This is a genomic window from Rickettsia honei RB (assembly GCF_000263055.1).
Lineage (GTDB): Bacteria > Pseudomonadota > Alphaproteobacteria > Rickettsiales > Rickettsiaceae > Rickettsia > Rickettsia rickettsii.
In genome coordinates, this window is sequence record NZ_AJTT01000001.1 from 287271 (window position 1) to 343826 (window position 56556).

The following is a 56556-nucleotide window of genomic DNA, read 5'->3' on the forward strand; positions in this document are numbered from 1 at the left end:
ATGCATAGCATGAAGACGTTGATTAATCATGGATAAAGGTAGATTTAAGCTATTGGCCAAATTCTTTTTATCTTCTTCGGTGGTAGGTAAAAACTCATGTAACGGCGGATCAAGTAATCTAATATTTACCGGTTTATCTTTCATTACTCTGAATAAAGCTTTAAAATCCTCAGTTTGCAGAGGTAATAATTTCTGCACGGCAAGCTTTCTCCGTTCTATATCAGGAGCAATAATCATGTCTCTTACTAAAGGAATTTTATTTTTATCAAAAAACATATGTTCGCTACGACATAAACCTATACCTTGAGCTCCAAACTTTACAGATACTAAAGCATCGTTAACTGTTTCAGCATTTGCACGAACTTTTAAGCTACTAATCTCGTCTGCCCAATCTAAAATTAATTTTGATTCCTCACTGAAAGTAGGTTGAATTAACGGCATTTCACCTAAGAAGATTTTACCGCTACCTCCATCAATCGTTATAATATCACCTTGTTTAATAACTATGTCGCCTGCTGTTAATATTTGCTTTTTCTCATCTATAGATAAATTACTTGTACCACAAACACAAGGCTTCCCCATACCTCTTGCCACAACTGCAGCATGTGAAGTCATTCCCCCTCTAATAGTTAAAATACCTGAAGAAACATGCATTCCGTTAATATCCTCAGGACTAGTATCATGGCGTACTAAAATTACTTTATGATGATGAGATAATTTTTCGGCATCATAAGGTGAGAATACTGCAATACCTGTTGCAGCCCCAGGAGAAGCAGGTAGCCCCTCAGCAATAGAAGTAAGCCCCTTACTGTAATCAATTCTTGTATGTAATAATTGATTGAATGATTCTGGATCGATTCGCATTAAAGCTTGTTCTTTAGAAATAAGCTTTTCTTCTACCATTTGTACAGCAATATTAATAGCAGCGATGGCTGTTCTTTTTGCAGTACGTGTTTGCAAAATATATAGCTTATTATTTTCTATAGTGAATTCTATATCCTGCATATCTAAGTAATGTTCTTCAAGCTTTTGTGCAATTTGTGATAACTCCTTAAACACTCCCGGCATCATTGCTTGCATAGAATTTGAATCATTTGCAATAATAGGCATAGGTGTTCTAGTGCCCGATACTATGTCTTCACCTTGAGCATTTATTAAAAACTCTCCAAAGAGCTTTTTTTCTCCTGTAGAAGGTGATCTAGTAAAAGCAACTCCCGTAGCTGAAGTTTTACCTAAATTACCGAAAACCATTGCTTGGATATTAATAGCCGTACCGAAATCCTCCGAAATATTATTGATTTTTCTATATATAACCGCTCTATTACTCATCCAAGAATGTAGCACCGCTTTAATTGCCGATTCTAACTGTTCATAAGGATCATTAATTAGTTGCTTAGTATACTTAATATGCAACCGTTTGAAATCATCAATAATTTTTTCTAATAATTCTACGGTAATATCGCTATCTTTATGAATATCGGCTTGCATCTTGTGCTTTTCGTAAATTTGTTCAAATAGATCACTAGGTATAGATAATACCGTTGAACCGTACATTTCTAAAAATCTTTTGTAACTATCAAGAGCAAATCGTTTATCACCGCAGGAATCCGCAAGAGCATTACACACTTCGTTATTCATTCCAAGATTAAGGATAGTATCCATCATTCCAGGCATTGAAACCGTAGAGCCCGAACGCACCGATAACAATAAAGGATTGCTTGTACTGCCGAAAATTTTACCGGTAATTATTTCAAGTTCAGTGATAGCTTTTTTTAAGTCGCTTTGAAAGTTTTTAGGAAAGTTATTATTGTGGGTATAAAAATAATTACATAGCTCTGTAGTTATTGTAAAACCATCAGGAATAGGTAGTTTTAGGTTGGACATTTCGGCAAGACCAGCACCTTTGTTACCAAGTATATTTTTCATGCTAGCGTTTCCATCACTACCATTACTGCCAAAATAATAAATTAATTTTTTCATATCATATATCAAAATTTGCTAACAATTTATGTGTTTAGGAGCATTAAATACATATTTATACAGTATGAAAAAAATAGTAGCAACGTTAAATTAAGAATATCTTTAATAAAATAGTTGAAATTTTAAATTTGTTATTATACTTATAAATTTAATTATATTCTGTGTACAAAAGTCAAATTTTCAAAAAAAATCTTATTAATTTTCGCTAAAAAATATCTCAAAATAGCAAATCAATTAGAAACCTTCACAGAACCTAATAAGTTAATTGAACTTATTCTAAATGTTATTGACTAATTTAAGAAAATTGACCATAATTCTAAATGGTCGTGCAGTTGCGTGATAATATAGCAAAACTATAGATCACGAGGAAAGTCCGGACTCTATAGAGGTATGGTGCCGGTTAACCTCCGGCAGAGTATTATTACTTTAGGGACAGTACCACAGAAAATACACCGCCAAGTATGAATACGAAGATCAACTTCAAAAAGAGCTAGGAGTTCACAAGGCAAGGAACAGCGCGTATACTTAATACGTGAGTACCGTAGTACTTGCGAAATGACGCAGCCAATTTTTGCAGTTGATCGAGTATTTTTGGTAAGGGTGAAAAGGTACGGTAAGAGCGTACCGGTAAGTTGGTAACAAATTACGCATGGTAAACCCCACCAAGAGCAAGATCAAATAGGCGTTACACAGAACTTATCAAGTTCCCGGGTTATCTCTAGCCGGCTTGTAATGCGGGTAGATCGCTTGAGGTAAACGGTAACGTTTATCCTAGATAAATAACTGCAATGAATTTATATTCATACAGAATCCGGCTTATAGACCTATTGTCATCCCGCGACTTGATCGCGGGAGCTTAGAAAATAGCTTAACAAATATTGATAGATCCTGCGATCAAGTCGCGGAATGACTAGGACTGTAACACAATTTAATGAAAAAGTTATATCATAATCCTATTTGTCCTCTTTCAAGACAAGCCCGTGTCTTCTTAAAAGAATTAGATATAGAATTTACTACGATTAAAGAAGATTATTGGCAATTCAATAAAGATTTCTTAAAAATAAATCCTGCCGGAACTTTACCTATTTTAGCAGAATCATACGGCTTATTTGTGGTAGGTATTTATCCTTTTGTTGAATATCTTAATAGCAAATATCCGAATTTTAATTTTTTAGATGAAAATATTGATATTTGTTGCGAAATTAGACGATTATTCTTTTGGTTTAACGATAAATTTTATCGTGAAGTTACTAAGATTATTATCGATGAAAAAGTTATAAGATCAATTGCTAAAATGAGCAGCCCACGAACCGAGTTTTTACGTGTTGCAAAAAATAATTTAAATTATCACTTAGAATATATAACTTCTTTACTAGAAAAAAGAAGTTATCTTGTATCGGATTCACTAACTATTGCCGATATTGCCGCAAGTTGTCACTTATCGGTACTCGATTATTTCGGTGAGATTTATTGGGATAAATGGACGCTTATCAAACATTGGTATTCACTAATTAAATCAAGACCGGCTTTTAGGTTATTACTACAAGATAGAATCCCTGGCTTTACCCCTCCAAACTATTATACAGATTTAGATTTTTGAATAGACTTCTTCGGAAACTCTACTTCTAGGGTAATTTGTGCGTCAATTCGCTGCTCGCATCCTCTCACGTACTTCTACGGTACGCTGCGGTTCTGTTGTGCTGCGTGTTTCCTACAAATTCCTCTCTATAAGCGCGTTTCCGAAGAAGTCTAATATATAATTTAATAATTTGATTCTTTCCGTATCATGAGCTTTTAGTATTTTATGAATATTATTAAGAGATTGATTTTTTATGAGTGCAGGCTCATATTCAAGATGCACTCCACTTAAAATAGCTGTCCCGTCGCCGTAAGTACATTTTATTATTGCAGCCTGAGCATCCTCATAACTTGCTATTATTTCAGTATCTTTGGTATTTTCTGCATCAATAAAATATCCACCGCCATTATAAAAAGCATAACAATCCTTAATATTTAAATTAAGTGTTGGATTTATTTTTAGATAAGCGGCTCTTGCTCCTTTATGTGAGTTGTAATAATAAGGAGCAAGCAATGGTCCTCTAACCGTTCCATTGAAAATCTTTAATTCTCTTTTACTTATAACCTCTATATTTGTTCCTTTAGCGAATTCTACATAGTTACCGCTGTAGTAACTGCCTGCACATATCCCAAGAAAATTACCACCGTTTTTAATATAATTCTTTATATTAGCATTTCCTTTGCCTTGCAATTTTTGTACATAGTATAAATCTCTTCCACCGAGTAAAATAAGTAATAAGGTGTTTTGAACCCACTTTTCGTCTATAATTTCTTGTGCAGTAATATAATCTACGTTATACTTTGGAGCATAAAGTCTTAAGGTATGCACGCAATGCTTAATACTTTCTTTTGAAACTCCTAGATCATTATAAATTTTTATTTTCATTTTTATATTCTTGACAAGGACATTATATAATTCTATTTAGTGTAATTACTTAAAAATAAATCATGCGGTAATTTTATGCAACTTAATTCAATCTCACTACCGTTAACCACAAGGCAAGCAATAGAAATAGTTTTAGGAGTGGCATTACTTACTATTTGTTCACAAATAGTAATACCTATAAAGCCTATATTTATTTCATTGCAAACCGTTGCAGTGATATTCATCGGACTTACATATAATAAGACTACCGCACCTTTAACAATATTATCTTTCATAACTCTTGGAGCAATGGGAATCCCTGTGTTCGGAGAATTTTCAAGCGGTTTACGAATATTATTCGGTCCTACCGGAGGATATCTAGCAGGTTTTGTAATTGCCGTATATGTTATGGCTAGCTTAAAAGATAAAATTTTTACTTCTAATCAATGGTTAAATCAGATATCTTTATGTTTGATCGGTAATATAATTATTATGAGTTTAGGCTGGATGTGGCTCTCTACACTCTTAGGAGCAAGCGGTGCCTTTTACGGCGGCGTATTACCTTTTATAATACCGGGAATAATTAAATCAGTATTATTAATTGGACTTATCAATGCAGTAAAACCAAAAACTCGATGAACTTCAGTATTGCCTAAAAACAGTTGATCTAAAGTTTCGATGTCATCCCCGCGCAAGCGGGAATCCGCTACTTTTAAGCTTTCTAAAAGCTTGATTTATCTCGCTTTACCCTGGATTCCCGCTTACGCGGGAATGACATCGAGTAGGTTTTTCGAGCCATGCAAAAACACCACCTTTGCAGGAATGGCATCGATCTTTAAGTTGACAACAAATATGGTATAACTCTATCATTCATGAAAAAAATCAATAACAATGCTAATGCCGCATTTTCCGGTGCCGACCTGGAAAAATAACATTAAATATGATCTTGAAAATATAGCAAGACTTTTAAGAGCCTTAGGTAACTCTCATTTAAGGCTTCCTCCCGTCATACATATAGCAGGTACAAACGGTAAAGGTTCAAGTAGTGCTATGCTTAAAAGCATCTTTACGCTTGCCGGTTATAAGGTACATTGCTATACATCTCCTCATTTATTAGAATTTAATGAACGAATCGTAGTAGCAGGTGAGAAAATCTCGGATAATGAATTATGGCAGGTTTGTGAGCAGGTGAGGGTAGCAAGCGAAAAATTTAATATTGAACCTAGCTTCTTTGAAGGTACTACGGCAGCAGCGTTTCTAGCATTTGAGAAAACAAAAGCCGATATATTAATTTTAGAGACGGGACTAGGCGGTCGTTTAGACGCAACAAATATAGTAGAACAACCGTTAATTACTTTAATTACACCTATTTCATATGATCATATGCATATGCTGGGTAATACATTACCCCTAATAGCAGTTGAGAAAGCTGGTATTATGAAGTCTTGCGTTCCTTGCGTTATAAGTATGCAAGTTTTGGAAGTTTATGAAACATTATTTGCCAAGGCTGAAGAGTTAGAAGTACCGAGTTTCTGTTATGAATATGATTTCGGTATTAAAAAGACGGACAACGGATTTATTTATTCATCACGAAATTTTACCTATGAGTTTCCGACTCCTTCGCTACTCGGTGATCATCAATTAATAAATGCTGCAAGCGTTATTGCCTTAATAAGCCTTATTAACAAACAATTTAATATTAATAATGAGGTTATTGCTAAAGGATTACAAAATACTATTTGGCCTGCTAGAATCGAAAAAATAGAACCGAAAAAATATTCTAAATTAATAGGTGATAATGTTCAAATTTGGATAGATGTAGCTCACAATAATAGCGGAGCTCAAGTTTTGGCAAATTGGATGCGTGATAATTTAAAATCATCGATATATTTAATACTCGGTATGACTAAAAATAGGAATATTGAAGAATTTTGCTCTTACTTTAAGGATTTGACAATTAAAGGTTACGGCGTTAAAGTTTTATCCGAACCGCTAAGCCATAGTGCAGAAACAATAAATTTGGAAGGCAGAAAGAGTGGTATTGATTTTAGCGAAAGCAACTCACTCAAAGAAGCGATTAGTGATATAAAGAAGATAAACGGCGATAATAAAGCAAATATTATAATAACCGGATCGCTTTATTTAGCTTCCGATTTTTATAAGTTACTATGATGTCATGCCTGCGTGGATACTAAATCGTCATTGCAAGCAATTGCAAGGAGCGTGGCAATCTCATAAAGTAGGACTCCTGAGATTGCTTCGTCAAAATTTTCAATTTTTCCTCGCAATGACGTATTGATTCTCGCTATAAATATATAAAAACCAACATAGGAGAAAATAACATGACCTATTGCAACAAATCTAATCAAACCTCATATCCTTTTATCTTACCTGATTTACCTTATGAGAAAGAAAGTTTTAAACCACATTTTACTCTCGAGACTTTTGATTATCATCATGGTAAGCATCATAATACTTATGTACAAAATCTAAACAATTTACTCAAAGATAAAGAAGAATTACAAAAAAAAGATTTAGAAAAAATAATAGAATGGTCATCACAAAACTCAAATGCGGCTATTTTTAATAACGCAGCCCAAATATGGAATCATACCTTTTTTTGGCATTCAATAAAGCCGCAGGGCGGAGGTAAGCCAAGCGGTAAAATATTAGAACAAATTAATAAAGATTTCGGTAGTTTTGAAGAGTTTTGCGAACAGTTTAAGCAAGAGGCAGTAGGGCAATTCGGTAGCGGCTGGGCATGGCTTGTATATCACGATCATAGGTTACAAATTATAAAAACCGCTAATGCCGGTACACCTATAGCACACGGTATGAAGCCGCTTCTTGCATGTGATGTATGGGAACATGCTTATTATCTTGATTATCGTAACAAACGACCTGATTATGTTGACATATTTATTAAGCATATGATTAACTGGAAGTTTGTAGAAGATAACTTAATAAAATAAAACTATGGCTGATATAAAGGTAAGAAAACATCCTATTATTAATAATCTGAAGCAAGAGTCACAAACTCCTGTAGTTAATGAGCAATCTTGATATATTAGAGGAGTTAAAAGACCTAAAAAAATTCAACAATCTTCTAGCAATCAAACAAAAACATTGCAGGAGTTAGAACAAGCACAGAAAGCTCCTATCGAATATATAGCTTTTAGTGGAGGAGGAACTAAGGGAGCAATATATTCCGGAACTTATGAGACAGCAAAAAAAGCTGGTATTTTAGATAATGTCAAGGCGGTAGCAGGTTCTTCCGCTGGTGCTATAACTGCCACAGTGGTAGCTCTTGGGACACCCGCCTGAGCGATTTGAAGAAATTTCTAAAAATACAAATCTGCAAACTTTACTTGGAAAAAAAGGATTTTCTGCGGATATAGTACAGTTAAATAAAGACGGTAAACCTTTATATGCTCTATTAGAACTTGTTATTAAAGAAAATATAGGAAATTTTTTACAGAGATCAGATATAGTAAATGTTAAAGATGATAAAGCTCTTGATGAATTAAGAGAAAGATACAACCAAAAAGACGAAAAATATATTTTAAGGATATAGCGTTACTGCGAAAATACAATCCAGTACAGTATAAAGATTTAGTAATTATGGCAACTCAGCAAAAGACAAGTGAACTAACTATTTTCAATAGCTTTGATACGCCAAATGTTAAAATGACTTTAGCTTGCTGTGCTTCTGCTTCTATACCACTTGTTTTTAAGCCGGTAGAAATTGACAGTAAAAAATATATAGACGGCGGATATAGAGATAATATACCGACAAAATATTTTAAAGGCAATGAACTGGAATTTGATACAAAAGCAATAACTGATAATATGGAGGAGATTACCTTAGCTAAAAAACAAGGTAGAACTCTAGCTATGGCTTTTGGTACGGGTATGGAAGCTGATGCAAATATTGCTATATATAGTGCAAAAAAATTTGAAAGCCCAAGTGATATCGTAAAGTTTTTAGCTGATATATTATTTAAGACACTTGCAAAAGTAGGAGGAAAATTTAAATATACTGAAACTCTAAGAGCAACTAATGAACAGTTACGTGACAATGCTTTAAACACTGCTGTTTTAGATACTGCCGGAATAGATACTTTGGATTTCAAAGATGCACAAAAATATTCTAATTATTTTATTTGCATATTAAAGGATATTGTCAAACTAGAGAACATTTGAATAATCATGACCTTGGCAAAGAAGCAGATAAAATATTTGACCATCAAAAATTTCTACTAAATGTTTATGAAGTTCATGATAATAAAAATCTACATAAAACATTTGGCACTAAATTGTTAGAAATGTTTATTCAGTCAAAAGAAAATAATACTTCTAAATGGCAAGAAGGAGTTATTGAAAATCATGATGATAAAGCAAAGATGTTATTATCATTTTGTAAAACCGGAGCATTAAACGAAAAAGAATTAAATGAAAAGCTTAAAGAATATGTAATTATTGCTGCAACTAGTCGTAATAATACACTAAAAGCCGATACAAACTCATTGAACGCTTTATTGTATACCTTAAATGATACTGCTGCTTCAAGTAAAATAAAAGATAGTTTCATTGAGGTACTTGGAATAGATAAAAATAAAGATGTAAGATTTGATAAAACTAAAACCTTTGATGAAAATATTGCTAAGTTTAAATTTACTAAACAAGATTTAGAAAGCTTTATAACTAAGAGTAAAAGCGAAGCACCAAAAATTCAAAGCAAACATAGTGTCACTACAAGTCATGTCAGTAGGAGGCGAGTTAGGTGTTTTTATGTCATTCCCGCTTTCGCAGGAATGACATCGAGCGGGTTTTTCAAGCCATGCAACAAAGCTCGCCTTTCCTCGCAATAACGGCTACTAAAAAAAATGAATATCGGTAAATTTAAACTAATTGTTTTTGACAAGCTAGACAGTACAAACTCTGAGGCTATGAAAATGGCTCAGAATGCTAAAGTTGATTCAAACTATGCAGTACTTGCCAAATCTCAAACTAATGGACGTGGTAGAAGCGGCAAAAACTGGCAGTCTAGGTCAGGTAACTTACATGTAAGTTTACTAATAAAGCCTGATAAAGAGCTAGAATTATTGCCGCAATTATCTTTTGTTACGGCACTTAGCGTTTATGATAGTATAACCTCTTTATGTCACTCCCATAGTTCTCTATGTCATTCCCACTTTCGCGGGAATGACATAAGGAACGAAAATAACATTATACAACTAAAATGGCCCAATGATGTATTAATTAACAGTCGGAAAATTGCCGGTATACTTCTTGAATCTGTTAAAGTAGAAAATAATTATTACCTTATTATCGGTATCGGCATTAATATTACCTATCACCCTGATAATATCGACCAGCCTACTACTAGCTTAATAAGCGAAAATCTACCACCTATAGAACCACAAGCTTTACTTGAGATATTAATAGAAAATTTTGAAGAATATTATCAAATTTGGCATAATAACGATTTTCCTTTTATTAGAAAAAAATGGTTAGAACATGCTTATAAGTTATATGAAAATATTAGCGTTAAATATCAAAATGATATAGTAAACGGTCTTTTTAAAGATATCGATAATACCGGCAGAATAATATTGCAACTACCGTCCAAAAAAATAATCTCTTTTTCCACTGCCGAACTTTTTTTTAGCAAAAATATTACTAAATTTAAATTTTGTTAACTTCTACTTAAGCTCCAATTTAACAAGGTAATAAATATATGCCCCAAGAGAATAACAACCCAAGTTATCTGTCTCAAGCGTTTTTAACAAATGCATATGAGCAATTAAACGAATTTAAAAAACTTACATTCGTACATTAATGCAAGATTTTATAAAATTGAAAAAGCTTTTAAATGTACACTATTTACGGGTAATAATAACGCATGTGAAGGTTTAGTAGAATTATATGACGAAGTAATAAAAAATGCCTAATTATGAACTTCAAAATATAAATATAACACAATTTAGAGATATTATGGTCTTAGTCGGAAGAGAACTTAAGCATGAACAATGTATAAATACCTCCTTATTGTCAGTAAATATTAATGAAAATTTCTCAAACCAAGTGTTGTTACTCACGTAAAAACTATTGAAATATGTCAACAGCAAAATAGTAAAGATCCTTTCGCAATTAACGAGTCAGAAATATTTAATCAAAAATGCAAGGTTAAGCAGTACAGAATTTGAGCAATTTAATAGCTTTTTTAACGCAAGATGTGGAAGTAATTTTGCTTTGAGATTTAGGAATTATGCAGATTATAGAGGAATTAACGAAGTTATTGCTAAAGGGAACGGTAATTTAAATAAATTTCAGCTAAGGAAGATATATGGCGATCCTATTGCTCCTTACGAACGAGTGATCACTAAACCGGTTAATAATAGTGTCATTCTATACATTAATAATGTAAGAACTATGGGCATTGTAGATTACAACGATGGTATAGTGACCTTACCAAGTCCCTTAGGTCAAGATGTAATTTTAACTACTGATTTTACTTTTGACGTAGCAGTTAGATTTAGTATATAGTTTTGAATATTCTTATTGTAATGACGGTTCTATAGCGTTATACAACATAGAGTTAGTGGAGGTGATTATATGAGTATTGCGATTGAAGAGGTAATTACAAAGCTTACGAATTTTGTTTATTGTTTTCAAATTAAGCGAGCTAGCGGTGAGGAATTAAACTTAACAAATAGCGATCATGCTATAAAAAGTGAAGAGAGAGTTTTTGTACCGAATTCCAGTTTAGATTTAAAAGAAGCAGAATTTAACGATTCCGCACAAAACCATATAATCATTGAAAGTATTTTTGAGGCAAACGGCATTACGACGACAATCGATTTAAATAATGCTATTGTTAAATAATAATATATACTGACAAAGTTTTTGAGCATTTCGTTACATATTATTGCACTTTATATACAAAATACGATTTAAACTTTTAAATACATTTAAAACCCGAAACGGTAAAATATAATCAGACTATAATTAATCGATATAGCAAAACATGTAGAGCAGTTTTCGGAGATAGTCAATGTAAAATAGATAAAGCTTTATATAGTGGCATGTATAAGGTTAAAGAAATGCTCAAGGACAGTTTTAAGAATACTAGATTTAGATAAAGAAAACGGCTATTATAACGGCGGTCAAATTATATTCAGCAAAATCGTTTTAACAGTAAAGTTCTAAGCAATTTCGGTGATTTGATTATATTAGAGGATATTATACCGGATTATGTTAAAGATGCCGAGGAAGTAAAAATTACTGCCGGATGTGATAAAAATTTTATAACCTGTTGCAATAAATTTAATAATGCTATAAATTTTAGGGGCGAACCGCTAATACCAAAAACAGATTTTATAAATTTAGTATAATCAATGAAACAAAGTTTTATAAAACTAGTATATGCAGAGCTACAGAATATAATAAATATGAAAAGCTCCAAACAAAAGCAAAAAAAAGAAACGCAATTAATTGATTATTTTAAAATAGTTGAAAGTAATATATTATATACATTTCAAAAAATAAAACAGGGATATGAAAGAGACTAAACGTTTTTTTAACAAAAATAATAGATTAAATAAAGGTTATGCTAAGACTTTTAGTGTAAACGAACCTGATAATAATTTTTACCGTAAAAAATTTGAACATATATTACCGCCAATTGATTTAATCAGTGAGTATGAGAGTATTTATCCCGGTACTTTACAGGAATTAATGCATATGGCACAACAAGAGCAAGCTCATAAGCATGCTATAGACCTAAAAAACTTGAAAATACAGGCAAGAGTCGCTAAATTAACACGAATCTGTTTATTAATATTTGGAATTTCCCTTGTAGTTTCAATTTTTTTTAAAACTTTCTAAATAAAATTAAAGATAAAATATTTTATTTACTTGTAATTTTAAATAAAATAAGTTAAATGCAATATATATTTATTTATAAACATAATACGGAGACATTTTATTTCTAAAAATAATTTTCCTAAGGCTAATAGAGAAATCAGAGCTAAAGAAGTGCGTTTAGTAGGCGAAAACGGCGAAATGCACGGCATCGTAAATATTAGAGAAGCATTAGATATGGCGGAAAGAGCCGGTCTTGACTTAGTCGAGATATCACCGAATGCTGTACCCCCTGTCTGTAAAATTCTAGATTTTGGTAAGTTTAAGTACGAAAGCAAAAAACGTTTGCATGAAGCACGCAAAAAACAAAAAATCGTCGTACTTAAAGAAATGAAATTTAAACCTAATATTAGTATAGGTGATTTTGAAACTAAGTTAAGAAAAATAAAAGAATTTTTAAAAGACGGAGATAAAGTAAAAATTTCTTTATGGTTTAAGGGACGAGAGATTCTTCATAAAGAGGTCGGTCAAGAACTATTTAAACGTATAGAAGTAGGGCTCGGAGGACTCGTTAAAATCGATCAACATGCTAAAATGGAAGGTAAACAGATGATAATGATCGTTAGCCCTGATATTAAGGTGCAATAGCTACTCAAATCGTCATTGCGCGCGAACGTAGAGAGTGTGGCAATCTCAGGAATTTTACTGTTTCATGAGGTTGCCGAGTCGAGGTTTAGCCTCTCCTAGCAATGACGTGTAATAACAACAATAAAAAGTCAAATCTAAATAAGTTATGCCGATTAAAATTTTAATGCCTGCTTTATCTCCAACTATGACGGAAGGAAATCTAGCTAGGTGGTTAAAAAAAGAAGGGGACAAAGTTAATCCTGGAGAAGTAATTGCTGAAATTGAAACCGATAAAGCAACGATGGAAGTAGAAGCAGTAGACGAAGGTATACTTGCCAAAATAGTTATCCCACAAAATAGTCAAAATGTACCTGTTAACTCTTTAATTGCCGTGTTAAGTGAAGAGGGAGAAGAAAAAACAGACATTGATGCGTTTATTGTAAAAAATAATAGTGTATCACGGTCACCGAAAACAGATGTTAATCTTCCGAAACCCCACGAGAATATAGCTAATGTAGAAGAACAGGTAACAGTTATAAAACATGATGCTAGTAAAATATTCGCCTCACCGCTTGCAAAAAGACTTGCAAAAATGAGAAATATTAGATTTGAGAGCGTGAAAGGTAGCGGTCCGCACGGTAGAATAGTCAAACAAGATATCTTATCATATACTCCTAGCACTGCTCATAATAAAATAGTTAGCAGAAATCCTGAAGAATATCGTTTAGTACCAAATAATAATATCCGCAAGATTATAGCCAAGCGTCTGCTTGAATCTAAACAAACAGTTCCACATTTTTATTTATCTATAGAATGTAATGTCGATAAATTGTTAGATATAAGAGAAGACATTAATAAATCTTTTTCTGAAGATAAATCAACAAGGATATCAGTTAATGATTTTATTATTTTAGCAGTAGCCAAAGCTTTACAAGAAGTGCCAAATGCCAATGCTAGCTGGGGAGAAGATGCAATTAGATATTACAATAATGTCGATATTTCAGTAGCGGTAGCGATTGAGAACGGGCTTATTACACCGATAGTTAAAAATGCAAATCAAAAAAACATTCTAGAACTATCTCGTGAAATGAAAGCATTAATAAAGAAAGCAAAAGATAATAAATTAACCCCTGAAGAATTTCAGGGCGGAGGGTTTACCATTTCTAACCTCGGTATGTACGGTATTAAGAATTTCAATGCTATAATTAACCCACCGCAAAGTTGTATAATGGGCGTCGGAGCTAGTGCAAAACGTGCTATAGTCAAGAATGATCAAATAACTATAGCAACAATTATGGACGTAACTCTTTCTGCCGATCACCGAGTAGTAGACGGAGCAGTCGGTGCTGAGTTCTTGGCAGCATTTAAAAAGTTTATAGAGAGTCCCGCTTTGATGTTGATATAAGTCGTCATTATGAGCAGCCATAGGCTGCGTGGCAATCTCGTCAAATATCCTGAGATTGCTTCGTTACAACTTTCAGTTGCTTCTCGCAATAACGTTGAAATCTCACCAATAAACAAATCACAATAAAATAACATGCGTTTTTCAGATAATTTAGCAAAAATTTTAGACAAATACGAAAATTTAGGTAACAAACTATCTTCCGGCATTATGGGAGGCGAGTTTGTTAAGGCATCTAAAGAATATGCAGAACTTGAAGATGTTGTAGCAAAAATTAAAGAATATAATAAGGCTAAATCTGAGCTCGAAGAAGCAAATAATTTTAAGCTAGAAGTGGGACTTGATAATGCCACTTTAGAAATGATTGAAGACGAAATATACACTCTTGAAAATTCGTTACCAAAACTTGAAAGAGCCGTAAAAATTGCTTTATTACCAAAAGATGATGCGGATAGTAAAAGTGCTATTATTGAAGTTAGAGCAGGAAGCGGCGGAGAAGAAGCGGCACTTTTTGCTGCCGTACTTTTTAATATGTATCAAAGATATGCTGAGTTAAAAGGATGGCGTTTTGAGATATTAGCAATTTCCGATACGGGAATAGGCGGTTATAAAGAAGCATCGGCGTCAATAAAAGGCAAAGATGTATTCTCTAAGCTCAAATTTGAGTCAGGCGTTCATAGAGTACAGAGAGTACCGGAAACGGAATCACAAGGACGTATTCATACTTCGGCAGCAACGGTTGCAGTACTTCCTGAGGCTGAAGAGGTTGATATTAAAATTGAAGATAAAGACTTAAGAATCGATACTTATAGAGCTTCAGGGGCTGGTGGACAGCACGTTAATACTACCGATTCTGCCGTACGTATAACTCATATCCCTACTGGTATTACCGTAGCCTTGCAAGATGAGAAGTCACAGCATAAAAATAAAGCAAAGGCGTTAAAAATTCTACGTGCTAGAATTTATGAAGAAGAACGACGTAAAAAGGAACAAGAAAGAGCCGATAGCAGAAGAGGGCAGGTAGGTTCGGGAGATCGTTCGGAGCGGATACGTACTTATAATTTCCCACAGGGAAGAGTATCCGACCATAGAATAAACTTAACACTTTATAAGATAGACGAAGTAGTTAAAAACGGACAATTAGATGAGTTTGTTGAAGCTTTAATTGCAGATAATGAAGCTAAAAAACTTTTGGAGATATAAAGCAAAAATACAGCCTAATAAACAAATGAAACCACAAGCATCTATAAACGGTAAAATCTGGCAGCAGAAACTGATTAACGAAGATATAGTCACCGAGTTATGTCGTAGTTTCAAAATTAGTGATTTACTTGCTAGGATAGTATCATTAAGAGTCAATAATCTAGAGGAAGTAGAAAATTTCTTAAGACCGAAAATCAAAAATTTATTACCTGATCCTTTTCATCTACTTGATATGGAAAAAGCTGTAGATAGAACCGTTACAGCTATTTTAAATAACCAAAAAATATGTATCTTCGCCGATTATGATGTAGACGGTGCTACTTCAGCCGCCTTACTTAAAAATATTTTTAGAGATTTAAATATACTATGTGACATTTATGTTCCTGATCGTATAGCTGAAGGATACGGTCCAACTCCTTTTGCTATGCAAAAAATTAAAGATAACGGCACAGAATTATTAATTACGGTGGATTGCGGTGCTATGGCACATGAAGCCCTAAAATACGCAAAAGACGTTAACCTTGATGTTATAGTAATCGATCATCATATAACTACGGAAATATTACCGGATGCAGTAGCTATAGTAAATCCAAATCGTATTGATGAAAAAAGCGAATATAAACATTTGGCAGCCGTAGGAGTTGCTTTCTTATTTGCAACTGCAATATTATCGAATTTAAAGAAGCAAAATTATTTCACGCAAACAATGCTTCAGCCTAATCTAATGCAGTATCTAGATTTAGTGGCTCTTGGTACTGTTTGCGATATGATGAAATTAACAGGCTTAAATCGTGCATTTGTTGCAAGCGGATTGAAAGTAATGCAACAAAGGCAAAATATAGGGATTAAAACATTATATGATATGGCAGGGCTTCATGAAATACCAAAATGTTATCATTTAGGGTTTATTCTAGGTCCGCGCATCAATGCAGGCGGTAGAGTAGGAAAGTCAAGTTTAGGGGCTCATCTCCTATCTACTAGTTGTTCTAATGAAGCAAATAAATTAGCTAAAGAACTTGAAAAACACAATAATGAGCGTAAAGTAATTGAGTTATTAATGATAGAAGAAGCGATCGAAATTGCTTTGACACAACAAGATAGTAGTTTATTATTTATCGTAAAAGAAGGATGGCATCCAGGCGTTATAGGAATCGTTGCCGGCAAATTAAAAGAAAAATTTGATAAGCCGGTGGCAGTGATAGCTTTAAATGACGGGATTGGTAAAGCTTCATGCCGTTCTATTTTAGGTATTGATTTTGGTGCTGAAATTATCAATGCTAAAAGCAAAGATTTGCTAATAGCAGGCGGAGGTCATGCTATGGCGGCAGGTTTTACCGTAACGGCTGAAAAATTACAAGAATTGCAGAATTTTTTTAATAATGCTTTTAGAATTAGTATAACTAAACTAGAAAATTATAAGCATGCGGAATATGATATTGATTTAACGGTTAATAGTGTGAATTTCCCTTTAATGCAGGAATTAAACACTTTAGAGCCTTTCGGTCAAGGAAATCATGAGCCTATATTTAAATTTGATGATTTATTTGTATTAAAAGCAGATATCGTTGGAAGTAAGCATATTAAATGTATGCTTGTTCCAAATAAGCGAGGCTTTGGTCATAAAGCCTTATCTGCTATTGCTTTTAATTCGGTAGGAACTGCATTTGAAGATGTTTTATTAAGCCCTAAAGCAAAAAATATTGCCGCAATAGGAACGTTAAAAACTAATAATTGGCAAGATAATTATACTATTCAATTAATTATAAAAGATATACTTCTAAAAGAGTAGATAGACTAAGTATATATAATAACAACTTAAAAAATAATAATTTATGAGAAATTTAAAGAAAACAAAAAATACTACAATTTCTAAAGACTTAGCAGAAGTACAAGAGCATTATCAAGATTATCCTTATCCTTTCAGAGACCCAAATCAAGAAAAAGAATATTTACTTGCAACATGCGGTGAGTTCTTAGGAGAATTAAACCATTTTCTATATCAAGGAAAAGAAAATTTTAATAATAATTTTAGATGCTTAATAGCAGGCGGCGGCACCGGTGATTCGACTATTTATCTTGCCGAGCAGTTAAAAGATAAAAATGCCGAAATAATATATCTAGATTTCAGCAAGCCTAGCATGGAAGTAGCACAAAAACGTGCAGAAGTACGAGGTCTTAAAAATATTAAATGGATTAATGATTCAATATTAAATATACCTAGTCTAAAACTTGGAAAATTCGATTATATAAATTGTACCGGCGTGCTTCATCATTTAGCAAATCCTGATGAAGGTTTAAAAAATCTAAAAGATTCTTTAAAGCCGACCGGCGGTATGGGTTTAATGGTATATGCTAAATACGGACGTACCGGTGTTTATCAAATTCAGGATTTAATGAAAATGATAAATAAAGATACTAAAAGCCGTATCGAAGAAGTAATGAACGGGAAGCTAATTCTAGATAATTTGCCTGCTACTAACTGGTATAAAAGAGGTTGGGAGTTATTTTCAGATTACCAAAATTTCGGTGACGTCGGAGTTTATGATATGTTCCTGAACAAACAGGATAGAGCCTATTCCGTTCCTGAGTTATATGAATTCGTAGAAAAAGCAAGCTTAAATTTTGTTGATTATCTTGATCCTTTAGAGAAAATTTTATTAAGACCGGATAATTATATAAAAGATTTTTCACTTCTACAAAAAGTTAAAAAGATGGATAAAGTAACTAGAGAAGCAATTTCCGAAATACTTACCGGTAATATTACTAAACATTCATTTTACGTATCAAATCAAAAAGATAGTGTAGCCTCTCTTGATGACCTTGATAATATACCGTACTTCCATAATATTGCCAATTTTGCTAAACAAATTTATGAGCATTTGGAATCTAATCCTTCAGCAGTAAATAATGCTATTAATTTTACTATTAATAATGGGATATTAAATAATGTTAATATCTCAATGTCGATATTTAGAAGCACTAAATATATTTTTAAATATATGGTAGAAGAGAAAAGTTTAAGAGAAATATTTGATGCGGTACGCAACGAATTAAACCAAAAAATAAGCAATGAGGCCTTATTAAATGAAGTTAAAAACGTATGCATGCCATTACTTAATACAAATGTGTTATTGTTAAAATCAAAGGATTGCTAGAGTTACGTGGATTGATTCATCCGTCATTGCGAGAAGAGGTTACCAGGGTTGTCATGAGCTACGCAGCCGTAAGCTGTGCAGCAATCTCATGCAATAATAATAAACTCCCAAGATTGCTTCGTAATTTTCTCGCAATGACCATTTACCGATTACCTGCTCGCAATGACGATTTGGGTTGACAATGTGCTATTAACGTTGTTAGTATGCTTTTACATAGCCAGCTCTTATAAGCTAACAAGATAAATAATTCTTTAAACCGCAAGAATAAATAAAACTTTCTAAAAATCTAATTTGATTCCTAACTTAAATAAGTATATTACTTACCTTTAAACTTGATTGCTAACTCAACTTTTCAATTATAATCTATTAATAATAAAATAATGAACACAACTAATAAAGAATCCACAGCAGCACTTAACAATACCGAATCCAATAACAATTATAATAATTTTGCAGATAACGGTAATATTATTAATTTAAAACAATTAAAACGTAAATTACCGGAGGAACTACAAGCTCAAGCAGAAGAATTAAAAATTGAAAATATTAATTCATTACTTAAACAAGAATTAGTTTTTGCAATTTTGAAAAAATCCGTAGAGCAGGGAGTTTTAATAGTGGGAGAGGGGGTACTTGAAGTACTACCTGACGGATTTGGTTTTTTACGTTCGCCGGAAGTAAACTACTTAGCAGGCCCTGATGATATTTATATTTCTCCTAGTCAGATTCGTCGCTTTGGTCTGCGTACCGGTGATACCGTAGAAGGTCAGATCAGAGCGCCAAAAGCCGGAGAACGTTATTTTGCTTTACTGAAAGTCAATAGAGTAAATTTTGAAGACCCTTCTAAAGCTTATCATCGTGTTCATTTTGATAATTTAACCCCCTTATATCCTGATGAAAAATTAGGATTAGAACTTGAAAATAATAGTAAAGATAGTAAGGATTTTAGTACACGGGTTATTGAACTTGTTGCCCCTATGGGTAAAGGACAACGTGCATTAATAGTAGCACCGCCTCGTACAGGTAAAACCGTATTATTACAAAATATAGCACATGCAATTACAACCAATAATCCGGAAGTATTTTTAATAGTACTGTTAATAGACGAAAGACCTGAAGAAGTAACCGATATGCAACGTTCCGTGCGTGGGGAGGTTGTTAGCTCTACTTTCGATGAACCGGCAAGTAGGCACGTGCAGCTTGCAGAAATGGTTATCAAAAAAGCAAAGCGTTTAGTAGAACATAAAAAAGATGTGGTAATCTTAGTAGATGCGATAACACGTTTAGCTCGTGCTTATAATACCGTAGTGCCATCATCAGGTAAAGTATTAACGGGCGGTGTTGATGCTAATGCTCTTCAGAGACCTAAAAGATTTTTCGGAGCAGCAAGAAATATTGAAAACGGCGGTTCGCTTACTATAATCGGTACGGCTTTAATTGAAACCGGTTCTCGTATGGATGAGGTCATTTTTGAGGAGTTTAAAGGTACAGGTAATTCCGAGATAGTTCTAGATCGTAAGATTGCCGATAAGCGTATTTATCCGGCTATTGATATAACTAGATCAGGAACTAGAAAAGAAGATTTATTAGTAGATAAAATAATATTAAATAAAATGTGGGTTCTTCGTCGTATTATCGATCCAATGGGTAGCAGTGAAGCAATAGAATTTTTACTCAAAAAACTTGAAAATACTAAAACTAACGGTGAGTTTTTTGAGATGATGAAGAGTCCTGAACGTCCTAAGAACGGTCTATAGTCAATTGATACCTATATTGTGCTTCGTTGTGCGTCGGCCTCACCTTATTATATTATAGGCTTCGCTCCTCACACCTGTCACAGTATAGGTCTGCATTTAGTATTCTAAAAAAGTATATAAGATCATGAGTATAACACCTGATTATTTAATTGAAAGAAGACAAATAAAATCTCGTTTGTTAATTTGGAAGCTAGCAGCTATTATTTTAATTGCGATCGTATTCTTACTAGTCGGTAAAGATTTTGTGCCAAAAGAGGTGTTACCTATTAATAGTAATGAAGACTATATAGCTTCCGTATTAATAGACGAAATAATTCTTGAAGACAAAAAGCGTGACAAAAAACTCAAAAAAATAATCGATGATTCTCATATTAAAGCGTTAATAGTTCACGTAAATTCTCCCGGCGGTACGGTAGTCGGCGCTGAAAAAATTTATAATATTCTGCGTAAAATATCTGCACAAAAGCCGGTAGTGATAGTTATGGGAACAATGGCTGCAAGCGGCGGTTATTTAATCTCTCTTGGAGGTGATTATATTATCAGCCATAACGGAACTATTACGGGTTCAATCGGTGTAATACTACAAACAGCCGAGGTAACGGAGCTTGCTCAAAAATTGGGGATTAAGTTTAATAATTTCAAATCGGGTGAATTAAAAGCTGTCCCAAATCCTACCGAAAAACTGACGGAAGCAGTGCGGGTAGCCATTATGGAAAATATAGAAGATACTTATAATTTCTTCCTTGAACTTGTCTCAGAGAGACGTAATCTTCCTATAGAAGAAGTAAAAAAGCTCGCAGACGGACGAGTATATTCAGGTCGTCAGGCTTTAAAGTTAAAGCTTGTGGATGCTATAGGCTCGGAAGATACTGCATTAAAATGGTTACAGGAAGTTCAGAAAATTAATGTTAATCTACTAGTTAAAGATTATCAATTAAAACCAAAACCAAAATTAATGGACATAATACTTGAAGATTTTGATAGTATAGCACCTAGTTTTTTTAAAAATAGTTTTAACGGAATCAAGGCGATTTTTTAATAATGATTACTAAGAATTATTTAATAGATAAAATACATGATAAGCTGAATTATCTTTCTAAAGAAGATGTTAAAGATTCAGTAGATTTAATTTTAGATTATTTAAACGAATCTCTTAAAAAACAAAAGCGTATCGAAATCAGAAATTTCGGTAATTTCTCTATCCGCAAACGCAAATTTCCTGAAAGCGAAAAATTCTATAATACGGTTTATTACAGAATGCCTAAAAATTTATTTAAGGAGTAAATTTCCATGGCTCTTCATACTGAAGATTTAGAACTCTTCAAAAAAATATTATCGATAGATGGGAAGCTGGTTATTCAAGCACTTAATATAGACTCTTTTATATATCACGATATTATAGGTAATGGGAAATATGATTCTTTTTTTGAAGCATTATATAATTACTTAAATGATAGTAATGCCTTTAGTATCTGAATAAGAAAGAATATTATCCTATTGTTGAAGAATTATGTAATGAATCTTTAAAGGAAAAAACATCATCAATAATGATATATTTAGAAAAAGAATCTGATAATCACCCTCTACCTAGATGGGAATATGAAGAAACTTTAGAATATTATTTAAAAACTAGAAAAAATTATGATAAGCTTAAACCTGAACCCGAAATAGAAAGAAGCAAAGATGAACCTAATTTAAATTATGCAGAATTAGATTTAAAATATTATGAAGAATCTTTAGACTATTACTGAAAGGTAAAATTTTCCTCTCACTTGACATTATAATAATAGGCAGCTATCTTAAGTGTAAAATTAAAACAGGGTATTTATGATAAGGTATTTAATAATTTTATTTGCTTCTATAGCTTTAATTGGCTGTGCCGGTCCAAAAACTACGAAACCCAAAGAAGTAGTAGAGCTTGACGGTGATCCAAGCTATGCAATTATGCAAACAATCGATAGTACTAACAGAAATATCGCTAGCACTACTTCATCTCTTCCGAGTACTCCGGCTAGATAGAAATGCTTGCTATTATTTCTTCTGCTAAAACTCTAAATTTCGAGAAGTTAGCTCCCAAGACGGAGCTGACGATTCCAATGTTCCTTACGTTAACTAATAAACTACTTTCTACACTCCAAAGCTATTCTGAGAATCAATTATCGAAAATAATGAATATAAGTGCAAAACTTGCACATATAAATAAAGAAAGATTTAAGGATTTTGATAATCAAGAGAGTAAAGCGGCTATTTTTGCTTATGCAGGAGATGTTTTTAATAATATACATATAGAAAAATTAACTAATCATTCATTAAATTTCTTGCAATCACATTTGCTTATTATATCAGGACTTTACGGAGTCTTAAAACCGCTAGATACTATTAAGCCGTATAGATTAGAAATGGCAACAAAATTAAATGAAATAAATTTAACAAACTTTTGGCAAGATGAAGTCACTAATTATATTAATAAAATTCTTGCTAAACAGGGAAATAAATATTTACTCAACCTAGCATCACAAGAATATTCATCTGTAATAAACCCAAATAAACTTAAATATCAATTAGTTAACGTTCATTTTAAAGAAAATAGGAACGGTAAATTATCAACAATCGGTATAAATGCTAAAAAAGCTCGAGGGGCGATGGTCAAGGTTATTGCTAACAACCTAATTGACTCACCTGAGCTACTTAAGAATTTCTCATATTTAGGTTATGCATTTAGTACTAAACACTCATCCGATAACGAATTGGTGTTTATTAAGAGTTAAAATAGTAGGGGTGAAATACCAATAGAAATGCTTCAAGTTATTAACTTTAATTAAAAAATTAGTATTTTTTTACAAAATAGTGGGTTTACTTTATAATACATGCCTATTTATTATGATAAAAAATCCTAAATCTTCAGCAGTCTCAAAATTTAATCCTATAGCATTGTCATACAATAAAATAATAGAGTTTAAATCACAAAAGGCTTTAATTGTAGCGGGGGAATGAATAGAACAATTAAAAAATGTAAAAAGTTCTATAGACGCTAGTGCAGAAATAGCAACAACTCTTTTAAACTCTTTAGATAGCAAAACAACAAAAAAAATTGGGTATTCCACAAGTAACAAGCCTAAAACTTAATACACTAAAAACTTTATTTATGAATATAAAAATATTCAAGAACATAAAGTACTGAAAGAAGCCTTAAGCAAATATCATGTTGCATTAAAAGCGAATAAAGAAATTAGCATTTTTATAAGCCCCAAAACTTATAGTACTCCTATTGTAAATAAAGAACCCAAAACTATTAATTTTAAAATATTTTTCTTCAACTTCAAGGGATGATCACTGCTATACATTGCAGTATAATGAATAACCATGTGGAAGTAGCAGAAAAATTATTTATAGATATATTGTCAAAAGCAAATGTAGATTTAAATTTAATATATTTCCAATACGAATTGCAAATTCATAAAGCTTATACCAATACTTTATTTGAGTTAGTCAATCAGTTTATATCATGGAGTATGGAGAAAAATTATTAAAGATTTAACGCCTCATATAAGGCATTATTACAATATTACATATACGCTCTCTACCATATTAATTAATAATAATCACTTAGATGAAGCTAAAAAATTGCTTACGGCAGCACTTAGCAATATCACTATAGATGAATCAAGTAAATGCCAAAGATATATAGGTTGGTGTCAGTATAACTTAGGGGTTGTTTATTATAAAACTGGTTAGTTAGAACTTGCTATAAAATATTATAATAGTGCAATAGATAGGTTACCTGAAGAGGAAGAAATCATATATAATTTATGGACTATCTATGGTTATCACTCTGATTCAAAAAATATAGAACATTTACTAAATAAGATGCCTGAAGGTAGCCTTAAAGCTTTACTAAAATTAGGTCGAGACTTAAATAATATCACCAATGAAAAATTAGAGACAATGAATTCTAAAAATTTATTACCTTACCACGTTCAAAGTTTTGCGCTTTATAAATATACTGCTAAATATAATGCTCTTTCAGATGAGAGAAAAATTGCACAAAAAATACGTTTAGCAAAGGATTTAAATACAATAATTTAAAAAACTGATGTCTATAATACTGATGAGTTACTTGTACTTTCGGTTGCCATTTATACAAAACAATTGGATATAGCACGTAATATATTAAATAACATTCCTAACAACGATATTGCTATTTATAAAAGTTTAAATTTATCTACTTTAGAAGCTTTTCCTGATCCAAATTCTATAATTTATAATGCACAAATACATTAAAAAAAGAAGAAATAACGGAAGTCCTTAATGCTGCCAACATCTCGCTAATGGCAGAAGATGCAAAAGAATTTGTTTCTAAAAATTCTCAAAACGTTTTACAAAATGTAGAGAAAGTTTTAGAAGATGCCCCTCAAAATGAAGAAACTTTAGAAATTGGAATAAATACTGCTTTACTTAATAATGACATAAATAAAGCTAAGGAATATGCAAACCAATTAAGTAAGGAAAAACAAGAAGAAATTTTTACAAATGATTTTGGAGAGGTTAATGACGCAGAGGATTTAGATCAATTATTTAAGCAATATGATGCAAAAAAATTCATCAGTATTATCAGCTTAAAAAAAACAACAGCTTCATATATTAAGTCATAAAATTACTCATTATATCACTTCATGGAATATTCCAGAGAAAGGGTATATTAAAAATACTGAAGCTACTTATATAGGTAAATATAAAGGTCAAGATTGTTATAGTATTATTGATGAAAAAATAAAGAAAGCTGTTGATTCTTTACTGCCACGGTTTGAGAAAGCTATGGAGAAAGGAATAATACATCATCCATATGGAATAAATGGAGTTAAATTTTTGAAAGAGAATGCTGTTGAAATAAAAATTAACGCCGGTAAACGTATATTAACGAATAAAATTTATGAAAACATAAGACACGAGTTATTAATAAATTTTGATTATGAGACCAACCCTAAAGAAGCTGAAGTATTTATTAACGGTCACCATTTGGAGATTTGCCCTACCGAAGGTTTATAAATTTTATCCTATATAATTGATATTCTCTAACCTTCTTTGAACACTGAAAAGCCTCTACTTTATGCTGCGTTCACCGTTTGATACCTTTGTAGCAATACCGAAAAATGGAGAATGGTGAGTGATAGTGGGCTCGAACCACCGACCTTTACGATGTCAACGTAATGCTCTAACCAACTGAGCTAATCACCCTTATAATTTTTTTAATCTTTATGTAGTGTTGGCTTTATCGAATTATGGACCTTATAATATTTACAATTAAGATAAGTGTCAATTGATTAGTTCAAGTGATATGTTAAAAAGATTATATTGATAAAAAATAGTTATATTGCATACATTTATTAAAAAAACAGAAAAAACTCCTAAAACAGCTATTGCAATAACTAAAACTTAAGATTAAAGGAAGGTTTTAATGAAAAACTTTGATGAATTTAAAAAAGAGTTATTATCAAACCCCGAAGTAAAAAAAGCTTATGAAGAACGAAAAATGGAATTTGAGATAGCAAGCACTTTAATCAAGGTTCGTCTTGCATCTAATATGACTCAGGCGGATGTTGCTAAAAAAATGTCTCATTCTCAAGCGCAAATAGCAAGAATGGAAAGCGGACATCATATTCCTAATTTCTTAAGCCTTCAAAAATACGCTAAAGCTGTAAATCAAAAAATTAATTTGTTGATTACCCCATCATAGGGTGTACTACTAAATCTATATGTAGTTTTTAACCCTTGTTTTTTTAAAAAATTCATTAATGTACTAGATTTCAAGCTTTATTTCCATTATTTATAATATTTTATTATTTAGTCTATAATTTTATGGTGGATTTAAAAACTAAAGCCTTTGATATTTCTCAAAATTTCACTATTTCTCTTGACGGTCCTGCTGCTTCAGGTAAAGGGACTATCGGTTTAATACTAGCCAAGAAATTTTCTCTTAAATATTTTCAGTCAAGTATTGTTTATAGGCAGCTTGCGTTTGACTGTATTAGTCAAAAAATAGATGTCACTGATATAGATGCGGTAATTGCTTTATCTAAAGAATTAAAACTCGACAATAATTTTGACTTAGAGAATGAGAATATAGGAAATATAGCATCGCAAATTGCCGTAATAAGTGAAATTAGAAATAATCTAAACAAATACCTGATTAATCTAGTAAAAACAACACCTAGAATGATTATGGAGGGTAGGGATATAGGCACCGTTGTTGCACCTGACGCCGATTTAAAGATTTTTATAACCGCAAATCCTCAAATTAGGGCTGAAAGACGATATAAGCAGTTGCAAGCAAAAGGAAAAACATGTATACTCGATGAGATTTTACGGCAAATAATTTTGCGAGATAAAAGAGATAAAGAGCGAAAAGCTGCACCGTTATTACCGGCTTCAGATGCTTTAATTATCGATACTTCAAAGCTTTCGGCTATGGAAGTCGTAGAAGAAGTAACAAATTATATAAAGAATAAAATAACTTGAAAAAGTGCTAGGTTATTTTATTCGATTTTATGGCGTTATTGCATGGCTAGTATGTCATTCCCGCGTAGGCGGGAATTCAGTAACTAAAAGGTAAAAAAACACTGGATTAATATTAAAAGCTCAATTTCGCTTTTTCTGGATTCCCGCCTACGCGGGAATGACATAGAACGCTTTTTTTAGCCATGCAAGAGCATCCAATTTTATTAACCTTTCAAAAAAATTTTATTAGCCTAGGCACTTTAGCTAATATTACGAGAAGAATATGTCAATAAAACTAAAACAACGATTTGTTCCACAACTTGCAGCAATGAATCACGAATTTGCAGAAGATTTCTCTAAAATGCTTGAAACCGTTGATACAAGTCATATAAAAGAAAAAACGGTAGTTAAAGGTCAAGTAATCGAAATAAAAAACGATATAATTATTGTTGACGTTGGATTAAAAAATGAAGGTAGAATACCTAAGTCTGAATTTTTAGCTTTACCTGAAGTTGGGGACGTAGTTGAAGTTTTCATCGAGAAAATTGAAGGACGTAACGGCAGAACAATATTGAGCCGTGAAAAAGCAGTTAAAGAAGAATTATGGGGACAACTAGAAATTATGTGTTCCAAGGGCGAATTTGTCGACGGTACGATTTTCGGTCGTGTAAAAGGAGGCTTTACCGTGGATTTATCCGGTGTAGTAGCATTCTTACCGGGAAGCCAAGTTGACGTTAGACCTATTAAAGATCCTACTTCTATAATGAATATCAAGCAACCGTTTAAAATTTTAAGTATGGATAAAAAGCTTGGTAATATAGTAGTTTCAAGAAGAGCTATTTTAGAAGAATCACGTTCCGAAGCTAGAGATGAGATGCTATCTAAAATTAAAGAAGGCATGGTATTAGAAGGAACCGTAAAAAATATTACTGATTACGGTGCGTTTATCGATCTTGGAAGTGTTGACGGTTTATTACATTTAACCGATATTTCTTGGGGAAGAGTTAACCATCCTTCAGAAGTGTTAGACTTTAACCAAAAGGTTAAAGTAATGGTTATTAAGTTTGATGAAAAAACCAAAAGAATATCACTCGGTATAAAACAACTTGATTCTAACCCATGGGAAGCAATTAAAGAAGAATTCCCCGTCGGTAAACAAATGACCGGTAAAGTTACAAATTTTGCTGATTACGGCGTATTTATAGAATTAAAAGACGGGCTTGAGGGACTTGTTCATTCAAGCGAAATTAGTTGGTTAAAATCTAATCAAAATCCTAGAAAAACGCTAACTATAGGGCAAGAAGTAGAATTCGTAGTTTTAGAGGTCGATACTGAAAAGCATCGTGTTTCTTTAAGTATTAAACAATGCCAAGAAAATCCTTTAACAAAGTTCGCTGAAAATAATCCTGTCGGTACTATAATTAAAGCACCGATTAGAAATATTACGGATTTCGGTATTTTTGTTGCACTCGGTAATAATATGGACGGCATGATTCATGAAGGTGATATTAGCTGGGAAGATAAAGGAACGGATCTATTAAAATCATACAAAAAAGGTGACGAAATAGAATGCAAAGTTCTAGCCATTAATATTGAAAAAGAACAAGTTAGTTTAGGTATAAAACAATTGTCGCCGAATCCATATCAAGAAATCAGTGATGAATATAAAAAAGGCACCATAGTTAAAGCCCTTATAACAGAAGTTAAAGATGAAGGACTCGAAGTATTATTAAACGATAAAGTAGCAGGTTTTATTAAAAGAACTGAACTATCGGATGAAAAAGACGAGCAGAAGCCTGAAATGTTTCAAATAGACAAAGAAATAGAAGCAAAAGTTGTTTCTATCGAGAAATCAACCGGTAGAATTTTATTATCGGTAAAAGCTCATAAAATAGCAGAACGTCAAAAAGCTCTCAAAGAATATGGTTCTAGTGATAATACTACCAATATGGGAGATATACTTGCTAGTGCTTTAGAAGATAAGAAGTAATAATCTATAAGTCCTTGCGAGGAGAAACTGTAAGTTTCAACGAAGCAATCTCAGGAGTTCTATGCTACTTCATGAGATTGCCACGTCGGTTATTAAAATAACCTCCTCGTAATGACGAAAAACTATTTAATTAATCAATTTCAGGAGAAAATATTAATGTCGTATGTACCGATAGTAATTGAACCAACATCACGCGGTGAACGTGCTTATGATATATATTCAAGATTGCTAAAAGAACGTATAATCTTTGTATGTAGTACTGTTGAAGATCATATGGCAAACTTAATTGTTGCACAATTATTGTTTCTTGAAGCAGAAAATCCTAAAAAAGATATATATATGTATATCAATTCCCCCGGAGGAGTTGTAACCGCAGGTCTTGCAATTTACGACACAATGCAATATATAAAACCTAAAGTGGCTACATTATGCATAGGTCAAGCTTGTTCTATGGGTTCACTTTTACTGTGCGGGGGCGAGAAGGGGATGCGTTATAGTTTACCTCACAGTCGTATTATGATCCATCAACCATCAGGAGGTTATAAAGGGCAAGCTACCGATATAGAAATCCACGCTCAAGAAACCCTAAAAATCAAAAGGTTACTTAACGAATTGTATAGTAAACATACTGAACAAGAGTTAAAACATATCGAAAAAAGTATGGAACGTGATAATTTCATGTCACCGGAAGAAGCAAAAAAATTTGGATTAGTAGATAATATAATGTCTTCCAGAGATGCTATGGCATTGTTAGCAAAATAAAGATTAAATTTTATAGATTTAGTTTTATTATTATAGTATAAGAGAATTAATTTGTTATAGTCAAGTCAGTGGGATTTGCACACCAGAAGCGAGGAGTTAAACCTAACTAATAGGAGAACGACGAATGACGATGCAGGCGAGTCCAAATCAATTGACTATATTGGGGTCATAGCTCAGTTGGTAGAGTGTTTGAATGGCATTCAAAAGGTCGGGGGTTCGACTCCCCCTGGCTCCACCATGTCTTATTGCTATTTCAATTTATAAATACTTCACACAGTAAACATATCATAAACTAAGGACTTTTTGCTTTTCAAAAAAAGTTAGATAATATTCAAAAAAAAATACTTCAAAATAAAAAATCAATTAGAAATCTTCACAGAACCTAGATATATTAATATAGATTAAGTGTAAAAAGAATTAGTGAGAAAATGCTAAAAGATCAGAATTTAGATATAGAAAGAAAGCAAGACCATATTGAAATTAATCTTACGAAAAACGTTGAATCTACACTTAAAAGCGGTTTTGAATCTATTCACTTTATTCACAATGCATTACCGGAAATTAACTACGATAGCGTAAATACAACTACTACTTTCCTCGGAAAATCTTTACAAGCACCTATCCTAATTTCTAGTATGACCGGAGGCACGACTAGAGCTAGAGATATTAACTATAGACTTGCACAGGTTGCTCAAAAAGCCGGTATTGCTATGGGGCTTGGCTCTATGCGGGTTTTGTTAACGGAACCGGATACAATCAAGACATTTGCAGTAAGGCATATAGCTCCCGATATCCCTTTACTAGCCAATATCGGTGCAGTACAGCTTAATTACGGAGTGACACCTAAAGAATGTCAGTATTTAGTGGATGCTATTAAAGCCGATGCCTTAATTTTACACTTAAACGTGTTACAGGAACTGACTCAGCCGGAAGGTAATAGAAACTGGGAAAAGCTGTTACCTAAGATAAGAGAAGTGGTTAATTACCTCTCTATTCCGGTAATTGTTAAGGAAGTAGGATACGGTTTATCTAAAAAAGTTGCTGAGAGTCTTATTGACGCAGGGGTTAAGGTTCTTGATATTGCAGGGAGCGGTGGGACATCTTGGAGTCAAGTAGAGGCTTATCGTGCTACAAATTCGTTACAAAACCGTATAGCTAGTAGCTTTATTAACTGGGGAATCCCGACTTTAGATTCTCTAAAAATGGTACGGGAAGTTTCAAAAGATATTCCGATTATTACCAGTGGCGGGTTAAAATCCGGCATTGACGGTGCAAAAGCAATTCGTATAGGAGCTAATATTTTTGGACTTGCCGGTCAATTTTTAAAAGCGGCAGATACTTCTGAAAGCTTGCTTTCCGAAGAGATACAATTGATAATCGAGCAGCTTAAAATTACCATGCTATGCACCGGATCACGCACTTTAAAAGATTTAGCAAAAGCAGAGATTAGGTTGTAGTAAAATTTATATTCATAATATATTGGCACCAAATTCAAAAATAACTCTTTCGGCCTTATAATCACTCATTTGAACAAGTTTAATTTCCTCAAGATAAATTACCTTTGGTAAATTCGTTAATGACTTTCCGCCAAAATATTAATGCCGGCTTATTTTCAGGAATAACCGCAACTTCCCATAATCTTTTATGCATTTGCCAAATTTGCTTAGCTACTTGCCTACCAACTCCTTTATTTTGAAATCTTGCTATAATAAAAAATTCCCCCATATTCCAATCGATTTTATAATGCGTTCCAACCTTATTAAGCAATATAAAACCTGCTATTTCGTCATTTACTTTAATTCAATAGGCTTTCCTATCCGTTTCTATAAAATATTTTTTGTAATCATCAGCTTCACATAAACCATCTCGTGGCAATGTCCAATCATATTCATCTGATTCAAACCCACAATAACGCGATATATCATATATATAAAACCGTACCATATTTTGGATTAGAGGGTAATCAGCAACGGTTGCAGTGGTTAAACGTATATTCTTTACAGATTCATTCTTCATAACTCTTTTCTTAAATATAATTTAGCCATTTCTCCGGCATTATGATAACCTAGCACTTCATAAAATATATGCGTACTGTCTTTAGCACATCGATAACCAGAAGTAAAATCAACGATTACGAGGCTATATTTTTTTGCTATTTCTTCTAAATATTCCATAAGCTTTTTACCTATTTGTTTTCCCCGATAATTCTCATCAATAACTAAAGCTTCAATATGAATTCTAGTTTTATCTGAGGCGAAAAGCAGCGATTTAGACCAAGCAATAAATCCAACTATTTTATTATCTAAACTAGCTAAAGCAACACCATACCCCTCACGATTTATAAAATTCTTAAAACGTGCTATTAATTCTTCTGAACTAGAAGGATAGCCAAGTTGAGCCATCAAAGGTAAAATATTTGTAATATTATCAGGAGTTGCTAAACTAATATTTACACTACTCATAATTATCCTTTTTCTCTTCGTTTCTTTAACCTAGCTAAATCTTTTGGACTAGGTAAATAGCTTTTTAATTTAGTAGGTAAATTCTTCGGTTAATTTAAGTTTAAATTTACCCGTTTTTAATTCAATAACAACATAGCATTTAAGTTTAACATGATAAAAAACTAAATCTAAGTAATAATCCTCTCCTTCTAATTCTATAGGTATGGATTACCTATAAATGCAAAATCTTGACCGAGTTCTAATAAAAAATCCTTAATATTATCTATTAGCTTATTTTCTAGTTCTCGTTCTAAAATATTTTCTTTAATATCTAGAAATTCTAAATTATAAGGATTTTTTATAATTGATTTTGCTAAATCAGACTGCATTGCCGGTAAAGTATGTCCAAAATTATTTATACTTTTTCCTGATCTTGCGTATAAATTGCTTTTAATTTGAAAGGTTAGTACGTTACGTGACCAACCGTTTTCTATAGTTTTGTGTGCATACATACCAAAGCCTTTCAGTATGATTTTTAACTTTTGAGACAATGACTATATGATATCCCCAGGGAATTTCTCCAACAGGCTGTTGGGGGATTTGTTCATCATTATATTCTTCAGCAAATTGCCTCATATAAGAAATATTTTCTATAACTTTTGCTCCCCACTTCTCAAGCTTTTGATGTTTAATTATTTGAAAACCAATATTTCAATTCTGCTAAAGCACTTGCCGTTAGATCACTAACATCTATTTCTAACAAATGAGAATGCGTTATATTAATTAACTCTGTATTTCCTTCAATACTCAAAGATTTATAACACAAAACTCTATCGGGCCTTTGTATTCGTTTATTATTTTCCTCTACTGAAATAAGTAGTTTTACCAGTACAACAAGAGAGTCACGCTGCAAAGCCATATTTTCTACTTGCTTAAAAAGCTTATGATTACCTTAATTATCTTCTAAGACATTGGTTAATATTAATATTATTATATGGCTTTTCGGTTATTTAGGTATATGTTAAATATTGCTGAATATCATAGAAAGTACTAAAAAACACAAAATTTCCTTTCATATATCCTTTAGTGTTTTATAATGGCATACAAAAATATACTGCTCCTTTAAATTTATGGGAATTATTTGAAAATAGTGAATTAGTAAAAGCTACTTGGATTAATGATTATCAGCTAATTAATGTTCATGAAATTCCTGATGAAAAATTGACAGAAAATACTTGGTGAAGCACATTCATACACAAAATTTGTTAAAGAGATGGTAAGAAATAGCAGACCTTTTACCTATATTTGCTGAGGTTAATATAGGGATTGATTATATAGAGTTAATTTTATTCTACATTTTGACCAAACTCGGTCAAAATGATATAATAGAAATAGAAAAAATACTTAAATCACAATTAATATAGCCAAAAATTTAATCACAGCTGGTGTAAAAACTGATTTAATAGCTACCTCAACCGGATTAAAGAAGGAAGAGGTTGAAAAACTTAAATAAATTACTTATACATGTATTTATTATCATTTATATTAGGAGGATTAAATGCATTACTCCGTCAATTACATTTATCAATTCGCTCTATAGAGTTTTATAAAGATGTATATAAAAACTATCAAGGGTACGGAATAAGATATGTATTTACCTTATCTTTTATTCCATCAATAATTTATTGTATTTTTATATTAAATTACATAATAACTTTAAAAGATTATTTTAACGGAATACAATCATCAAAAGTTACAGCCAACATTGAATATATTATCAATCAATTACCGGAAATTAAATATAATAATTCAAACATTTCAGTTGAAGAAGTAGAGCCTATATATTTATATAGCAAGAATAACAATAAAATAGTCGTCATTGATACAAAAAATCAAGTTTCTAACAAAGAAAAAAGCAAAATACCGTTTGTACTTGAAGAGAATAAGCTGAAGATAAATTTAATTGTAGCCAATACTAAGAAAAATTTCCCAAGTACTGTTAACTATTCTGAGATATTCAAGCAAAATGAAGTAATTTTAACTCCTGAAATAATAAAAAAATATTTTGCCGATCATTTATTATATGCACCAAATTTATTTATTTATTTCGGTATGCCGGCTATTATATTATTTTGGTTTGTAACATTCTTATTAGAGAGAAGTATTATAGTTTTGTTAGTATATAGCTTAGCTAATTTACTTACTACTAAAACTTCAATACAAACTTCTATAAGGTTAGTAATGTTTTCAAGCGGAGTCCCGATAATATTACAACCGGTTATTATTATATTAATACCGGAATTAAGCATATTATTACAGCTACTACAAATGTTTACAACTTGTTTAGTATTTGTCGCTATTTGGCAAATTAACAAGAACCTATCGCACTATATGTAAGAAAAATCAGTTATCATATAATATGTGATTTTAAATCCTCAATTTACTAAAAAAACAACCTATTATTAAAAAAATAAAAGTTTTTATTGTTAAAATGAAACCTAAAGTTATTTTTTATAAATTTAGGTAATTTAAATGGGTAAGAAAAAAAAGAAAGTAAGGTTTGCAGAAGAGCCGCAAGTTAAGGAATTTTCACAAGATAAAGAAGCAACAGAAGTAGACCTTATAAGAGGAAGAGTAATTAATATTTATGATAAAGGCGGCTACTTAAAGCCGGATCAATTGGTAATTCATGAACGAGAAGCTATTGGAGTAAAAAATGTTGAAGTAAAGAGCAATCTAAATTTCTTTCAACAAATTTTCGCTGCAGTAGGTCTTATAAAGGACACAAAAACAATCAAAGAAGAATTTACTTATACTATCGGCGATATACAAGGAATATTAAAGGATAATGGTTAATTTATTAATAATTCTGAAGAAATTAGAAAATTTGTTGATAAAAATAGAGATATTCAAATTGCAGATATTGACGGTATCGGTATTGGTAATTTAAATCATCAGGGTAAAATACAAATTAATTCAAAGTTTGGACTAAGTAATGAAAAAATTATTCTTTATAAGGATGGTCAATTAGCTGCTATTGCAAGAAAACGTCCACTTATAAATCAAGAAGGAGAGCCTTTATACAAAGATAACTTAGTCCAAAAAGATAATAAAGTTTATCTAGTTGGAGATGTCAGAAGAAATATTGATACACCTTTTAGAGATCCCAAAACTAGAGCTAGAGATAATTGGAATAGATTAATAAAGAAATTTAAGCATGCTTTAATACCGGAACATGAGTTAGGAAAATTAAACGATGCAATAGTAGATTCTGTAAGAGTTAAAGTAGTTCATCCAAATCCAAAACTTGCAGAACATCATCTTCAAGAAATAGCTCAAGGTAAACAAATATGGGATGGGCATAAATTTAAAATATTACGTATGGGACCAGAAGAAAAAAAATCACCAATTATTCTATGATACCTCCTCTCAAAGATTACTTGATGCTAACGGTAAAGTAGCTTCTACTATCGGTAAAGAAAGTAAAAGCATGAATCATGTTCAAGCATTTGTAATGGGAGAGGATGGAACAATTTATATGGGTACTCATAAAAATCAATATTTGCCAAATACTAAAAATACTTGTTCACGGTTCATTTTTAAGTGGAAAGCCTGCGGAAGCATCAGGATTTATAGGTATAAATGATAAGGGAAAAATTGATTACCTTCGTAATATAGCGGTCATTATCAATCTGAAGCTTTAGATATGTACTGTGCTGTAAAAAAATACAAGAAACTATGCCCGGTGCTTTAGATAAAAATTGTCAAATCGATATTCAAGGGCATCTACGAATACTTGTTACTGATTTTGTAAAAAATATGGAAACCAAAGTAGGTTTCAGAAAAAATGCTAAAACTCATTATGAAAAACTAAGAGAGGAAAGAATAGAAAAAATTAAAAATTACCAAACTAATTTAAAAAATATTGCTACTTCTGCAAAACCTAAAGCTAGAAATAGAACAACAAACAGAGGGCGTGGATAATAAATTAACTATTTATAATTAAATGTCATTCCTGCGAAAGCAGGCATCCAGCTAAATGTCATACTCCAGCATTGTTGCGTGGATTGGTAAAACCCATTATGTCACCTAGTTCGCTTGACCACTGGGACCATAAAAATAATTTAAAGTACTAAATATTTAATTGGGTCCCGCTACAAGCTTGCGGGATGATGACAAAGCAATTTTGGATTCCCGCTTCTAGCTAGGAATGATATCGAAGGTGTTTTTTGCACCATGCAACAACGTCCCTAGGTAATGTTGGATTAACACTTATTTATAATATTCTCTCCTTCTTTTCTACTGCTACTAGTTTTTACACAATTAAATTTTAGTTTATATTAACAAGCTAATTTTTTATTAAATAATATAATTATATACTTGACTAAATTACTTGGGTATTGTAGATATTAAACAATTTTAAGTTTTAATAGGTTGGTTATATGATGCTGACGACGAAAGGAAGATATGCCGTAATGGCAATACTTGAAATGGCTTCAAAATCAAGTGCCGAACCGGTCACTTTGAATGAAATGTCCGTAAAACAAAATATATCGCTTAACTATTTAGAGCAGATATTTTCTAAACTTAAAAAAGCTGATCTAGTTAAGGCTATTAGAGGATCGAAAGGTGGGTATATTTTAATCGGTAACCTAGAAGAAATAAAAATTTCCGATATTATGGACGCCGTTAACGAAAATTTTATAATGACTACCTGCTATAAGAAGTCAGTTAAAACCTGCGTGCCTGATACAATAAAATGTAATTCGCATAAATTATGGCAAGGTCTTGGTAAACATATTAGAGATTATTTTGAAAATATCTCAATTAAAGATGCTTTAAACTCAAATTTAAATATATGATATATTTAGACCATAATGCTACTACTTTTATCGACCCTAGAGTTAAGGAATTCATAATAAGTTTAATGGACAAGGAACTTAACCCTTCATCAGTACATAGCTCAGGTAGATTTGCTAAGAATCTCATAGAAACGGTACGCGCACAAATAGCGACGGCTCTTGGTATAACCTTATCATCTAGAGAATATGATATTACTTTTACTTCATCAGGAACTGAAGGTAATAATTTAATAATGAAAAATTTTTATGACGGCGATATTTTTATTTCAGCTATTGAACATTTATCGATCTATAACCATATAAACTACGCTCCAAATATTAAAGTTATAAGTGTTAATACGCAAGGGCTAGTTGATTTAGAACATTTAGAAGAGTTGTTAGCTCAAAGTAATACTAGTAAAAAACTAGTTTCCATAATAATGGCTAATAATGAAAGCGGAGTTTTACAAGATATAGCTGAGATAGGTAAAATAACTAAAAAATATGAGGCAAAATTTCATAGCGATTTAGTGCAAGGTTTTGGCAGAATACCAATAAATATCAAAGCATTAGGATTAGATTTTGCTACAATTTCAGGGCATAAAATAGGGGGGGGGCAGGGTGGTGCTGCTTTAATTTCTAGCTCTAATTTTCAAGTTACTCCAATGATTATAGGAGGAGGGCAGGAAAAATCAGTACGCTCAGGCACTGAAAATGTTTTAGCAATTGCAGGATTTGGTTTAGCTTCTGCATTGAGGACAGACAATATCTCAGAAAATTATATAAAAATCAAAAAGTTACAAGAAAATTTAGAGAAAAAATTAAAAAAATATCCTAATGTAAATATTGTTAGTAATAACGTAGCTAGGTTGCCTAATACTACCTTAATTACTATACCAAATACGGATGCACAAGCGAAATTAATCGGGTTTGATTTACATAATATTTGCGTAAGTTCCGGTTCTGCTTGTTCATCGGGGAAAATATCTCAATCGCATGTATTAACCAATATGGGTGTAGGGGAAGAAGAAGCAAAATCTTCGATTAGGATATCTTTAAGCCATACTAATACGGTAAGTGATATAGAGGCTTTTATAGAGGCTTTTGAGGAGATTTACGATGTCATTCCTAGCTAAAAGCTACGTTGTTGCACAGCTCCGTTTATGTCATTCCCGCTTCCGCAGGAATGACATCGATGACTGTTTAAACTATACCAAAACATGAATTAATTTAACCATATGAACCCACAATTAAACAATTTAACCTTACCGATATATATGGATTATCAGGCGACGACTCCAATAGATCCAAGAGTAATGGAGGCAATGTTGCCTTATTTTACTACCAAGTTCGGCAATCCTCATTCACGCAGCCATTCTTTCGGTTGGGAGGCAGAAAACGCCGTTGAAGAGGCAAGGAGTATGGTAGCAAAGTTAATAGGAGCGGATACTAAAGAAATTATTTTCACTTCCGGTGCAACTGAGTCTAACAATCTTGCAATAAAGGGAATAGCAAAATTTTACAGCAATAAAAAGAATCATATTATTACCGTAGTCAGTGAACATAAATGCGTACTTGATGCTTGCAGGCATTTAGAGCAAGAAGGTATAAAAATCACATACTTACCGATTAAGCCAAATGGAATAATCGATTTAGAAACTCTAAAAAATTCCATTACCGATCAGACTATGTTAGTTTCAGTTATGGTGGTTAATAATGAAATAGGTGTTGTTCAGCCTTTAAAGGAAATCGGGGAAATTTGCCGTGAAAAGGGCGTTTTTTTTCATTCCGATATTGCTCAAGGTTTTGGTAAAATTCCAATTGATGTTAACGCATTTAATATTGATCTTGCCAGTATCTCAGGGCATAAAATTTACGGTCCGAAAGGAATAGGTGCATTATATGTAAGGAAAAAACCTCGTGTGCGTGTTACACCGCTCATAAACGGTGGCGGGCAGGAGAGAGGTATGCGTTCAGGTACGCTACCGACTCCTTTAATCGTAGGGCTTGGCATGGCTGCTGAAATAGCGTATAGTGAGATGGAAAAAGATACTAAGCACGTAAATTACTTATTCGACAGATTTTTAAATAATATACATAAGCGAATTTCAGAAGTTTATTTAAATGGCGATAAAAATCAAAGATATAAAGGTAATTTAAATTTAAGCTTTGCCGGAGTTGAAGGAGAATCAATGATCCTTGCCATTAAAGATTTAGCGGTTTCCTCCGGTTCTGCTTGTACTTCTGCCTCTTTAGAGCCGTCATATGTTTTACGTTCTATGGGAATCGGTGAAGAGCTTGCCCATACTGCAATTAGGTTCGGCATAGGTAGATTTACTACCGAGCAGGAAGTTGACTACGCAGTAAATTTAATATGCTCAAAAATCGATAAACTAAGGGAATTAAGCCCTCTTTGGGAAATGATGCAAGAGGGAATTGACTTGAAAAAGATTAAATGGGCTGTACATTGAGAATATCGGCATTGCGAGCAAGCCGTAGGCTGCGTGGCAATCTTGTCAAATATCCTGAGATTGCTTCGTCAAAACTTGCAGTTTTTCCTCGCAATGACGGCTCAGGTATTCACGCAAGTATAACATACAAAACCAAATTTTAGAGAATAACAATGGCTTATAGCAAAAAAGTGATAGATCATTATGAAAATCCTCGTAATGTTGGATCGCTTGATAAAGAAAATAAAAATGTTGGTACAGGACTAGTTGGAGCTCCTGCTTGCGGTGACGTTATGAAGTTACAAATCGCAGTTGATGATGACGGGATTATTACAGATGCTAAATTTAAAACATTCGGCTGCGGTTCAGCTATTGCTTCAAGTTCTTTAGTAACGGAGTGGGTTAAAGGAAGATCGGTAGAAGATGCCGAGACTATTAAAAATACCGAAATAGCAAAAGAATTGTCACTTCCACCGGTCAAATTACATTGCTCACTACTTGCTGAAGATGCAATAAAAGCAGCTATAGCCGATTACAAACAGAAAAAAGAAAGCAACAAAGACTCTTAAAATATGAAAAATGTTATTTCATTAACCGATTCTGCTGCAAAGCAAGTAAAATTGCTAATAGAAAAACGCGCCAAGCCTACCTTTGGTATTAGGGTAGGGGTTAAGTCAGGCGGTTGTGCCGGTCAGACTTATTACGTGGAATATGCCGATAGTAAAAATCAATTCGATGAAGTAGTTGAAGAAAAGGGCGTACGGATACTAATCGACCCAAAGGCATTAATGTATATTCTAGGTTCTGAAGTGGACTATGTAGAGACTAAATTCAAATCCCAATTCACTTTCACCAATCCTAACGAAAAAGCTAATTGCGGCTGCGGCAAATCTTTTAGCGTGTAACACTTTAGAATCAATAAAGGTTTTAAAATATGTTTAACTGGGTTTATAATAAAATATTTAAAATATTCTCTTATCCTTCACCTAATATTGAAAGCTTACGAAAAGCACTAGAGGAAAGAATTGATTTCTTTTCTCCGCTTAATACAGAAGAAAAGGAAAGAAGGTCTGAAATTAGACTTATGAGAGATGCTGATATCGAAAATGATAAAAAGTCTATTCTAGAAGCAATAGTAAAAAAGGACAAATTACTTTAGAACCCTATACGGAAATACCTTTAAAAGAAAGTTTGCTATTTAATCACAAAAAGGTTTTAACGCAATTAAATAACGGTATTAAAGATTCTGCTACAGAGCAAGTTAAATTATATTTAACTAAATCCTGAACAGGAGTATCATAATTTTGTGAAATTTTTGATACATCTCCTGATTTCACTGTATAAACTTTAGCGGCGCGATTTGGCATATTAATTCCTAAGATTATTTTTGATAGCTTAAAAAGCTATCAATCTTTTGTTTTAGAAATCAAGAGTAAAATAATTATAGTAGTTTTAACTATTGCTAAAAATCATTATTTCAGCTATGTTAAAGCTGTTTCTTTAAATTAGATTAATATGTCACAAAAATTAGGTTTCTGGGCGGTTTTTGCCTTAGTAACCGGCAGTCAAATCGGTACTAGCGTTTTTATATTGCCGTTAAGTTTAGCACCGTTCGGTATATACAGCATTTGGGGCTGGGTACTTTCATTATTCGGTGCTATGAGTATAGCACTTGTATTTTCTACCCTTTGTGCAAAATTTCCTAAAACAGGAGGTCCGCACGTTTATGTACAGGAAAATTTCGGGGATACAATAGCTTTTTTCACCGGTTGGACTTACTGGGTTATATCCTTTGTCAGTACAAGTATAGTAGTCATTTCGGCAATAGGTTATCTAACGCCTTTTTTTAAATCACAAGCGATTTTAGACTTAATATTACAGATCATATTATTAGGTGCTATTATGGTTTTAAATTTAAAAGGTCCTGAAGTAGCAGGAAAAGCAGAGTTTTATTTAACTCTCTTAAAATTTGTTCCATTGCTTATAGTAGGTTTCTGTGCTTTATCACATTTTAATATAGATAATATAACTATTGCCGAGGAAGTAGAGAATTTAAGCATTCCGAGCATTATGGGAAGAGTTGTACTTCTTACTTTTTGGGGATTTATCGGCATAGAATGTGCAACTACCACAGCAGGTGCGGTAAAAGATCCGGCAAAAACCATTCCACGAGCCATAATAGTTGGAACTTTTTGCGTAGCAGTGTTATATATTATTAATAGCATAGGTATAATGGGATTAATCCCTGCTTCTGAACTTGTCAGTGCTAAAGCTCCTTATGCCGATGCCGCTTCATTATTATTCGGAAGTAAATGGTCAAGCGTAATTACGGTTATAGCCTCGATTATATGTATAGGTACGCTCAATGCTTGGGTGCTAACTAGCGGACAGATAGCTCTTGGGCTTGCAGAAGATGGTTTATTACCGAAATTTTTTGCTAAGAAAAATAGCAATAACGCTCCAACTCACGGAATTATTGTAAGCTGCCTTGGCATTGTGCCTTTATTAGTCTTTACGGCAAATGATAATTTTGCCAAACAGATTACACAAATAATAGATTTCTCGGCAATCACATTCTTATTCGTCTATTTAATTTGTAGCTTAGCTTTTTTAAAGGTGATTTTTAGCTCAAAAGAAAATTTTTCTTATTATTATTTACTTATAGCTATAATATCGATTATCTTTTGTGCATGGGTTATCTATGAAACACCTGTTAAAACTCTGATTATAGCTAGTTCTTTTACTATCTTTGGTATTCCTTTGTATTATGGATGGTATAAATGTCATTCCCGTCTATGAGCGTTGCCTAGCTGGATGCTGAGCTGTCATTGCGAGCGACTGAAAGGAGCGTGGCAATCCAGAAAAAATAATAAAAAATTCTGTAAGTCAGAATTTTTTAACTGGATTGCTTCGTCAATTACTTAAGTAATTGCCTTGCAATGACGGCTCAGCCTCCAAGCGGGCAAGAGCACGACATAAGAGATATAAACATGACAAAAATCCGCATTAATCTGCTTAGAAATTTATTCACAGAATATGATATAGACGGTTATATAATTCCGTCTAACGATAAATATATGAGTGAATATGTTCCAAGCTATGCAAAGAGACTTGAATATATAACAGGTTTTACTGGTTCAAACGGTATAGCTATTATATATAAAGATACAGCATTATTCTTTACCGATGGACGTTATTTAGAGCAAGCAAATAAAGAGCTGGATTTAGAGCTTTTTAAGCTTTTTGACTTAAAAGATATATCTAAGTTTGGTAAAGATGCAAAAATAGGATACGATTCTGAATTATTTACTTATCCCACTATATCAAATTTAAAGTTCAATTTTCAGAAGATTAATGGAAATTTAGTTGATAAGATTTGGCCAAATCAGCCGCTAGAGCCAAATTCTAAAGTTTATTTGCATGATATTAAGTTGGCGGGCGTTAGTCATACTGATAAAATAAGTAAATGTCGTAAAATTTTTTTGGATTCCCGCTTTTGCGGGAATGACATAGAGGAAAGCGGGAATGACACCGAGCAATCTGCCTTAGTCATTCTCGATAGCTCCTCCATATGTTGGTTACTAAATTTGCGTGCCAGTGACGTTGCTTATACGCCTTTAATGTTTGCAAAAGTTATACTCACTTCTACACAATTATATTTGTTTATAAATCCTACAAGAATCGATGTCGAAATTATTAATGCTCGTCCTGAAATAACGATTTTACCGGAAGAAGAATTTGAAAATATTTTAAGAAATAGCGAGAATAAACATCTTTCCAAACCAGCTTATAGAGAGGAACTTAAAGGAGATACGAAACGCAGCACCGCAGCGTACAAAAGCGTAAGTGAGGATGCGAGTATCGGATCGATGTCTAAATTACCTCTAGAAGCGAAGTGTGGGAAGATGTCTAATATTTTTATTGATGATACTATAGCATCTGTTCATATAATGGACTTAGTAGCTGATAAAAAAGTACAAAAAATTACCGATCCATGCTTAATGCTTAAAGCTTGTAAGAACGATGTAGAAATTAAGCATGCAATCGATTTGCATATTAAAGATGCAGTAGCTTTATGTGAATTTTTTGCTGATTTTTCTCAATGTCATCCCCGCGGAAGCGGGGATCCAGAAAAACATAATAACGAATTGACCGAGTATTCCCTCGGTTTAAAGCTTACAGAGCAACGAGCTAAACAAGAGGGATATGTTTCGGATAGTTTTCCTGCTATTTGCGGATTTCAGGAAAATAGTGCTATTATTCATTATAGAGCTGACCAAAAAACTGCTAAAAAAATTGAAGGGCAGGGGATATTACTGATAGATTCCGGCGGTCAGTATCAAGGTGCTACTACCGATATAACTAGAACAATAGTAATAGGTACACCGACAGATGAGCAGAAAAAGCGTTATACGCAAGTACTTAAAGGACATATTGCTTTAGCTAAAGCCAAATTCCCAAAAAATATCATCGCAGGAGCTAATCTTGATATACTCGCTCGGCAATATTTATGGCAAGAAATGCTAGATTATCCACACGGTACAGGGCATGGGGTAGGGAGCTTCTTAAGTGTTCACGAAGGACCGCAAAGCATAAATCTTCGTAATAAAACAATACTTAAAGCAGGTATGATCTTATCTAATGAACCGGGTTTTTATGTTCCGGGGAAATATGGTATTAGGATTGAGAATTTGATGTATGTAAAAGAAAATAATGGATGGCTTGAGTTTGAGACATTAAGCCTAGTGCCTTATGCTAGTAAATTGACTGATATGAAACTACTGAATATTGATGAAATAAACTATATCAAGGAATATTATAACAAAATTAGAGCTAAAATTTATGATTTATTATCCACGCAAGCGAGGAATTGGCTTAATAATGAAATAAATTTATATTGTAATTGACGTTTCCGCTATTTATTGGTATAAAGTCTATACATTTCTAATTCTAATTTTCTACATTGGGACGTCGCCAAGTGGTAAGGCAACGGTTTTTGGTATCGTCATCCGGAGGTTCGAATCCTCCCGTCCCAGCCATTCGTCAATTTTCAATATAAAGTAATTGTTCTATAATCTATATTATGGAAAATAAATGATAATTTATTTAGTGATGGTGCATTCGATTGGATTTGAACCAACGACCTTTGCCTTCGGAGGGCAACGCTCTATCCAGCTGAGCTACGAATGCAAATAACTAATAAGAGCGATCCAAAATCGAAAACAAATAGTCTTTATAAATATTCTGAACCGGAATTTTATTTAATAACTTACTTGCTGCATTTTCTAAGTTACTCAAATAATTAACTGTTTCATTGTAAATTTCATGCTTTACCATTAAGTCATGTATAAATAACTAATAAGAGCGATCCAAAATAAATTTAATAATCGAAAACAAATAGTCTTTATAAATATTCTGAACCGGAATTTTATTTAATAACTTACTTGCTGCATTTTCTAAGTTACTCAAATAATTAACTGTTTCATTGTAAATTTCATGCTTTACCATTAAGTCATGTATTTTTACAAAGTCATCTTTAGTACGCTTATCACATTTAATTATATTTTCAAGCCAAAGCTGCTTATCTTGCGCTAACTTATTATATAAAAAAATCAGCGGTAACGTAACTTTTCCTTCTAAGAAATCATCGCCAACATTTTTGCCTACCTGTTTATCATTACCCAAATAATCAAGCAAGTCATCTATAACCTGAAATATCGTACCGAGTAATTTCCCAAAGTCCTGCATATCTTTAGAAATATGGTCTCCCTGCTCTGCTATAATAGCTCCAACTGCACAAGCAGTTCCAAATAGTTCGGCGGTTTTAGATTTAACTATTTGCTGATATTCGTCTATAGTTATAATACGTCGTTCATTTAACTTCACTAGCTGTACTACCTCCCCTTCGGAAATAATTGCTGAAGCTTTAGCTAGAACATTCATAGCTTTAATAGAGCCGGAAGCTACCATTAACTTAAAAGACTGACTAAAGAGGAAATCACCCACTAAAATACTTGTTTTACTGCCCCAAATAACGTTAGCCGTAGGTTTGAATCTTCTTAAAGTGCTGTCGTCTACCACATCATCATGAAGCAATGTGGCGGTGTGAATGAATTCAACTGCACTTGCGAGCTTTATATGATTATCGCCTTTATAATCAAACATTTTAGCAGTTATTATAGTTAAAAGCGGACGAATTCTTTTACCTCCTGCTTCTAGTAAATATTTACCAATCTTTTCTATCAACTCTTCATCACTTTTTAAACAGCTAATGATTAAATTGTTTAACTTAGTTACTTCATCTTTTAAATCTTGCTGTATTTTTACTATAATATTCATGGTTGGTATTTTTATAAATTGTTCTGTCATTGCAAGAAAAAATTGAAAATTTTGACGCAGTAATCTCGTGCCAAAATCCTGAGATTGCCACGCTCCTTTCAGTTGCTTGCAATGATGATTAACGAAGTTCATCGAGTATACATTCCTCTAATATTTTTTGATTAACATTAGGAATTAACTCCATAATTTTTTCTTTTACATTTTCACCGGGTTGCACTTTTTTTACTGCTGCTTGATATAAAGATAAATAATATAAAGGTATAAGTTTATTTATATCATCTATATTACCTATTTTAGCTTTGTTTAAATCTGACAAATCAAACACATACTCAATGCTAGCATCAATTAAATTAGATGAATTCGGGTGATCAGAAATAGTTTTTAAAAATGATTTCAAAGCATTCCCGTATACTTCCTTACTCTCTTCCGAAAAATCTTTAAAATCCCCTACTCCGTATATATATGCACTTAAAACATCTATTATTCTAGAGTAATCATTAATTATTATCGTACCTTTACTGTAAGAATCTTTAAGAGCATTTACTATAGTTTCATTTGTTATATTAAATCCCGATGCGTTTGAATAGAGACTTAAAGCATTTATCTGTGCTCTAGTTAATTTGTTTAATTCAGTTACTAAATTAATATTTAAATTAAAATTATATTCCCTATCTTCAAAAATACTAAAATTATATTGTTTATTATTATTTAAAATATAGCTTAGTTCATTATTAAAATCTTGATATAGCTTATTATCAGAAAGTTTAAATAAATAGGTTTGCTTATCGTAATATTTCTTTATAAATTCTAATGAACCTATTATAAAACCAGGTTTTAGCTTAAATTGCGAATCTACCAAAAGATCAATATTATTATTGCCGAAATCGTTTAACTTACCTTTATATAATAAATTAATATTATTTTCAAAGTTATTACTATTGATTTTTGCATTAGTAACTTCAATTGTTAAATCTTTAGCAATATCTTTAAAATGCACACTACTAGTACTAATCAAGAAATTACCGGAAAATTTGAAATTATTATTCCAAGCGGGTCTATATAATAATAAGCCGGCAGGTATTATTCTATCTTCAAGGTTACTTTGTACTATTTCGGTTTCATAATAAATTGCTAATTTTTGCGGTATGTTATCAAGGAAATCCTGTTTACTTGTATAATACTTACTTTTGTCAAATAACATAGTAAGTATAGTATGATCTTCTTCATATAATTTTTGATTATCGACTAAGTCAAAAATTTCTGTTTTACCGGAAGTAAATTTAATATTTTCTATTAAATTTATAACTTCAAATAAATCTTTTTTAAATCGTACTATTTCAAATAATTTAAAATTTAACGGTATTTTTGTTGATAATATACAGTTCTCATTATAAAATCTTACTCCAAAGCCTCTTTGAACCGGCTTAAATTTTCCGAATGCTTCTCCGGAAAAATGTATAAATAATTTCTGCTTAAGTAAATCATAACCGATATTTATCGGTGTGGTAAATTCAGTTACTCTATTAATACTCTCTTCTTGCCAATTAATTACTGAAATACCTAATTTGAAAGGAAAACCATATGGCTGAACTTTAGAAAACTTAATAAGATATTGCTGATTAGGATTATTATCAGCCTCTTCTATATTAAGGTTGGTACCGGCATATTTTTGATTTATAGAGTGTGATAAAGAGAACATAATAGTAAACCACAACCCACTATATGCGAGTATAATAAAGATAGTTATAAATAATATTATTTTAAGAATTTTTTTCATCTTTAAATCGGTATTATAGTGTGATTTTCTGTTGTTGTGCAGTCTACGACTGCTCGCAATGACTGGGTGGTATTCACGCAACAATGCCCGCTTGCAATGACGTTTACTTACACAGCTCTACATATTCCTTATTCAATTTTATAACGTTCCAAATCCATAAACTCATCATAACTATAAAAGTTACTAATAAATATATTATAATAGAATCAAAGGTAGCAGTCGGAATAATAATAAATATCAAAGACTGTATAAATGCTCCAAGCGATTTACCGAATTTAGTACCTATTACCTCTACGGCAGCTTTTCCCTTAGTTCTAAGCTCTAAAGATAAAGGAATATACGCCATTTCTTTTGTTGAATCGAATAATGAATATTTGGACGATTTACTCAGTATGTTCTGAATTGCTCCAACAATAATCGCTGCATATAGAAGATTAAAATCACCAAAACATTCTCCTATTTCTTCAATAAAAATTATAAAGATAAAAAACATCAAGCCGGTAATAGACAACATAATAGGAGTTAATAATGCAGAAATGAGCCAACCGAGTCTTCTAAGAATATTACTGCCTATTATCATGAAAGTAACGCATGATATCCCCATCCAAATATTAAACCTGCCCATAAAGTTAACATAGTCTATAGTGTTTGGATGTAATTCTTTTATTTTTGCTTTCCAAGGTCCTTCAACTATATTTATTAATAATCCATAATAGATTATTAATAAGGCAATACGACCTATATATTTTGAGTGAATTATTAATTTGATACTTTCAATTACCGAAAGTTTTGTTTTCATTTTAGCTGTAACTTTTTTTGCATCTAAAACATTTATGGAATCTGTTAAAATAAATCTATTTATTATTCTAAATAGAAGCATAGCAATTATTCCTGCAGTAACAATAATTGACATGATTGGCTGAAGCATTATAGCATTTCCGGCAGATGAATTAAAAGAATCCGGTAATAATTCTGAATCAATGACGTCCTGCCCGCTTGAGAAAAAGACAAGTACGCTGCCTGCTATTATAAGACCGATATTACCGACCATTCCAAGAACGGGATAGAATCTTTTAGCTTTAGAAGTATCAAAAATGTGATTGGCAAACTGCCAAAACATTAAGTTTATGACTACTGCACTCCATAATTCCGCGAAAATATACATCAGTGCATAACTCCATTGACTACCTATTTTAATAAACCATTTAAAATTAGGGTATGAAGCAATTAATTTATTTATCATTTCATCATTAGGATGATAAATATCTTGATTTGGATAAATAATATAGGCAAATAATAAGAAAAATAGTAAAAAACTGCCGACTATAATGTAGAAAATATATTCAAAATTTAAGTTATTACTAAGTTTAACATAAAGTACTGTAAAAATTACGCACGAGGGTAATACTAACCATAATTTTAAGAAGCTAATAATTTCAGCCCCCATAGAGGGTACTACTAAACTATCTTTGATAGATCTTAAAGCCCCAAAATTAAAAAGGATACATAACATCATTAAAGCCATAGGTATAAATAGCTTTAATTCTTTCCTTTCTATAGGCCACATTATTTCTTTAACTTTTTCAAAGAAAATTTTAGGCGGTAACATTTTTATTGTAACCTTACATATTAAAGTTAACTTTTAAATCTCTTCAGTGCTAAAGTCAATTAAAATAATTAATTTATACTACTCCAAGGTGTTATTTCTTTATATCGCCAGTAATATTTTGTGATCTTATCTAATTTGTCCTGATTTGTCTTCCATAATTCCTGCTTATCGGTAGTCCATGGCTTAGGTCCTGCATAGTGTAAAATGAAGTAAGAAAAATAAGGGTTTTGAGTCTCAAAATATGTAAAACAGTTCCATCTCATCGATTTGACTTTTGTAAAGTTTCTAAAAACATATTTTTATCTTGCTTTTTTTTGCATATTTTTTAAGTTTAAAAATACTACCCCGCTATTTTTATAAGAATGAGCTATATTTCTCTTACATTCTTTTGTCACTTTATGACTAATCTATGGGAGTTATTTGAAAACAGTGAACTTGTAAAAAATACATATGGATTAATGATTATCAGTTAATTAATGTTCAAAATATTTCTGATGAAAAATTAAAAGAAAAAGCTTGGTCTGGAATCTTGCAGTTTTTTTTAAAACATATCCACAAACGAGATTTATTAAAGAGATGGCAAGAAGTAGCTGATCTTTTACCAGAATTTATTAAAGTTAATATCGGTATAGATTATATAGAGCTAATTTTGTCCTCTACACCTTGAATCAGATTAGGGAAAATGATAAAATAGAAGAGGAAACCTTATGAATAGCTTAGCTCATAGTTAGATAAGAAAGATATTGAGAAATTAAAATAACATGATTACATTACATGCCGCAAATAAACAGAAGACTCACATTTTTGCATATTAAGCCTATAGGAACTTAGAGCTAAAGGCATATATACTCGATCAACTTCAAAAATTGGCTATGTTGTCTCATAAGCTCTGCGGTGCTCACGTATTAAGTATACGCTCCGCTCCTCGCCTTATAGACTCCTTGCTCTTTTTGAAGTTGATCTTCGTCTATCAATTCTTCATTTACTCGAAATATATAAATTCATGTTAAATAACTCTCGTTTATGTATTATTTGGTTGTTTGGGCTTATTAGCGGTTTTAATCTAATGATTACCGGTAATACTTTAAATTATTGGCTTGCTAAAGAAGATATAGCACTGCAAACAATCGGTATATTATCATTCATAACGCTTCCCTACTCTATTAATTTCTTGTTAGCACCGATTTTTGATGCAGTGCAAATTAAATATTTAAACAAAATATTCGGTCATAGATTATCTTGGATTTGCTTAACTAGTAGTGCATTGATATTTCTTATATATATTTTCAGCTTTCTAGATCCTAGTACTAATCTATTATTATTTGCTTTCACGGCTTTAATTATTTCTTTTTTTAGTGCTGCACAAGATACTATATTAAGTGCTTTAAGAACGGAAATAGTACCTAAAGAATCGCTTGGGTTTACTTCAGGAATATATATATTCGGTTATCGGGTCGGTATGCTTTTAGCCGGTTCTGGAGCTATTTATTTATCTATTTATTTAACATTTAATGAAATATATAAAATCTTTGCCGGTTTAGTATTTATTTATTTAATTTTATTGATTGTAGGAATTAAGTATTGTTATTTAAACGAGAACATACATATACAGATAATCAAGAATGATATAAAAAATAATCAAAATAAAAAAAACATAATAAATTTTATATATAATGCGTTAAAACCTATAGGTTCTGTTTATTTCATTATTCTTATATTAATTTTCCTAGTATTATATAGGTTACCGGATAACTTAATTAATGTTATGATTAATCCGTTTTTGCTTCATCTTAAGTATGATGCTTTTGAAATAGCAAGCGTTGGAAAGTTTTGTGGAGTTGTAGGAGCTATAATCGGTGGACTTGTCGGCGGGGTTATTATGAAACATAAAAATATATTAAATAGTATATTTTTATTTGGTATTATTCATGCTTTAGGACATATTTTATTTATTTTTCTTGAAATAAACGGTAAAAATTCTTTATTATTATTTATTACGGTAGGAATAGCAAGTATTACCGGCGGTATGACAATGACTGCTTATATCGCTTTTATTTCTGCACTCTGTCAAGGTAAATTTCGAGCTACTCAATATTCTTTTCTTTCATCGATGATGGGGATTTCGCGCTCAATTTTTCCTATAATTTCAGGCTATATGGTAGTAAATTTCGGTTGGCAAAATTTCTTTTTATTTACTACTATTATAACTATTCCGTCTTTATTAATATTATTAAAAATAAAAACTAAATTACAATAATGAAGGATATAATTAAGTATAATATAATATTTTTAATACCGTATTTTGCTATTTCTTCCATTATACCAAGTATTTTTATATTAAATCAAAGTGCAAAATATCGTAACTTCAAAAAAGCTCTACCTAGTGTAATTGTTGCTTCGATATGTTATAATATACTTATACATATAATCGTTTTCAATCATGATTTCTTCTTTATTTTTATGATTTGGTATATAGGCAATACCTTTTTTCATAATTGGATTTATTTTTCTAATCTGTATGGAATATAATACTTGGAATCAATCATATGTTAATTTAACAATAGAACCTTAGCCTATTTCTCTATGTGGAAACAAAGTTGAGTTTCTATATTGTGATATCAATATTATCTATATTAAAATATTAAACCCATATATAATGAGTATATTAAATATTGGTTTTTACAAATATCAAGGAAATGACATTAAAATTATTTACATGTTTATTTGTATATAGTTTTTATCATTGGCAATAATTGGTTATAATATTAGAAAATTAAATAAAAATTCTAATAAAATGGCTATTTAAATGAATAATGATATATTAAGTCCTTTTTTACATGGCATTGTTTTAGCTCTCGGTTTAATAGTGCCGCTCGGAGTACAGAATATTTTTATATTCAATCAAGGAGCAACACAGCCAAAGTTTAGCAAGGCTTTACCTAGCATAATTGCAGCCTCAATATGTGATACTATGCTTATATGTATGGCAGTGCTTGGGATATCTTTGTTAATTCTTGAAATTTCTTGGTTTAAATTATCTATATTTATTGTTGGATTTATTTTCTTAATTTATATGGGATATAATACTTGGAATCAGCCGCCTATTGATCTTACAATGAATTCCGGGGCTTTTTCAGCTCAAAAACAAATTTTATTTGCTATATCGGTGTCAATATTAAATCCGCATGCAATTATGGATACGATTATAGTAATAGGTATTAGTGCTTTAAAGTATAGCGGTATTGCAAAAATTATATTTACCTTAACTTGCATACTTATATCTTGGATATGGTTTTTTTCTTTAGCAGTTGCAGGTTATAATATTAGAAAGCTAAATAAAAGTAGTACGATTTTAACTATAATTAATAAAATAGCTGCTATTATTATTTGGGCAGTTGCTTTTTATATTGGAGTACAAATATTGTATGAAATCGGTTTTATTAACTAGACATATTGAAGAAAATAATGAAACTATAAAGGAAATAAGTAAATATAATTTAGATTTACGTGATATTCATTGTCCTTTAATTAAATATAAAACTCTAGATTTTAATATCGATATTTTAGATAATTACTCAAATATAATAATAACTAGTAAATATGCAGCAAGTATCTTAACCGGTCATAACTTAAAACAAGATATTTGGGTAGTAGGTAGTAAGTCAAAACGATTATTAGGCAAGAAAGTAATATATACTGCTAAAAACGTGGAAGATTTGATTAAGCATTTTCCTCCTGATTTATATGAGCAGACTATATATTTATCTTCAAATGAAATTACTAAAGATTTACCTAGCAAAATAGCTAGACATATCATTTATAATGTAGAATATTTGAATGAGCTGCCCGTATCTATTATAAAAGAATTTAAAAATAATATTGATTTTATATTACTTTATTCTCAAAATAGTGCTAGGACTTTAGTAAAATTATTACTGCAAAATAATTTACTAGAGTACTTACAAGATAGTTTAGTTGTAGCCATAAGTTTGAAAGTTGCAAATATAGTTAGACCTTTTATAAAAAATGTGGTTTATTGTGATGATCAAAACCTTAACGATATAATCAAGTTATTATCTGAAAATGCACAAATTCGATAGTTTATTTAAAAGCAAAAACATCTTTTTTATAGCAATAGTAATATTTGTCTTATCTTCTTTTACTCTTTATCATAATAGATCCGATATTTTAAAACTGTTTAAAAGTGAAAATAAGGATTTAAGCCAAATTCCTGATCAAGCAGTAGAAAATAAAGAAAATACTACCCTGGAAGAAAAGGAAGCAGCTCCTCTATTATCTACCACGTCGCTTTTAAATTACGTAAGTTCTTTAAAGTTTCCTGAAGCACCGACTAATTTAGTAGAACCAAAATTAGAAACTGTAGTCAATTCAGCTTCATTCGGATACAAGGAACAAGGAGCGAATAAGCCTATAACTAATAGGAGAGCGACGAGTGATGAGGTAGGCGTATGGGTATCACTTGACTATATTAATTACTTATTAAATGTAAATCTATTAGTATATAATTTCATGCAAGATAAGGATTATAGTAAAGAACTAAGAATAGTAAAATCCCGCCTACTGCCTCAAGATATAAGGAATATTTTAAATAACTTAGAAGCATATAATAATTATCTTTTTTCTAAATCAAGTAGTACGGAAGTAATTTTTCCTACCAACCATAAGTGGCTGGAGAAGTTTATCAAAATTGAAAAAAAACCTTCTGCTATGATGATAAAAGAACAAGATAAACCTCTAATTTTAGAGAACTTAAACTATCTAATCGATTGTCTTTATTCAGAAAAATTTATGCAGGAGTTTGTAAATAAAGATGTTTAGGTTATTATTAATATGTGCTACTTTTTTACTGCTTTATTTCGGGTTTACTTTTATAGAGAGCTTTGATTCAAAAGTTTTTATTAGTTTATATGATTATAATATAGAGACTACCTTGTTCTTTAGTCTTATTTTAGGCCTTTTATTACTAGTTTCTTGTTTTATTGTCATTAGATTTCTAATATTAATTATCGATTTACCATCTAAAATACATAATATTTTTAGTAAACGCAAAATTAATCATGATAGATATGCTTTAATTTTAGCTTTTGCCGAATATATTATGAATAATAAAGCTAAATCTGCTTCTATTGCGCGCAAAAATTTATCTTCTGAAGATCTAAAAGATTCACAAGAATTCCATAATTTAATTTTAGCCGTAACTGAAGAGGATGTAGATAGAAAAATTTCCTATTTTCAAAAACTTATTACATCTAAAGAATTTGTTTTTTACGGTAGCAAAAATCTAGCAAAACTTTATTATGATAAATCTTTTTATGAGAAAGCAGAAAATTACGCAACAAAGGCTTATAATTTCAATGAACTTGATATTGACAATTTAATTACTTTAATGCATTGTTATGCTAGACTTTCTCTATGGACGAAATTTATTTTTATAACGAATAAGCTCGCAAAATTTCATAAACATGAGTCTATGCCGGAAATTGCTGAGTATTATTTATTAGCAGCGAAGCAAGAAGTAGAAAGTAATAATACGGCTAATGCTATAGATTATTTGGCAACGGCTGTAGATTTAAATTTTTATAACGACGAATTACTAGAATTTTACTTTAATTTAAATAATAAGCTTAATGTTAATAAAAAGATCAAAATATTAAAAGATGCTTTTCGTATTATCCCTTCTTTAAAATTAGTGCAGCTATTTAAAAAATTTACTTCTCTATCAGATAGGCAAATTTATGAAGAATTAACTCAAGAGTTAGATGCTAAAAAAGATGAAATATTAATTTTAACAATAAAAGCTTATTTGGAATTGTAGACGTTGTGATATGGATTCTTTTATGTTATTCCCACGAGGTATTGTTGCGTGGATACCGAGTCGTCATTGCAAGCAGCCGTAGGCTGCGTGGTGATAAAAAAATTCTGTAAATCAGAATTTTACTGGATTGCTTCGTCAATTGCTACGCAATTTCCTCGCCATGACGACTTGGGTACCTGCAACAACGCCTGCTCGCAATGACGGATAAGCCGAACCACACAACAAAGAACTAATATAAAAATAATTTCTTTGAGTGCTTACTAATTTCTTCATTTACATTATTATTATGGTGATGATAATTAGATTGAATTGTTATTAAATAAGCATTTATTGCTTTAGAAAATTCTTCAGTTTTATAACGAAAGAAATGGTCAGCTCCATTGATAATTTTACAATCAACTTTAATATGGGATTGTTGCTTAGATAATCTATTTGCTAGGTCTTTTACATCATCTGCCGATACTATACTATCATTATCTCCCTGTAATATAAACCCTGGAATAGGACAAGGTGAGAGGAATGAGAAGTCATATTTATGAATTGTATTAACCGGCGGTGAAATAGCAATAAAATGATTTATTTCCGGACGTCGCATTACAAGTTGCATAGCTATCCATGCTCCGAAAGAAAATCCTAATATCAGATTAGACTGAGCATTTGGGTTATTCTGCTGTAACCAGTCGAGAGCTGCCCCCGCATCAACCACTTCACCGACTCCGTTATCAAATTTACCTTGTGATCCCCCTACTCCTCTAAAATTAATACGTAAGACGGTATAACCGTTATCTGCTAAAATCTTATAGGCATTATAAACTACTTTATTATTCATACTACCCTCATATAAAGGATGAGGATGAAGAACTAATGCAATAGGGGCGTTAGGCACGGTAGCTTTTGCATATCTTCCTTCAATTCGTCCTTCTGGACCGTTAAAATAAATTTGTGGCATAATTATTCATAATATTTAATTTGTTCGATATTATATTTTACCACTTTTTCTTATTAGTGCAACTATTCTGAATTAAAATATGAGTGTATTGACGCATGCCGCCATATATACTAAAATGTAGTCAAATCAGTTGGATGTAATTACAAGGAGCGAGAAGCGCAGCCTATAGATAATAGGAGAGCGACGAGAGACGATGTAAGTGAATTCAAATCATTTGACTATAGCGGATAATAATAACTGAATGGAGCTATATTATGAATACAGTAGATATTAGATTACGCGTTTCAGCAGATATAAAACTTGAAGCAGCAGAAATATTTAAGCAAATGGGGGTGACTATGTCAGAAGCCATGAGGATATTTTTCTAACTCAATGTATAAATAGCGGCGGTTTGCCTTTCAAACCACATATTAAGATTCCTAATGAAAAGACTATAAAAACTTTTGAGAATACAGATAAGCAAATTGGTTTAACTATCTCAAATAATACAAAAGAAATATTTAATAAGTTTAGGCACCTAATTTGATTACAAACGACTAAAAACCTTGTTGTACGACTTCTATGTCATTCCCGCGAAAGTGGGAGTCTAGAAAGGATCACCTTAATACCTAGTATAAAAATTACAGATTATTGA

Annotated in this window: 65 protein-coding genes, 4 tRNA genes, 1 other RNA gene and 8 pseudogenes (1 of these 78 cut by a window edge); 59 read left to right on the forward strand and 19 right to left on the reverse strand. The window is 31.8% G+C overall.

Going from position 1 to position 56556, the window contains the following annotated elements; genetic code table 11:
- Positions 1 to 1980, reverse strand: partial view of a pyruvate, phosphate dikinase gene (gene ppdK, locus WSW_RS0101675; RefSeq protein WP_016916818.1) — the 5' portion only. 657 nt of this gene lie to the left of the window's left edge; only the first 1980 of its 2637 coding nucleotides appear in the window; the start codon lies at positions 1978 to 1980; the stop codon falls past the left edge of the window.
- 316 nt (positions 1981 to 2296) lie between these two features.
- On the opposite strand from ppdK, the gene rnpB reads away from it, so the two are divergent.
- Together rnpB and WSW_RS0101680 are read left to right on the forward strand one after the other, a co-directional pair.
- Positions 2297 to 2815: RNase P RNA component class A (rnpB, locus tag WSW_RS1000000109855), an RNA gene on the forward strand.
- Between the two features lie 96 nt (positions 2816 to 2911).
- Complete coding sequence (locus WSW_RS0101680; RefSeq protein ID WP_016916819.1) at positions 2912 to 3580, forward strand: glutathione S-transferase family protein; 669 nt, start codon at positions 2912 to 2914, stop codon at positions 3578 to 3580.
- Here the strand turns inward: WSW_RS0101680 and WSW_RS1000000113810 are convergent.
- Positions 3568 to 3737: pseudogene (locus WSW_RS1000000113810) on the reverse strand (palindromic element RPE1 domain-containing protein); the annotation flags it as partial. The gene WSW_RS0101680 and the pseudogene WSW_RS1000000113810 overlap by 13 nt on opposite strands.
- A complete protein-coding gene (locus WSW_RS0101685; RefSeq protein ID WP_016916820.1) occupies positions 3692 to 4444 on the reverse strand; it encodes a BPL-N domain-containing protein in 753 nt (250 codons plus the stop codon). The gene WSW_RS0101685 and the pseudogene WSW_RS1000000113810, both read right to left, overlap by 46 nt.
- A 75-nt stretch (positions 4445 to 4519) precedes the next feature.
- Between WSW_RS0101685 and WSW_RS0101690 the strand changes: the two genes are divergently transcribed.
- From WSW_RS0101690 to WSW_RS0101815, 23 genes and pseudogenes are all read left to right on the forward strand, one after another.
- A complete protein-coding gene (locus WSW_RS0101690; protein WP_014120825.1) occupies positions 4520 to 5062 on the forward strand; it encodes a biotin transporter BioY in 543 nt (180 codons plus the stop codon).
- Between the two features lie 252 nt (positions 5063 to 5314).
- Entirely contained in the window at positions 5315 to 6595 is a 1281-nt protein-coding gene (locus WSW_RS0101695; RefSeq protein ID WP_016916821.1) for a folylpolyglutamate synthase/dihydrofolate synthase family protein, read from the forward strand.
- A gap of 170 nt (positions 6596 to 6765) precedes the next feature.
- A complete protein-coding gene (locus WSW_RS0101700) occupies positions 6766 to 7395 on the forward strand; it encodes a superoxide dismutase (protein WP_016916822.1) in 630 nt (209 codons plus the stop codon).
- 4 nt (positions 7396 to 7399) lie between these two features.
- Positions 7400 to 9195: pseudogene (locus tag WSW_RS1000000113815) on the forward strand (patatin-like phospholipase family protein); the annotation flags it as partial.
- A 114-nt stretch (positions 9196 to 9309) separates the two neighbouring features.
- Entirely contained in the window at positions 9310 to 10125 is an 816-nt protein-coding gene (locus WSW_RS0101730; RefSeq protein ID WP_016916827.1) for a biotin--[acetyl-CoA-carboxylase] ligase, read from the forward strand.
- A 409-nt stretch (positions 10126 to 10534) separates the two neighbouring features.
- Positions 10535 to 11045, forward strand: a pseudogene (locus tag WSW_RS1000000109125) (phage distal tail protein, Rcc01695 family).
- Complete coding sequence (locus tag WSW_RS0101740; RefSeq protein ID WP_016916829.1) at positions 11042 to 11311, forward strand: baseplate hub domain-containing protein; 270 nt, start codon at positions 11042 to 11044, stop codon at positions 11309 to 11311. The pseudogene WSW_RS1000000109125 and the gene WSW_RS0101740 overlap by 4 nt, the downstream one beginning before the upstream one ends.
- Before the next feature lie 122 nt (positions 11312 to 11433).
- Complete coding sequence (locus tag WSW_RS1000000114170; RefSeq protein ID WP_458692621.1) at positions 11434 to 11568, forward strand: hypothetical protein; 135 nt, start codon at positions 11434 to 11436, stop codon at positions 11566 to 11568.
- An 81-nt stretch (positions 11569 to 11649) separates the two neighbouring features.
- Entirely contained in the window at positions 11650 to 11820 is a 171-nt protein-coding gene (locus WSW_RS1000000110265) for a phage BR0599 family protein (protein ID WP_016916830.1), read from the forward strand.
- 3 nt (positions 11821 to 11823) lie between these two features.
- Positions 11824 to 11997, forward strand: a complete 174-nt coding sequence (locus WSW_RS1000000111905) for a hypothetical protein (RefSeq protein ID WP_016916831.1) — start codon at positions 11824 to 11826, stop codon at positions 11995 to 11997.
- On the forward strand, positions 11984 to 12313 hold the full coding sequence (locus WSW_RS0101755) for a DUF2335 domain-containing protein (protein WP_016916832.1): 330 nt from the start codon (positions 11984 to 11986) through the stop codon (positions 12311 to 12313). Before WSW_RS1000000111905 ends, WSW_RS0101755 begins: the two co-directional genes overlap by 14 nt.
- A 150-nt stretch (positions 12314 to 12463) precedes the next feature.
- On the forward strand, positions 12464 to 12937 hold the full coding sequence (gene infC / locus WSW_RS0101760) for a translation initiation factor IF-3 (RefSeq protein ID WP_016916833.1): 474 nt from the start codon (positions 12464 to 12466) through the stop codon (positions 12935 to 12937).
- 145 nt (positions 12938 to 13082) lie between these two features.
- Positions 13083 to 14321, forward strand: a complete 1239-nt coding sequence (locus WSW_RS0101765; protein ID WP_016916834.1) for a pyruvate dehydrogenase complex dihydrolipoamide acetyltransferase — start codon at positions 13083 to 13085, stop codon at positions 14319 to 14321.
- A 132-nt stretch (positions 14322 to 14453) separates the two neighbouring features.
- Positions 14454 to 15521: a peptide chain release factor 1 gene (gene prfA / locus WSW_RS0101770; protein ID WP_016916835.1), complete on the forward strand. Its 1068-nt coding sequence runs from the start codon at positions 14454 to 14456 to the stop codon at positions 15519 to 15521.
- 25 nt (positions 15522 to 15546) lie between these two features.
- Positions 15547 to 17310 (forward strand): single-stranded-DNA-specific exonuclease RecJ, encoded by a 1764-nt coding sequence (gene recJ, locus WSW_RS0101775; protein WP_029374941.1) that lies wholly within the window; start codon positions 15547 to 15549, stop codon positions 17308 to 17310.
- A 43-nt stretch (positions 17311 to 17353) separates the two neighbouring features.
- Positions 17354 to 18676, forward strand: a complete 1323-nt coding sequence (locus WSW_RS0101780) for a class I SAM-dependent methyltransferase (protein WP_016916837.1) — start codon at positions 17354 to 17356, stop codon at positions 18674 to 18676.
- A gap of 380 nt (positions 18677 to 19056) precedes the next feature.
- Positions 19057 to 20433: a transcription termination factor Rho gene (rho, locus tag WSW_RS0101785; protein ID WP_016916838.1), complete on the forward strand. Its 1377-nt coding sequence runs from the start codon at positions 19057 to 19059 to the stop codon at positions 20431 to 20433.
- Between the two features lie 124 nt (positions 20434 to 20557).
- Positions 20558 to 21472 (forward strand): signal peptide peptidase SppA, encoded by a 915-nt coding sequence (gene sppA / locus WSW_RS0101790; protein ID WP_016916839.1) that lies wholly within the window; start codon positions 20558 to 20560, stop codon positions 21470 to 21472.
- Positions 21473 to 21474: 2 nt separating this feature from the next.
- Complete coding sequence (locus tag WSW_RS0101795; RefSeq protein WP_004998379.1) at positions 21475 to 21717, forward strand: HU family DNA-binding protein; 243 nt, start codon at positions 21475 to 21477, stop codon at positions 21715 to 21717.
- Positions 21718 to 21723: 6 nt separating this feature from the next.
- Positions 21724 to 21909, forward strand: a complete 186-nt coding sequence (locus WSW_RS1000000109130; protein WP_016916840.1) for a hypothetical protein — start codon at positions 21724 to 21726, stop codon at positions 21907 to 21909.
- A gap of 71 nt (positions 21910 to 21980) precedes the next feature.
- Positions 21981 to 22184: a hypothetical protein gene (locus tag WSW_RS0101805; RefSeq protein WP_016916841.1), complete on the forward strand. Its 204-nt coding sequence runs from the start codon at positions 21981 to 21983 to the stop codon at positions 22182 to 22184.
- A gap of 76 nt (positions 22185 to 22260) precedes the next feature.
- A complete protein-coding gene (locus tag WSW_RS0101810) occupies positions 22261 to 22452 on the forward strand; it encodes a hypothetical protein (RefSeq protein WP_016916842.1) in 192 nt (63 codons plus the stop codon).
- Between the two features lie 2 nt (positions 22453 to 22454).
- Positions 22455 to 23201, forward strand: coding sequence for a YaaA family protein (locus WSW_RS0101815; RefSeq protein WP_016916843.1), 747 nt, complete (start codon positions 22455 to 22457; stop codon positions 23199 to 23201).
- Between the two features lie 90 nt (positions 23202 to 23291).
- Here WSW_RS0101815 and WSW_RS0101820 read toward each other — a convergent pair whose 3' ends face one another.
- Positions 23292 to 23510 carry a hypothetical protein gene (locus WSW_RS0101820; RefSeq protein WP_029374942.1) on the reverse strand — a complete coding sequence of 73 codons (219 nt, stop codon included), beginning with the start codon at positions 23508 to 23510 and terminating at the stop codon, positions 23292 to 23294.
- A gap of 249 nt (positions 23511 to 23759) precedes the next feature.
- Here WSW_RS0101820 and WSW_RS1000000111460 point away from each other — a divergent pair, with 249 nt between their 5' ends.
- From WSW_RS1000000111460 to WSW_RS0101845, 5 genes are all read left to right on the forward strand, one after another.
- Entirely contained in the window at positions 23760 to 23963 is a 204-nt protein-coding gene (locus WSW_RS1000000111460) for a hypothetical protein (protein WP_156793042.1), read from the forward strand.
- A 337-nt stretch (positions 23964 to 24300) separates the two neighbouring features.
- Positions 24301 to 24519 (forward strand): hypothetical protein, encoded by a 219-nt coding sequence (locus WSW_RS0101830; protein WP_016916846.1) that lies wholly within the window; start codon positions 24301 to 24303, stop codon positions 24517 to 24519.
- Between the two features lie 63 nt (positions 24520 to 24582).
- Positions 24583 to 24714, forward strand: a complete 132-nt coding sequence (locus WSW_RS1000000113515; protein ID WP_016916847.1) for a hypothetical protein — start codon at positions 24583 to 24585, stop codon at positions 24712 to 24714.
- Between the two features lie 47 nt (positions 24715 to 24761).
- Positions 24762 to 25085 (forward strand): hypothetical protein, encoded by a 324-nt coding sequence (locus WSW_RS0101840; RefSeq protein WP_016916848.1) that lies wholly within the window; start codon positions 24762 to 24764, stop codon positions 25083 to 25085.
- 163 nt (positions 25086 to 25248) lie between these two features.
- Positions 25249 to 25479, forward strand: coding sequence for a hypothetical protein (locus WSW_RS0101845; protein WP_016916849.1), 231 nt, complete (start codon positions 25249 to 25251; stop codon positions 25477 to 25479).
- Between the two features lie 112 nt (positions 25480 to 25591).
- Here the strand turns inward: WSW_RS0101845 and WSW_RS0101850 are convergent.
- Positions 25592 to 25668: transfer RNA gene (locus WSW_RS0101850), tRNA-Val, on the reverse strand.
- A 220-nt stretch (positions 25669 to 25888) separates the two neighbouring features.
- On the opposite strand from WSW_RS0101850, the gene WSW_RS01000000107960 reads away from it, so the two are divergent.
- From WSW_RS01000000107960 to fni, 6 genes are all read left to right on the forward strand, one after another.
- On the forward strand, positions 25889 to 26167 hold the full coding sequence (locus tag WSW_RS01000000107960) for a helix-turn-helix transcriptional regulator (protein WP_016916850.1): 279 nt from the start codon (positions 25889 to 25891) through the stop codon (positions 26165 to 26167).
- A 122-nt stretch (positions 26168 to 26289) separates the two neighbouring features.
- Positions 26290 to 26949, forward strand: coding sequence for a (d)CMP kinase (cmk, locus tag WSW_RS0101860; RefSeq protein WP_012719757.1), 660 nt, complete (start codon positions 26290 to 26292; stop codon positions 26947 to 26949).
- A 262-nt stretch (positions 26950 to 27211) separates the two neighbouring features.
- Complete coding sequence (locus tag WSW_RS0101865) at positions 27212 to 28918, forward strand: 30S ribosomal protein S1 (RefSeq protein ID WP_016916851.1); 1707 nt, start codon at positions 27212 to 27214, stop codon at positions 28916 to 28918.
- Between the two features lie 156 nt (positions 28919 to 29074).
- Complete coding sequence (gene clpP / locus WSW_RS0101870) at positions 29075 to 29680, forward strand: ATP-dependent Clp endopeptidase proteolytic subunit ClpP (RefSeq protein WP_004998361.1); 606 nt, start codon at positions 29075 to 29077, stop codon at positions 29678 to 29680.
- A 162-nt stretch (positions 29681 to 29842) separates the two neighbouring features.
- A tRNA-Ala gene (locus WSW_RS0101875) sits at positions 29843 to 29918 on the forward strand.
- A gap of 190 nt (positions 29919 to 30108) precedes the next feature.
- The gene (gene fni / locus WSW_RS0101880) at positions 30109 to 31137 is read left to right on the forward strand and encodes a type 2 isopentenyl-diphosphate Delta-isomerase (RefSeq protein ID WP_012719760.1); all 1029 of its coding nucleotides are present in this window, start codon (positions 30109 to 30111) and stop codon (positions 31135 to 31137) included.
- 88 nt (positions 31138 to 31225) lie between these two features.
- Here the strand turns inward: fni and WSW_RS0101885 are convergent, their stop codons facing one another.
- The 6 genes and pseudogenes from WSW_RS0101885 to WSW_RS0101905 form a co-directional block, all read right to left on the reverse strand.
- Entirely contained in the window at positions 31226 to 31447 is a 222-nt protein-coding gene (locus WSW_RS0101885) for an acetyltransferase (RefSeq protein ID WP_012719761.1), read from the reverse strand.
- A gap of 33 nt (positions 31448 to 31480) precedes the next feature.
- A complete protein-coding gene (locus WSW_RS0101890) occupies positions 31481 to 31696 on the reverse strand; it encodes a hypothetical protein (protein ID WP_016916853.1) in 216 nt (71 codons plus the stop codon).
- Positions 31693 to 32142: a GNAT family N-acetyltransferase gene (locus WSW_RS0101895; RefSeq protein ID WP_016916854.1), complete on the reverse strand. Its 450-nt coding sequence runs from the start codon at positions 32140 to 32142 to the stop codon at positions 31693 to 31695. The genes WSW_RS0101890 and WSW_RS0101895 overlap by 4 nt, the downstream gene beginning before the upstream one ends.
- 69 nt (positions 32143 to 32211) lie before the next feature.
- Positions 32212 to 32633 (reverse strand): annotated as a pseudogene (locus WSW_RS1000000112730) (PDDEXK nuclease domain-containing protein).
- Complete coding sequence (locus WSW_RS1000000110280; RefSeq protein ID WP_081497780.1) at positions 32593 to 32757, reverse strand: DUF1016 N-terminal domain-containing protein; 165 nt, start codon at positions 32755 to 32757, stop codon at positions 32593 to 32595. The pseudogene WSW_RS1000000112730 and the gene WSW_RS1000000110280 overlap by 41 nt, the downstream one beginning before the upstream one ends.
- Before the next feature lie 52 nt (positions 32758 to 32809).
- On the reverse strand, positions 32810 to 33040 hold the full coding sequence (locus WSW_RS0101905; protein ID WP_016916856.1) for a hypothetical protein: 231 nt from the start codon (positions 33038 to 33040) through the stop codon (positions 32810 to 32812).
- A 167-nt stretch (positions 33041 to 33207) separates the two neighbouring features.
- Between WSW_RS0101905 and WSW_RS1000000112735 the strand changes: the two genes are divergently transcribed.
- From WSW_RS1000000112735 to WSW_RS0101960, 11 genes are all read left to right on the forward strand, one after another.
- Positions 33208 to 33363, forward strand: coding sequence for an Rpn family recombination-promoting nuclease/putative transposase (locus tag WSW_RS1000000112735; protein ID WP_016916857.1), 156 nt, complete (start codon positions 33208 to 33210; stop codon positions 33361 to 33363).
- A 282-nt stretch (positions 33364 to 33645) separates the two neighbouring features.
- Complete coding sequence (locus WSW_RS0101915) at positions 33646 to 34518, forward strand: DUF1189 family protein (protein ID WP_012736814.1); 873 nt, start codon at positions 33646 to 33648, stop codon at positions 34516 to 34518.
- Positions 34519 to 34653: 135 nt separating this feature from the next.
- Positions 34654 to 34977, forward strand: a complete 324-nt coding sequence (locus WSW_RS1000000112740; RefSeq protein ID WP_016916858.1) for a hypothetical protein — start codon at positions 34654 to 34656, stop codon at positions 34975 to 34977.
- A 499-nt stretch (positions 34978 to 35476) separates the two neighbouring features.
- The gene (locus WSW_RS1000000112745; RefSeq protein WP_016916859.1) at positions 35477 to 35767 is read left to right on the forward strand and encodes a hypothetical protein; all 291 of its coding nucleotides are present in this window, start codon (positions 35477 to 35479) and stop codon (positions 35765 to 35767) included.
- Between the two features lie 92 nt (positions 35768 to 35859).
- Positions 35860 to 36105, forward strand: coding sequence for a hypothetical protein (locus WSW_RS0101930; RefSeq protein WP_016916860.1), 246 nt, complete (start codon positions 35860 to 35862; stop codon positions 36103 to 36105).
- A 458-nt stretch (positions 36106 to 36563) separates the two neighbouring features.
- A complete protein-coding gene (locus WSW_RS0101935; RefSeq protein ID WP_012150915.1) occupies positions 36564 to 36983 on the forward strand; it encodes a Fe-S cluster assembly transcription factor in 420 nt (139 codons plus the stop codon).
- Entirely contained in the window at positions 36980 to 38098 is a 1119-nt protein-coding gene (locus tag WSW_RS0101940) for a cysteine desulfurase family protein (RefSeq protein WP_016916861.1), read from the forward strand. Before WSW_RS0101935 ends, WSW_RS0101940 begins: the two co-directional genes overlap by 4 nt.
- A 102-nt stretch (positions 38099 to 38200) precedes the next feature.
- Positions 38201 to 39433 carry an IscS subfamily cysteine desulfurase gene (locus tag WSW_RS0101945; RefSeq protein WP_016916862.1) on the forward strand — a complete coding sequence of 411 codons (1233 nt, stop codon included), beginning with the start codon at positions 38201 to 38203 and terminating at the stop codon, positions 39431 to 39433.
- A 152-nt stretch (positions 39434 to 39585) separates the two neighbouring features.
- Positions 39586 to 39981 (forward strand): Fe-S cluster assembly scaffold IscU, encoded by a 396-nt coding sequence (gene iscU, locus WSW_RS0101950; protein WP_016916863.1) that lies wholly within the window; start codon positions 39586 to 39588, stop codon positions 39979 to 39981.
- A gap of 3 nt (positions 39982 to 39984) precedes the next feature.
- Positions 39985 to 40317 carry an iron-sulfur cluster assembly accessory protein gene (locus tag WSW_RS0101955; protein ID WP_016916864.1) on the forward strand — a complete coding sequence of 111 codons (333 nt, stop codon included), beginning with the start codon at positions 39985 to 39987 and terminating at the stop codon, positions 40315 to 40317.
- 29 nt (positions 40318 to 40346) lie between these two features.
- Entirely contained in the window at positions 40347 to 40571 is a 225-nt protein-coding gene (locus tag WSW_RS0101960; RefSeq protein WP_016916865.1) for a hypothetical protein, read from the forward strand.
- A gap of 43 nt (positions 40572 to 40614) precedes the next feature.
- Here the strand turns inward: WSW_RS0101960 and WSW_RS1000000112750 are convergent, their stop codons facing one another.
- Positions 40615 to 40779, reverse strand: a complete 165-nt coding sequence (locus WSW_RS1000000112750; protein ID WP_016916866.1) for a LysM peptidoglycan-binding domain-containing protein — start codon at positions 40777 to 40779, stop codon at positions 40615 to 40617.
- Between the two features lie 148 nt (positions 40780 to 40927).
- On the opposite strand from WSW_RS1000000112750, the gene WSW_RS0101970 reads away from it, so the two are divergent.
- The 4 genes and pseudogenes from WSW_RS0101970 to WSW_RS0101980 all read left to right on the forward strand — a co-directional run bounded on the left by WSW_RS0101970 (position 40928) and on the right by WSW_RS0101980 (position 44451).
- On the forward strand, positions 40928 to 42211 hold the full coding sequence (locus WSW_RS0101970) for an APC family permease (protein ID WP_016916867.1): 1284 nt from the start codon (positions 40928 to 40930) through the stop codon (positions 42209 to 42211).
- A 15-nt stretch (positions 42212 to 42226) separates the two neighbouring features.
- A pseudogene (locus WSW_RS1000000112755) lies at positions 42227 to 42338 on the forward strand (lytic transglycosylase domain-containing protein); the annotation flags it as partial.
- 13 nt (positions 42339 to 42351) lie between these two features.
- A complete protein-coding gene (locus WSW_RS0101975) occupies positions 42352 to 44319 on the forward strand; it encodes a M24 family metallopeptidase (protein WP_016916868.1) in 1968 nt (655 codons plus the stop codon).
- Positions 44320 to 44376: 57 nt separating this feature from the next.
- Positions 44377 to 44451 (forward strand) — tRNA-Gln (locus WSW_RS0101980).
- A gap of 74 nt (positions 44452 to 44525) precedes the next feature.
- Here WSW_RS0101980 and WSW_RS0101985 read toward each other — a convergent pair.
- The 6 genes and pseudogenes from WSW_RS0101985 to WSW_RS1000000114090 all read right to left on the reverse strand — a co-directional run.
- A tRNA-Arg gene (locus WSW_RS0101985) sits at positions 44526 to 44602 on the reverse strand.
- A 6-nt stretch (positions 44603 to 44608) separates the two neighbouring features.
- Positions 44609 to 44761: pseudogene (locus tag WSW_RS1000000111465) on the reverse strand (polyprenyl synthetase family protein); the annotation flags it as partial.
- Positions 44762 to 44767: 6 nt separating this feature from the next.
- The gene (locus WSW_RS0101990; RefSeq protein ID WP_029374943.1) at positions 44768 to 45751 is read right to left on the reverse strand and encodes a polyprenyl synthetase family protein; all 984 of its coding nucleotides are present in this window, start codon (positions 45749 to 45751) and stop codon (positions 44768 to 44770) included.
- Positions 45752 to 45869: 118 nt separating this feature from the next.
- Entirely contained in the window at positions 45870 to 47528 is a 1659-nt protein-coding gene (locus tag WSW_RS0101995; protein ID WP_016916870.1) for a hypothetical protein, read from the reverse strand.
- A gap of 103 nt (positions 47529 to 47631) precedes the next feature.
- Positions 47632 to 49137, reverse strand: coding sequence for a nucleotide exchange transporter Tlc3 (gene tlc3, locus WSW_RS0102000; protein WP_016916871.1), 1506 nt, complete (start codon positions 49135 to 49137; stop codon positions 47632 to 47634).
- A 68-nt stretch (positions 49138 to 49205) separates the two neighbouring features.
- Positions 49206 to 49538: pseudogene (locus tag WSW_RS1000000114090) on the reverse strand (glycosyltransferase family 8 protein); the annotation flags it as partial.
- Between the two features lie 3 nt (positions 49539 to 49541).
- Between WSW_RS1000000114090 and WSW_RS1000000114095 the strand changes: the two are divergent.
- From WSW_RS1000000114095 to WSW_RS0102025, 6 genes and pseudogenes are all read left to right on the forward strand, one after another.
- Positions 49542 to 49845 (forward strand): annotated as a pseudogene (locus WSW_RS1000000114095) (Rpn family recombination-promoting nuclease/putative transposase); the annotation flags it as partial.
- A gap of 295 nt (positions 49846 to 50140) precedes the next feature.
- Positions 50141 to 51394, forward strand: a complete 1254-nt coding sequence (locus WSW_RS0102005) for an AmpG family muropeptide MFS transporter (RefSeq protein ID WP_016916873.1) — start codon at positions 50141 to 50143, stop codon at positions 51392 to 51394.
- Between the two features lie 549 nt (positions 51395 to 51943).
- The gene (locus tag WSW_RS0102010; RefSeq protein ID WP_016916875.1) at positions 51944 to 52585 is read left to right on the forward strand and encodes a LysE/ArgO family amino acid transporter; all 642 of its coding nucleotides are present in this window, start codon (positions 51944 to 51946) and stop codon (positions 52583 to 52585) included.
- Positions 52563 to 53237, forward strand: coding sequence for a uroporphyrinogen-III synthase (locus tag WSW_RS0102015; RefSeq protein ID WP_016916876.1), 675 nt, complete (start codon positions 52563 to 52565; stop codon positions 53235 to 53237). Before WSW_RS0102010 ends, WSW_RS0102015 begins: the two co-directional genes overlap by 23 nt.
- Positions 53221 to 53976, forward strand: a complete 756-nt coding sequence (locus WSW_RS0102020; protein WP_016916877.1) for a palindromic element RPE2 domain-containing protein — start codon at positions 53221 to 53223, stop codon at positions 53974 to 53976. Before WSW_RS0102015 ends, WSW_RS0102020 begins: the two co-directional genes overlap by 17 nt.
- Entirely contained in the window at positions 53969 to 54973 is a 1005-nt protein-coding gene (locus WSW_RS0102025) for a tetratricopeptide repeat protein (protein ID WP_016916878.1), read from the forward strand. Before WSW_RS0102020 ends, WSW_RS0102025 begins: the two co-directional genes overlap by 8 nt.
- Positions 54974 to 55202: 229 nt before the next feature.
- Here WSW_RS0102025 and WSW_RS0102030 read toward each other — a convergent pair whose 3' ends face one another.
- On the reverse strand, positions 55203 to 55922 hold the full coding sequence (locus tag WSW_RS0102030) for an alpha/beta hydrolase (RefSeq protein WP_016916879.1): 720 nt from the start codon (positions 55920 to 55922) through the stop codon (positions 55203 to 55205).
- Positions 55923 to 56176: 254 nt separating this feature from the next.
- Here WSW_RS0102030 and WSW_RS1000000113525 point away from each other — a divergent pair, with 254 nt between their 5' ends.
- Both WSW_RS1000000113525 and WSW_RS1000000110320 read left to right on the forward strand, forming a co-directional pair.
- Complete coding sequence (locus WSW_RS1000000113525; protein ID WP_016916880.1) at positions 56177 to 56290, forward strand: type II toxin-antitoxin system RelB/DinJ family antitoxin; 114 nt, start codon at positions 56177 to 56179, stop codon at positions 56288 to 56290.
- Positions 56291 to 56313: 23 nt separating this feature from the next.
- Entirely contained in the window at positions 56314 to 56448 is a 135-nt protein-coding gene (locus WSW_RS1000000110320; protein ID WP_083832898.1) for a damage-inducible protein J, read from the forward strand.
- Positions 56449 to 56556 lie beyond the last annotated feature (108 nt).

Coding starts and splice junctions, on each gene's coding strand:
- WSW_RS0101680 (WP_016916819.1), top strand. CDS start 2,912: ATGAAAAAGTTATATCATAATCCTATTTGTCCTCTTTCAAGACAAGCC.
- WSW_RS0101685 (WP_016916820.1), bottom strand. CDS start 4,444: ATGAAAATAAAAATTTATAATGATCTAGGAGTTTCAAAAGAAAGTATT.
- WSW_RS0101690 (WP_014120825.1), top strand. CDS start 4,520: ATGCAACTTAATTCAATCTCACTACCGTTAACCACAAGGCAAGCAATA.
- WSW_RS0101695 (WP_016916821.1), top strand. CDS start 5,315: ATGCTAATGCCGCATTTTCCGGTGCCGACCTGGAAAAATAACATTAAA.
- WSW_RS0101700 (WP_016916822.1), top strand. CDS start 6,766: ATGACCTATTGCAACAAATCTAATCAAACCTCATATCCTTTTATCTTA.
- WSW_RS0101730 (WP_016916827.1), top strand. CDS start 9,310: ATGAATATCGGTAAATTTAAACTAATTGTTTTTGACAAGCTAGACAGT.
- WSW_RS0101740 (WP_016916829.1), top strand. CDS start 11,042: ATGAGTATTGCGATTGAAGAGGTAATTACAAAGCTTACGAATTTTGTT.
- WSW_RS1000000111905 (WP_016916831.1), top strand. CDS start 11,824: ATGAAACAAAGTTTTATAAAACTAGTATATGCAGAGCTACAGAATATA.
- WSW_RS0101755 (WP_016916832.1), top strand. CDS start 11,984: ATGAAAGAGACTAAACGTTTTTTTAACAAAAATAATAGATTAAATAAA.
- WSW_RS0101765 (WP_016916834.1), top strand. CDS start 13,083: ATGCCGATTAAAATTTTAATGCCTGCTTTATCTCCAACTATGACGGAA.
- prfA (WP_016916835.1), top strand. CDS start 14,454: ATGCGTTTTTCAGATAATTTAGCAAAAATTTTAGACAAATACGAAAAT.
- recJ (WP_029374941.1), top strand. CDS start 15,547: ATGAAACCACAAGCATCTATAAACGGTAAAATCTGGCAGCAGAAACTG.
- WSW_RS0101780 (WP_016916837.1), top strand. CDS start 17,354: ATGAGAAATTTAAAGAAAACAAAAAATACTACAATTTCTAAAGACTTA.
- rho (WP_016916838.1), top strand. CDS start 19,057: ATGAACACAACTAATAAAGAATCCACAGCAGCACTTAACAATACCGAA.
- sppA (WP_016916839.1), top strand. CDS start 20,558: ATGAGTATAACACCTGATTATTTAATTGAAAGAAGACAAATAAAATCT.
- WSW_RS0101795 (WP_004998379.1), top strand. CDS start 21,475: ATGATTACTAAGAATTATTTAATAGATAAAATACATGATAAGCTGAAT.
- WSW_RS1000000109130 (WP_016916840.1), top strand. CDS start 21,724: ATGGCTCTTCATACTGAAGATTTAGAACTCTTCAAAAAAATATTATCG.
- WSW_RS0101805 (WP_016916841.1), top strand. CDS start 21,981: ATGATATATTTAGAAAAAGAATCTGATAATCACCCTCTACCTAGATGG.
- WSW_RS0101810 (WP_016916842.1), top strand. CDS start 22,261: ATGATAAGGTATTTAATAATTTTATTTGCTTCTATAGCTTTAATTGGC.
- WSW_RS0101815 (WP_016916843.1), top strand. CDS start 22,455: ATGCTTGCTATTATTTCTTCTGCTAAAACTCTAAATTTCGAGAAGTTA.
- WSW_RS1000000111460 (WP_156793042.1), top strand. CDS start 23,760: ATGATCACTGCTATACATTGCAGTATAATGAATAACCATGTGGAAGTA.
- WSW_RS0101830 (WP_016916846.1), top strand. CDS start 24,301: ATGCCTGAAGGTAGCCTTAAAGCTTTACTAAAATTAGGTCGAGACTTA.
- WSW_RS0101840 (WP_016916848.1), top strand. CDS start 24,762: ATGGCAGAAGATGCAAAAGAATTTGTTTCTAAAAATTCTCAAAACGTT.
- WSW_RS0101845 (WP_016916849.1), top strand. CDS start 25,249: ATGGAGAAAGGAATAATACATCATCCATATGGAATAAATGGAGTTAAA.
- WSW_RS01000000107960 (WP_016916850.1), top strand. CDS start 25,889: ATGAAAAACTTTGATGAATTTAAAAAAGAGTTATTATCAAACCCCGAA.
- cmk (WP_012719757.1), top strand. CDS start 26,290: ATGGTGGATTTAAAAACTAAAGCCTTTGATATTTCTCAAAATTTCACT.
- WSW_RS0101865 (WP_016916851.1), top strand. CDS start 27,212: ATGTCAATAAAACTAAAACAACGATTTGTTCCACAACTTGCAGCAATG.
- clpP (WP_004998361.1), top strand. CDS start 29,075: ATGTCGTATGTACCGATAGTAATTGAACCAACATCACGCGGTGAACGT.
- fni (WP_012719760.1), top strand. CDS start 30,109: ATGCTAAAAGATCAGAATTTAGATATAGAAAGAAAGCAAGACCATATT.
- WSW_RS0101890 (WP_016916853.1), bottom strand. CDS start 31,696: ATGAAGAATGAATCTGTAAAGAATATACGTTTAACCACTGCAACCGTT.
- WSW_RS0101895 (WP_016916854.1), bottom strand. CDS start 32,142: ATGAGTAGTGTAAATATTAGTTTAGCAACTCCTGATAATATTACAAAT.
- WSW_RS1000000110280 (WP_081497780.1), bottom strand. CDS start 32,757: ATGAGGCAATTTGCTGAAGAATATAATGATGAACAAATCCCCCAACAG.
- WSW_RS0101905 (WP_016916856.1), bottom strand. CDS start 33,040: ATGGCTTTGCAGCGTGACTCTCTTGTTGTACTGGTAAAACTACTTATT.
- WSW_RS0101915 (WP_012736814.1), top strand. CDS start 33,646: ATGTATTTATTATCATTTATATTAGGAGGATTAAATGCATTACTCCGT.
- WSW_RS1000000112740 (WP_016916858.1), top strand. CDS start 34,654: ATGGGTAAGAAAAAAAAGAAAGTAAGGTTTGCAGAAGAGCCGCAAGTT.
- WSW_RS1000000112745 (WP_016916859.1), top strand. CDS start 35,477: ATGGGCATAAATTTAAAATATTACGTATGGGACCAGAAGAAAAAAAAT.
- WSW_RS0101930 (WP_016916860.1), top strand. CDS start 35,860: ATGCCCGGTGCTTTAGATAAAAATTGTCAAATCGATATTCAAGGGCAT.
- WSW_RS0101935 (WP_012150915.1), top strand. CDS start 36,564: ATGATGCTGACGACGAAAGGAAGATATGCCGTAATGGCAATACTTGAA.
- WSW_RS0101940 (WP_016916861.1), top strand. CDS start 36,980: ATGATATATTTAGACCATAATGCTACTACTTTTATCGACCCTAGAGTT.
- WSW_RS0101945 (WP_016916862.1), top strand. CDS start 38,201: ATGAACCCACAATTAAACAATTTAACCTTACCGATATATATGGATTAT.
- iscU (WP_016916863.1), top strand. CDS start 39,586: ATGGCTTATAGCAAAAAAGTGATAGATCATTATGAAAATCCTCGTAAT.
- WSW_RS0101955 (WP_016916864.1), top strand. CDS start 39,985: ATGAAAAATGTTATTTCATTAACCGATTCTGCTGCAAAGCAAGTAAAA.
- WSW_RS0101960 (WP_016916865.1), top strand. CDS start 40,347: ATGTTTAACTGGGTTTATAATAAAATATTTAAAATATTCTCTTATCCT.
- WSW_RS1000000112750 (WP_016916866.1), bottom strand. CDS start 40,779: ATGCCAAATCGCGCCGCTAAAGTTTATACAGTGAAATCAGGAGATGTA.
- WSW_RS0101970 (WP_016916867.1), top strand. CDS start 40,928: ATGTCACAAAAATTAGGTTTCTGGGCGGTTTTTGCCTTAGTAACCGGC.
- WSW_RS0101975 (WP_016916868.1), top strand. CDS start 42,352: ATGACGGCTCAGCCTCCAAGCGGGCAAGAGCACGACATAAGAGATATA.
- WSW_RS0101990 (WP_029374943.1), bottom strand. CDS start 45,751: ATGAATATTATAGTAAAAATACAGCAAGATTTAAAAGATGAAGTAACT.
- WSW_RS0101995 (WP_016916870.1), bottom strand. CDS start 47,528: ATGAAAAAAATTCTTAAAATAATATTATTTATAACTATCTTTATTATA.
- tlc3 (WP_016916871.1), bottom strand. CDS start 49,137: ATGTTACCGCCTAAAATTTTCTTTGAAAAAGTTAAAGAAATAATGTGG.
- WSW_RS0102005 (WP_016916873.1), top strand. CDS start 50,141: ATGTTAAATAACTCTCGTTTATGTATTATTTGGTTGTTTGGGCTTATT.
- WSW_RS0102010 (WP_016916875.1), top strand. CDS start 51,944: ATGAATAATGATATATTAAGTCCTTTTTTACATGGCATTGTTTTAGCT.
- WSW_RS0102015 (WP_016916876.1), top strand. CDS start 52,563: ATGAAATCGGTTTTATTAACTAGACATATTGAAGAAAATAATGAAACT.
- WSW_RS0102020 (WP_016916877.1), top strand. CDS start 53,221: ATGCACAAATTCGATAGTTTATTTAAAAGCAAAAACATCTTTTTTATA.
- WSW_RS0102025 (WP_016916878.1), top strand. CDS start 53,969: ATGTTTAGGTTATTATTAATATGTGCTACTTTTTTACTGCTTTATTTC.
- WSW_RS0102030 (WP_016916879.1), bottom strand. CDS start 55,922: ATGCCACAAATTTATTTTAACGGTCCAGAAGGACGAATTGAAGGAAGA.
- WSW_RS1000000113525 (WP_016916880.1), top strand. CDS start 56,177: ATGAATACAGTAGATATTAGATTACGCGTTTCAGCAGATATAAAACTT.